We start from the raw sequence: 56,427 nt of genomic DNA, 5'->3' as shown, positions 1-56,427 counted from the left end.
CGGCCTCCGTCGAGCTGTGCTATACCGCCTGCGGGCGTCTGGATGCGTACCTGGAGCACGGGCTCAAACCCTGGGACTATGCGGCCGGCTGGCTGATCCTGGAAGAAGCCGGCGGCCGCCTGACCGCATGGGACGGCAAGACCCCTTCCCTTGCTGCGGCCAGCTGTGCTATACTGGCGACGAACGGCCGCATTCATGAGGAACTGCTGGCCTTAGGGTGCATCTGAAAACGCCCCAACGCTGTTCAATTCTGCCAGAAAAGCGCATCTGCACCTTTCTGGCGAATGGTTCGGCATTTTCGAGTTCTCAGATACACCCTGGTGTGATGACAGGAGGCGTCTATGAATCTTTCCTTTCCCCAAATGCCGGAAAAACTGACCAGCACCGAACAGGACATCGTAGAGTACATCGCCGCGCACCGGGATGAATTTCTCTGCATGACCATCGGGCAGCTGTCGGCGGCGCTGCATATCTCGGAGGCCACGGTCTCCCGCTTTGCCCGGCATGTGGGCTGTGAGGATTTCAAACACCTCAAGCGGACGGTGGTGGAACAGACGATCCAGCGCGGGCCGGTCCAGAAACTGAGCAACACCCTGCAAGCCAAGGAAGGCGACATCCTTGCCGCCTGGCTGGAACAGCAGCACTACAACCTGCAAAAGACCCTGGACCTGCTGGACCGGGAGGCCTTTGCCGCAGCGGTGGCCGCCCTGCTGGGGGCGCGCAAAATTTTTCTCCACGCCCGCAACGCCTCCCGCGCCCCGGCCGTCCTGCTGGAATATCGGCTGCGCCGCATCGGGCTGGAGGTGGAACAGCTTCCGTCTGCCGGCAGTGAACTGGCCGAGCGCCTGGCTTCCATCGGCCCGCAGGATGTGGTGGTGCTGTTCGGTTTTGCCAAGGTATCGGAGGCGGCCGGAGTCATTCTGGACCGGCAGCAGCAGGCCGGCTACCGGACCATTCTTTTCACCAGCCGCGTATGGCACGGCGAGGGCCCCCGCGCCGACATCGAACTTTTTGTCTACCGCGGGGACGAGAAGGAACAGCACTCGATGAGTTCTCCTATCTCGGTGGCCGAGGCCCTGAGCCTGGCCCTATCGGCCCAAATGGGCGACGCCGCCCTTGCCCGCCTGGACGAGATCCAGCAGCTCAAAGCCGCTTATAAGGACCGGCTGTGAGAAGATGCGGCGGTCTGGTGCACCCAAATACAAAATCCGAACCTTTCTCCCATGGGAGAAGGGTCCGGATCGAGCGTGCCTCTTTCGCCCCGCAGCGATAAAAGCAGCAGATACCTGTACGGATCTGCTGCTCAGCGTGCCGCAAAAGCGCCACGCTTTAGGGGGAACCCATTTCTGCGCGCAGTCGCGCGTCAGAAATTCTTTCCCCCTAATATTCCCCTGGGGACAAAATTTGGCGCTGAACCATGCACTCGGCCTTGCGGCCTCGCACACTCTCAGCACCAAATTTCCCTGTCGGTGTCCCGACCGTACGCACATGTCGTCCGGTCGGGACTTTTTTGCACGGTTTGGATGGCGGCAAGCGCATTACAGGCGCAGCCGCATTTGATACCAGGTCACGTCCCCGTGGGTGGAGCGGGACACGCCTTCGTTCACAAAGCCGAACGTTGCATAGTAGTGGACCAGCTTGTCTTTACAGGTCAGAACGACGCCCTTGCGGCCCTGGGCGCGGGCCTGGTCGATGACGTGGTGCAGCAGGCGGGCGGCACAGCCCTGCCGGCGGAAATCGGGCAGGGTGTCCACGCCAAAGATCATCTGCCAGGCGCCGCTCTCGCTGTGGAGAGAGGCATCCTCGTACATCTCATCGGCCAGGTCGGGCGTGTCGGTGCACATCCCGTTGACAAAGGCCACCGGCTTTCCTTCCTCCAGCAAAAGCCAGAAGTGTTCCGGATAGACGGCCAGACGGCGGGCCAGGCTTTCCCGCCCGGCTGCCTCGGCGGCCGGGAAGCAGGCCGCTTCGATGGCGGTCAGGGCGTCCAGGTCCGCCGGCACGGCAGTGCGTATCTCCATGGTTTTGCCTCCCTCCTTCACTGGTCCTGCAGCATGATCTTGACGATCTCTTTGTCGGTCTCCCGCATCCCTTCGCGGCCCAGCTGGCTGACGTTCCGGATGGTGTTCTCGACGCCCTTGGTGACGATGCCGTCCCCGGCGCGGAACTGCTGGCCGTTCAGGTACATATGGTAGCCCATGATGCCCGCCTCCACGCTGGACGCGATTTTGGCGGCGCAGCTGGGCTTGGCCCCGTCGCAGATGATGCCCGACACGATGGCCAGCGCATTGACCAGGGTGTGGGCGATGGCCTTGTAGTCCGCCCCCTGCAGGTAGGCGATGCCGCAGCCGGCGGCGCACCCGGCGCTCACGGCGCCGCAATAGGCTGACAGGCGCCCGATGCCGCTCTTTTCGTGGATGGCGATGAGGTTGGAGACGGCCAGCGCCCGGTACAGCCGGTCTTTGGGAACGGCCAAAGCCTTGGCGTACTCGATGACAGGCACCGACACCGTGATGCCCTGGTTGCCGCTGCCCGAGTTGATGACCACCGGCAGCTCACAGCCGCTCATCCGGGCATCCGAGCCGGCGGCCGCCTTGGCGATGGCCCGGTTGCGCACGTCGTCGCCGTAGAATTTCAGCATGGTGGAACCGATGTTGGCCCCATAGTCGCCCAGCAGCCCCTCCTCCGAGATCTGGGTGTTGTACTGGATCTGGGTGTCCAGCACCGGGCGGATGTCATCCAGCTCGCAGCTGTCGGCAAAGTCCAGGATGGCCGCGATGGTCAAAAGATCCCGGCCGGCCAGACCTTCTTCGGTGGGGGCGCTGCCCTCATGGCCGCAGGCAGTCCCGCTTTCCTCCACGGGAATGTCCAGCAGCACCTGCCCATCCTTTTCGATGTGCACGATGTTGGTGTGGTACTGGGCGATGCGGACAAAAGCCGTCTTTTCCCCCGCAGTCAGGCGGACCAGGATGTCGAAGATCTGGCCATTGTCCACCGCCTCGACCTGGATGGGTGTGCTCTCCAGAAAGCGATGCATCCCGGCTTTCTGCTCACTGGTCACGGACGAGATGACCTCGAGGGCCTTGTCGGCCTGACCTCCCACGATGCCGGCGGCGGCCGCCGCTTCGATGCCCTTCAGGCCGTCGGTGTTGGGCACCACCACGCTTTTGACGTTTTTGATGATGTTGTTGCTGACGCCCAGCCACACCGTGCCGGGCAGACAGCCCAGCACCTCCCGCGCCTTGGCGGCGGCATAGGCAATGGCGATGGGCTCGGTGCAGCCCATCGCGGGGATCAGCTCTTCCTGCAAGATGCGCACATATGCCTGATAAACGTTGCTGTTCCGTTCCATCGTTCAATTTCCTTTCTGCTTGTGCTCCAGAATGTCGATCATGGTCTTTTCGGTGCCCGTCATGCCGGGGGAGGCGATCAGCCCCATGTTCCGCATGGTCTGCTCGGGGGTGGGACCGTTGATGCCATGGATCGGATCGATCGCGATGCCCTGCATTGCCATGGAGACAGACCGGTAGGCGGCGTCCACCGCCACCACGCCCTTCATGGTGCAGCCCTGATTGCCGCCGTCGCAGATCATCCCGGTGATGCTGCTGGCCATGTTGCAGATGGTCCGCGCCATGGCGCCCGCATCGCCGTCCCGCAGAAGGACAAGGCCGCAGGCCATGCCGGTGCCCGCCGCGATGGCGCAGCCGCAGAATGCCGACAGCTTGCCCGAATACTCCTTGATGTACATACAGACCAGATAGCTCAGGGCGGCGGCGCGCAGCAGTTTCTCCTCCGGATATCCCTGTACCTGACAGGCGGCGTAGAGGGGCATGGTGGCGATGATCCCATGCGCTCCCGACCCGGTGATGCTCATAGCCGGCTGGGGCAGGCCCAGGACCCGGGCTTCAATGGCTCCGTTGCAGAGCAGGGAAGCGGTGGCCTGTTCGTCCCAGGAAATGAGCCGGCCGCCGTTTTCGGCCAGCAGATAGCGGGCATAGGTGGTTTTGGGGCTGTCCAGGCCCGCTTTGCAGAGGGCCAGATTCATCTCGAAGGCGCGCCGGATGAAGGCGATCTCGCCGGCCGGCACGGTGAGGGCGTAATCCCGCAGCTGTGCCAGAGTGTAGCGGTGGATCAGGGGGACGGCGCCGCCGTCCGGAACGTCTTCCGGGACCGGCTTTTCAAAGACGGTGCGGCCGTTCTCGGTGATGCGGACGATGTTGGTATGGGTATCCCGGATGGTGACGGAGGCTTCCTGTTCTTTGGCGGTCACGGTGGCTTCGATGAAGATGCGGCTGCTGATCCCGGCCATTTCCACCCGGACCATCCCGGCGTCGACCATCTCTCTGGCCTGGCGGGCCTGTTCCGGAGTGATGCCGTCCAGACATTCCAGACCTTTGTCCGGGTCTGCCCCCACTGCGCCCAGGGCGGCGGCGTGGGCGTTGCCCACCTCGCTGCTGCCGGGGATGCCGCAGGTGAAGGCGTTTTTGAACATACCGCTGTTCAGCCGCAATGTGATCCGGCGGATAGCGCCGCTGGTGTGCCGCCGGGCACAGGCCACCGCAAAGGCAATGGCTCCCGGCTCGGTGACGCCCAGCGCCGGCTTCATGTCCTGCCGGATCAGTTCGGTCAATTCGTGCATGGGCACGCTCCTTTCGCCTCTCCTTCCCACAAGAGGACCCCGGCGCGGCGGGCGCCGGCCGGGGTCAACCAGGGAAATTAGGAGGGTATATCGTGGGTTTGGCGGGTTTAGCGCAGGATGTCGTGCAGGTCCAGCGTGAGGCTGCCGTCCTCCTGTACAAAGCAGGGGACGCCCAGCCGCCGGGTGCCGCGGATCTCAGCGTAGAGGGGGCTGTTCTCCCGGATCTGCAGGTAATCCTGCAGGGCTGCATGGCAGGAGAGGATGTCTTTGAATTCCACTTCTGCGCCGGCGGCAGCCAGCTGATGGAGGGCATAGAGGGTATCGGGGCAGAGATGACTGCCGATGACGGTCACGTTCATGGCTCACACCTCCGCAATGGCTTCGATCTCACAGAGGACGCCTTTGGGCAGGGCCTTGACGGCGACGCAGCTGCGGGCGGGTTTGCCGGTGAAGTAGCCTGCATAGACCTCGTTGAATGCGGCAAAGTCGCCCATATCGGCCAAAAAGCAGGTGGTCTTGATGACCCGGGTCAGGTCGGAGCCGGCGGCTTCCAGGATGGCCTTGACGTTCTCGCAGCTCTGGCGGGCCTGGGCGGCGATCCCTTCGGGGATGCTGCCGTCGGCGGGGCTGGCGGGGATCTGGCCACTGGTATAGACGATGCCGTTCACAACATAGCCCTGCACATAGGGGCCGATGGCGCCGGGGGCGTTCTTGGTGTCGATCAATTTCATACAAATGCTCCTTTTCTCATGTCTGTAAATGGGGTGTGCGTGGGCTCAGCGGGCCTGCTTGCGGGCGCTGGCCTTGACCAGCCAGTCCTTGCCTTCCACCAGGCGGGTGACCATCATGGAGGCGATGGTGTCGCCGGAGGAGTTCAGGCAGGTGGCAGCAGGGTCGAAGATGAAGCCCAGGGTCGCGATGATGGGGAAGGCTTCAGCCGGGAAGTTGAACATGCTGACGATCAGCATTTCGCCCACCAGGCCGCCGCCCGGCGCGCCGGACAGGACAAAGGCCGAGAGGATGGCCACCACGATGGCCATGCCGTAGGTGCCTGCGCCCGAGAAGTCCATCCCGAAGATGCCGTACAGGAAAGCGATCTTGACGATGGAGGACAGGACCGAGCCGTCCATGTGCATGGTGCAGCCCATGGGCAGGACCAGGTCGCTGACATCCTTGGGAACGCCGATGGCGTCGCAGGCTTCTTTGTTGACGGGGATGGTGGCGGCGGAGGACTGGGTGGCAAAAGCGGTGATGGCCGGCGGGAAGATGTGCTTGATCATGGTGGTCACGCCCAGCTTGCCGGCGGCCAGGAAGGCGTAGAAGGGGAAGAAGATGACGGCGTAGAGCAGGCACAGGGGATAGTAGACCAGCATGGAGCGGCCGTAGTCGCCGATGATCTCGGGGCCGTAGGTGGCCACCAGGTTGGCAAAGTAGGCGCCCAGGCCCAGAGGGGCGATGGTCATGATGACGCCGACAAACTTCATGATGATGTCGTTGAGGTTGACCAGCAGCTTGCCCACAGGGGTCTCGTCGCCGCCGCAGGCCGACACGCAGAAGCCGATGAGGATGGCGAAGATGATGAGGGGCAGCATATTGGACTTATCCCACAGGTCCGAAAAGTCGGACACGGTGAGGGAACTGACGATCAGCTCGGCGGCGGTCTTGGCTTCGCCCACCTCGGCGCTGGTCATCTCAATGGAGGTGCCGGCGGAGGGGCTGAACAGGTTGACCCAGACCAGTACGCAGGCGGCTGCGATCAGGCCGGTAAAGATGAAGGTGCCGATGGTGCCGCCCAGGATGCGGCCCAGACGCTTCATGTTGGCCATGCTGCCCACAGCAGAGGCGATGGAGACGAACACCAGGGGAACCACGATGGTGAACAACAGGTTCAGGAAAATGTCGCCCACCGGCTTGATGGCGGTGCCCACACTGGGGGCGAAGGCGCCGATCAGCGCGCCCACAACGATGCCGCCCAGGATCAGGATCAGGTTGCCGTACTGCTGCCAGAAGGTCTTTTGTTTGATGATGTTGGACGATGTAGACATGATTCGGTCCCTCCCTTTCCGTTACAGGGCATCTACGGCGGCTTTCAGTTGGGCCATGGCCTTTTCCAGGGTGGCCCTGGGGCAGGCTGCGTTCAGGCGCATATAGCCGCTCAGGCTGCGGCCGAAGGTGTAGCCCTCGTTCAGGCCCAGCTTGGCCTTGTGGATAAAGAAATCGCGCAGTTCCTCGTTGGTCATCTGCAGATCGCGGCAGTCCAGCCACATCAGATAGGTGGCATCGGGACGGTTGGGCTTGATCTGGGGGATGTTTTTGGCGCAGTAGTCGCAGACATAGTCGAAGTTGGCCGACAGATAGGACAGCAGCTGCTCAAGCCACTCCTCGCCCTCGCGGTAGGCTGCTTCCATGGCCACCGAGCTGAATGCGTTGTTGCGGTGGATGTCCATTCCGCCCCAGAATTTGTCGAAGACGGCCTTCATCTCTTGGTTGGGGAAGATGGTGGTGCTGGCCTGCAGGCCGGCCAGGTTGAAGGTCTTGGTGGCCGAGGTGCAGGTGATGATATGGCTCGCGATCTCAGGCGAGAGGGAAGCGGTGACGGTGTGATGCTTGCCGTGGAAGATCAGGTCGGAGTGGATCTCGTCGGACACCAGGAGCGTTCCGTTCTCGATGCAGATCTCGGCCATCCGGCGCAGGTCGGCGGGGTCCCAAACGATGCCCAGGGGGTTGTGGGGGTTGCACAGCAGGAAGATGCTGCACTCCTTCGCTTTGGCGGCAAAGTCGTCGAAATCGATATGCCAGCGGCCGTTTTCCTCCACCAGCTGGTTCTCCACCACCGTGCGGTCCCAGGCTTCCACCACGTCGTAGAACTCCGAGTAGACCGGTGTCTGGATCATCACCTTGTCGCCGTCCTTGCTGAACAGCTTGACGATGGCCGACAGGGCCGGAACAACGCCCAGGCTCCAGCTCATGAGGGCGGTGTCGGGCTTCCAGTGGTTGCGCTTGACCTGCCACTGCTGCACAGCCTCAAAATAGCTGTCCGGCCGGGAAGTGTAACCCCAGATGCCTTCCTCGGCTTTTGCCTTGCAGGCGTCGATGATCGGCTGCGCCGTGCGGAAATCCATATCTGCGACCCACAGAGGGATGACGTCTGCTGTGCCGAATTTTTTGACCCGCTCATCGTACTTGGAGGAACGGTTGTGGCTGCGGTCAATGACCTCATCAAAATTGTACTTCATACGAGACTCCTTTGCTTGGTTGACTCAGGATCGTCTTTCCCGTCGGCCGCCGGGCTGTCCTTGTTTGTGCCTTTACTATACCCAAGACTTGCCCCGTTGTCCAATATGCCGGAATTTATCCGGAGGAAACAATTTGGACGAAAAGTTTCTTCAAAGTGGAAATTTGGCTTGTTTTCAGGGTGCAAATGCCGTATAATGAAAAAAAGAGCCAAAAGCGGATTTTTGTGTATTTATCGGAAACTGCACAATTTGAACGAACAAAGGGGACGTTTTTTGTGGATATAGTGCATGAAATCGGCGAACGCATCCGGTATTATCGAAAAAGGAGGCAGATGACCATCGACCAGCTGGCAGCGGCCATCTGCAAGAGCAAATCCTGCGTTTCCAAATATGAGAATGGGCAGATTGCCATCGACCTGGCCACCCTGTACGATGTGGCCGCCGCGCTGGAAGTGCGGGTGACGCAGCTGCTCTATCTGCCGCCCGACCGAACCCCCGGCCTGCCGGGCGGGGCGGTCCCCGCCTTCTTTTCGGGGCTGGACCGCTTTTACTGCTACTATTACGATGGCCGGAGCAACAGCATCGTGCGCAGCGTGGGGGACATTCTGGAGGAGACGGAACCGGGGTCCTTCCATGTCCATATGTACATGAACGTGGACGACTATGACCATTACCACCTGTGCGAAAACCTCTACGACGGCCGTCTGACCCATTTTGATACGCTGAGCCTGCTGGTCCTGCAAAACCAGCATATGGAGATGGACCTCTATCAGGTGGGCATCCCCAGCCCTTATATGAATGGACCGGTCAAGTGGGGGCTGGCATTCGGCATTTCCAGCCGCCCGCTGATGCCCACCTCCACCAAGATCCTGTTCGCCAAGAGCCCGCAAAAAGAAACGCCCGAGTTTGAAAAGAGCCTGCGTCTGTCCAAAGAGGATATCCGGCTGATGAAGCTGTACAATATGCTGACCATCCTGTGATCGCGCTGCCCCGGCGGCTGGGGCGGCGGAGGTCAGCAGAAAAAAGTCCTGTCCAGCCGACATGTGCGGATGGACAGGACACATACAGGGAAATTTAGCGCTGAGAGTGTGCGAGGCCACAAGGCCGAGTGCGCGGTTCAGCGCTAAATTTTGTCCCCAGGGACTGCGAAGCTGAGGCGCGTCCTGCGGACGAAACAGCCGAAGCGGAGCAGGGGCAGCGGTCTGCCTTTTGCAAGCCCGCTGCGACGGGCGCAGCAAAAGCAGGGAACCGCAACCACCAGGGGGAAGGAATTTCTGCCGCGCGACTGCGCGCAGAAATGGGTTCCCCCTGGAGCGTGTCGAAAACGACACGCTAAGGGCATCCCTTGCGGGATGCCCTGTTTTGGCATTGTAGGGGAGATGCCGCAAAGCGGAAGCTCCTTTTACGGATCTTCGGTTTTGGATACCTCCGGCGCGGGTGCGTCCTGGACAGCCTCGGATGCTTCTGCGGTGGGCGTATCCTGGACGGTTTGGGGCGCTTCCGGTGCGGGCGCAGCCGGAATGGTCTTGGGAAGTTCCGGCGCAGGCGTATCCTGGACGGTGGTTTCGGGTGCTTCCGGCGCGGGCGCAGCCTGGGTGGGCGCAGGAACAGGAGCCGGCGCGCTGGGGTAGACCTTCACACGGCGGGCATAGATGACCCGGGTGTCGGCCAGCATATCATGCAGGGCGGTCTTTTCTTTGGTGAAGGCGGCCATGAGGTAGCCGATGCAGGCAAATCCGCTGAGGTATTTGCCCACCGTCTCCCGGTAGACCAGACTGAACAGCCCCGGGTCCGAGCCGTCCCGGGCCACCACCCGCAGGTTCATAACCCGCTTGCCGGGGGTGGCTCCGCAGCGCCATACCAGCAGGATGTTGTACAGCGCTGCCAGCAGCCAGAACAGGATATCCTGCAGGGTATGGTCAAACAATACCTGGCCCCCCAGAGGGGTTTGTTCCAGCAGTGCGAAGGGCCCTGCCAGGGCCAGCCGTACCGCCAGCAGTCCCACGGCCAGGATGGCGCTGTCCAGGGCAAAGGCGGCCAGCCGCACCCAGAACCCGGCGTAGGTGCAATCTTTCTCAGTACAGGTCTGCATAGTACATCAGCCCTCCTTGCGTCTGCTGGGCCAGCTCGGTCAGCACCTGTGCCTCGGACTTGGGCATCACCCGATCCACGGCGGACAGCAGGGTGTCCAGCAGGCGGGCGGGCCCGGCTTCCAGGGTGTAGAACCGACCGACCCCGCTTTCTTCGCTGATCGCGGCTTTGGCCTCGTCGTACAGGCAGATCTGGTCGATCAGACCGTTGTCCAGGGCCTGCCGGGCGGTATAGGTCCGGCCGTCGGCCAGGGTGCGGACGGCGGCCTCATCCATGCCGCGCCCTTCGGCCACCACTTCCACAAAGCGGTCGTAGCTCTCGTCCACCTGGCTTTGGTAGATGGCGATCTGTTCTTCGGTCAGGTCGCCGGCCTTGAAGGGGCCGCTGGTGATGTTCTCCTGCCGGATGCCCAGCTTGTCGTACAGACCGGTCATATCCACCGCCGACATGATCACTCCGATGGAGCCGGTGGTAGTGTTGGGGTTGGCGTAGATGGTATCCGCCGCAGCCGACACATAATACCCGCCCGATGCGGCATAGTGGCCCATATAGCACCAGATGGGACGGCCGGTGACCTGTTTGTACTCCTGCAGCTTCCGGTACAGCTCCTCGCTCTCGTACACTGCGCCGCCCGGGGAATCCACGTCCAGCAGGATGCCCTTGTTGGACTCGTCCTGCATCAGACAGTCGATGTATTCCAGGGTGGTGGTGTGCTGGTAGGTCTGGCTGGTGCCCAGCAGGGTGGTGGAGGTCTGCTCACCGATGGTGCCTTTGACCTGCACCACGCCGATGTAATCCTCGTCCGGGGCCTGGAAGGTATAGCCGCCGGTCAGCCCCACCCCTGTGGGCTGGACAGGAACGAGGGAAGCAGCCAGTTGGTGCGTGAGTACGCTGCTGACCCCCGTGACGATGAACAGGGCGGCCGCAGCGGCCAGCCCCACGATCTGCTTGGTTTTCATTGGATCACTCCTTGCTGTTTTTGATCTGCTTGGGGCGTATCGGAAAACTCATCCATCCTGAAAACCGGCATAGCGCAGGTGCCGCGGCGCTCATGCGTCTTGCATCCGCATCTTTCTGGCAAATGGTTCAGTATTTTTGACTTCTCAGATACACCTTAAAGATTACCACCAAGCGGGGCCGCGGTCAACCGTCCGCACTGCCTGCGCAGCAAAAAAGCCCCCGCCTTCCCGCAAGGGAGGGCAGGGGCGTGTTTGGTCGCAGAGGGGAGCGAATCAGTATTCCTTGGCCTGCTCTTCGCCGGTGACCACCCGCAGCGCGCCCTGGCACAGAGCCAGCAGCTCATCTTCGCCGGGATAGACGGTGATGGGGGCGATGAAGCCCAGATACTTCTCCAGCATCTCATAGGTGTAGGGATCGTAAGCGATGCCGCCGGTCAGGATGATCTGGTCCACCTTGCCGCACAGCACGGCGGCCATGGCGCCTGCATCCTTGGCGATCTGATAGTAGAAGGCGTCCTGCACCAGCTTGGCCTCGGCGCTGCCTTCCTTCACCATCTTCTCCACCACGCGGGCGTCGTTGGTGTGCAGGTAGGCGTTGAAGCCGCCGTTGCCGCAGATCTTCTTGTAGATCTCCTGCTGGGTGTACTTGCCGCTGAAGCACATCTTGACCAGGTCGCCCACCGGCACGGTGCCGCTGCGCTCGGGGCTGAAGCAGCCCTCGCCGTCCAGGATGTTGTTCACGTCCACCACCTGGCCGTGGTCGTGGGCGCCCACCGACACGCCGCCGCCCATGTGGATGACGATCAGGTTCAGGTCCTCATAGCGGGCATCGTGCTCCTTGGCATAGCGGCGGGCCACGGCCTTCTGGTTCAGGGCATGGAAGATGGAGCGGCGGGGCAGCTCGGGCATACCGGACAGGCGGGCCTTATCGGTCAGCTCATCCACCACCACCGGGTCCACGATGTAGCTGGGCACGCCCAGCTTGTCCCCGATCTCCCGGGCCAGGATGCCGCCCAGGTTGGAGGCGTGCTGGCCCTGCACGCCCTTCTTCAGGTCGGCCAGCAGCGCATCGCTGACGGCGTAGGTGCCGCCGGGGATGGGCTTGAGCAGGCCGCCCCGGCCCACGATCACATCCAGGCTGTGGGGGTCGCAGTTCTTTTCCTTCAAAAAGTCCAGAATGATCTCCTTGCGGAAGTCCTTCTGATCGATGACGCTTGCGTATTTGGCGATTTCCTCGGTGGGGTGGCGCAGGGTCTCCTCGAACAGCAGCGTTTCGTCCTCGAACACACCCACCTTGGTGGAGGTGGAGCCGGGGTTGATGACCAGCGTTTTGATCGACATACTCTCTTCTCCTTTTTGTTTACTCAGCCTTCAGGTTGGCGGCCACGACGGCGGCCAGGGCAATGGAGTTGACCTTGGTCTGGAAGGAATCCGACCGGCTGGTCAGGATGGCGGGCACGCGGGTGCCGGTCAGGATGCAGCCGTTCTTGCACTCGGCAGTGTGCACCAGGGTCTTGTAGACCAGGTTGCCGGCCTGGATGTCGGGGAACAGCAGGATGTCGGCGCAGCCGGCGGCCGGGCGGTCCTGGGCGCCCTTGTGTCTGGCGGCCTCGGGGTCGATGGCGATATCCATCGACAGGGGACCATCCACCACGCAGCCGGTGATCTTGCCCTCGGCGTTCATCTTGCGCAGCTCGTCTGCGTCCACGGTGCAGGGCATCTTGGGGTTGACCACTTCCACAGCGGCCAGGGGAGCCACCTTGGGGCACTCCACGCCGCAGGCATGGGCCACGGCCACCGTGTTCTCAATGATGTGTACCTTGTCCTCCAGGGTGGGGTAGGTCACAAAGGCCACGTCGGTCAGGAACAGCAGCTGCTCGATCCCCTTGACTTCAAACACCGCCACATGGGACAGGGTATTGCCGGTGCGCAGGCCCACTTCCTTGTCCAGGACGCTCTTCAAAAAGGTCTTGGTGTCCAGCAGGCCCTTCATGTACATATTGGCCACGCCGTCATGGGCCAGCTTGACCGCGGTCAGGGATGCCTTGACCTTGTCGGGCTCGTTGATGATCTCATAGCCGGACAGGTCGATGTCCAGCTGGGCGGCGATCTTGCGGATGGCGGCCTCATCGCCTACCAGAATGGCGTCTGCGATGCCCTGCTTGCGGGCCGCGTCCACAGCCTCCAGGACGGCGTCGTCTTCGGCGGCTGCCACGGCCAGCTTCTGCTTGCCGCAGGTCTTTACTCTTGCGATCAGATCCTCGAAATTCATGGTACTGCACCTCGTTTTCATTTCCACTGCATAAAAAGAGGGGACACGCCCCGTTGTTAAAATAATAACACGGTATGCCCCCCGGGTCAAGTGGACGCGCCGGCGCGTCCTTTGGGATGGATGGGCCCTGCTGCACAGGGATTCAAAAGCTGTACATATTCTGCACATCGGTTGAACACATCCTGCTGGTACAATCGGGCCAGGCTGGAAAAGGGAAGCCAAAGGCCTCTTTTTGGGCCCCTTACGCTGATAGTTATAGCATTAACGAAGTCGAGAATCAATAGAAAAACGCAAAAATGACGCTGTCATGCCCTCTCTTGGCAAAATCTACAAAAAGATGAGAGATTGTTTTAAATTGTTTGGGGCATGAAAACAGAAAATCTGCACAAAACTACTTGATAAACTTTTGACAATGTGCTTTACTATGGGTGTCAGGAGGCGAGGGACGCCGACTTGGCCCACAGGTCGTTAGAAAAATAACGACAGGGGCCGTTTGACACGGAACGCAGGGCCGCTGTATGGCAGGCCCGTGCGCAAAACAGGGAGGCAGTTTCCATGGCCATCGCCATTTATCCCGGCTCGTTCGACCCGGTCACACGGGGGCATCTGGATATCATCCACCGGGCGGCCAACATCCACGACCAGCTGATCGTGGCGGTGCTGATCAACAGCGCCAAGCGGCCGCTGTTCACCATTGAGGAAAGGGTGGCGCTGCTGACCGAGTGCTGCAAGGACCTGCCCAACGTCACCGTACAGAGCTTTGACGGACTGACGGTGGATTTCGCAAAAAAATGCCACGCCACCGTGATGGTGCGGGGGCTGCGGGCCGTCACCGACTTTGAAAACGAGATCCAGCTGGCCCAGACCAACCACGCCCTGATGCCCAGCATCGAGACGGTGTTCCTGGCCACCAGCATCAAGTGGAGCTATCTGTCCTCCACCGTGGTCAAGGAAGCGGCCCGCTACGGCAGCGACATCAGCCAGTTCGTCACCCCCAATGTGGAGAAGGCCGTGCACGAGAAATACAGCGCTCTGCGCACAGCCGGCCCGTCCTTATAAAAGGGCACATCCATGCAAAAGCCCCTGAGGGCGCATCCCAAAGGGTTTTTGATAGAAGGTTTTATTCGCAGCAAATCCGTCCTTCCACACAATCAACCATAACAGGAGGCAAACAAACATGAAAAAGATCGTCATTGCATCTGCATGCCGCACCGCCATCGGTAAGTTTGGCGGCACCCTGTCCAATGTGCCCGCCGCCGAGCTGGGCGCCATCGTCATCAAGGAGGCCATCAACCGCGCCGGCATCAAGCCCGAGCAGGTCGATCAGGTGTATATGGGCTGCGTCATCCAGGCTGGTCTGGGCCAGAACGTGGCACGTCAGGCTTCGATCAAGGCAGGCCTGCCTGTGGAGACCCCCGCTGTCACCCTGAACGTGGTGTGCGGCTCCGGCCTGGAGTGCGTCAACAACGCGGCACGGATGATCGAGGCCGGCGATGCCGACATCGTCGTGGCCGGCGGCACCGAGAACATGGATATGGCTCCCTTTGCCATGATGAAGGGCCGCTACGGCTACCGCATGGGCTACCCCATGGGCAAGAGCGAGCTGGTGGACACCATGGTCAACGATGCGCTGTGGGATGCGTTCAACAACTACCACATGGGCATCACCGCCGAGAACGTGGCTGACCAGTGGAACCTGAGCCGTGAGGATCTGGACAACTTCGCATACAACAGCCAGCTGAAGGCTTCCGAGGCCATCAAGAACGGCGCCTTCAAGGACGAGATCGTCCCCGTGGTCATCAAGAACAAGAAGGGCGACATCGTCTTCGATACCGACGAAGGCCCCCGTCTGAGCACGCCCGATGTGCTGGCCAAGCTCAAGCCCGCCTTCAAGAAGGACGGCAAGGTCACCGCCGGCAACGCTTCCGCCATCAACGACGGCGCGGCCGCTCTGGTCCTCATGAGCGAGGACAAGGCCAAGGAGCTGGGCATCACCCCGATGGCCACCTGGGTCGCAGGCGCTCTGGGCGGCGTGGACCCCTCCATCATGGGCGTCGGCCCTGTGGCCGCTACCCGCAAGGTGATGGCCAAGACCGGCCTGACCGTGGCTGACATGGATCTGATCGAGGCCAACGAGGCGTTCGCTTCCCAGTCCCTGGCTGTGGCACACGACCTGGAGTTCGACATGAACAAGGTCAACGTCAACGGCGGCGCCATCGCTCTGGGCCACCCCGTCGGCGCTTCCGGCGCCCGCATCCTGGTCACCCTGCTGTACGCCATGAAGCATCGCGGCGCCAAGAAGGGCCTGGCCACCCTGTGCATCGGCGGCGGCATGGGCTGCGCCACCATCGTCGAGATGGACTGAGCCTGTCTGCGAAAAAGATCCGATCCGGGCGGGGGACGCAGGCTCCTGCGCCGCCCCGGCCCGATAGTCTGAAAGGAAACGACAAAAATGGCTTTTGTGAAAACTGAAGTGCAGGGCGCGGTGGAGATCATCACCATCGACCGCCCCAAGGCGCTGAACGCGCTGAACCCCGAAGTCCTGGCCGACCTGAAGGCCGCCTTTGAGGCCGTGGACCAGGATACCATCCGCTGCATCGTGCTGACCGGAGGAGGGGACAAGAGCTTTGTGGCCGGCGCGGACATCGGCTCGATGAGCACTATGACCAAGGCAGAAGGCGAGGCCTTCGGCAAGCTGGGCAACGACATCTTCCTGATGATCGAGCAGTTCCCCATCCCCGTCATCGCCGCAGTCAACGGTTTTGCGCTGGGCGGCGGCAATGAGCTGGCCATGAGCTGCGATATCCGCATCTGCTCGGACAACGCCGTCTTCGGCCAGCCCGAAGTGGGTCTGGGCATCACCCCGGGCTTTGGCGGCACCCAGCGTCTGGCCCGCCTGGTGGGCCTGGGCATGGCCAAGCAGCTGGTCTACTCGGCTTTGAACATCAAGGCCGACGAGGCTTTGCGCATCGGTCTGGTCAACGCGGTGTATCCCCAGGCCGAGCTGATGGAGAACGCGCTCAAGCTGGCCGGCAAGATCGCCAAAAACGCGCCCATCGCGGTGCGCAACTGCAAGAAGGCCATGAACGAGGGCATCTCGCTGCCCATCGAGAAGGCCGTGGAAGTGGAGGAGAAGCTGTTTGGCGACTGCTTCGAGACCCACGACCAGAGAGAGGGCATGGCTTGCTTCCTCTCCCGTGAGAAACCGAAACCCAAGGCTGTTTTCACCAACAACTGATGTTTTAAGACAGGATAAATGAAAAAGGAGAAATTGCTATGAAAATCGGCGTCATCGGCGCTGGCACCATGGGCCAGGGCATCGCAAAGGCATTTGCACAGGTGGGCGGCAACACCGTCGTTCTGTGTGACATCAAGCAGGAGTGGGCGGACAACGGCAAGGCCAAGATCGTCAAGGGCTATGACCGTCTGGTGGCCAAGGGCAAGATGACCAAGGCCAAGGCCGACGAGATCTGCGATGCCATCACCCCGGGCATCAAGGAAGATCTGTGCGCTGACTGCGACCTGATCGTGGAGGCTGCCTTTGAGGACATGAAGGTCAAGCAGGATACCTTCTCCCAGCTGGACAAGATCTGCAAGCCCGAGTGCATCTTTGCTTCCAACACTTCCTCCCTGTCCATCACCGAGATCGGCAAGGGCCTGAGCCGCCCGCTGGTGGGTATGCACTTCTTCAACCCCGCCGACCGCATGAAGCTGATCGAGGTCATCGCCGGCGGCAACACTCCCGCCGACGTGGTGGAGAAGATCAAGGAGATCTCGGTGGCCATCGGCAAGCAGCCGGTGCAGGTCAACGAGGCTGCCGGCTTCGTGGTCAACCGCATCCTGATCCCCATGATCAACGAGGCCGCCTTCATCAAGATGGAGGGCGTCTCTGACATCGAGGGCATCGACACCGCCATGAAGCTGGGCGCCAACCACCCCATGGGTCCCCTGGAGCTGGGCGACTTCGTGGGCCTGGACATCTGCCTGGCCATCATGGACGTGCTGTACAAGGAGACCGGCGATTCGAAGTACCGCGCCTGCCCCCTGCTGCGCAAGATGGTGCGCGGCGGCAACCTGGGCTGCAAGACCGGCAAGGGCTTCTATGTCTACAACGCAGACCGCACCAAGACCCCTGTGGACAAGCTGTAACACCGTACCGCAAGGGTAACCGGGCGTGAAGGAACGTTCCCCGCAGAACCGAAAAGCCTGCGGGGAGCGGTTTTGCCCCCGCCCGATCAACAATACATTTCCAAGGGAGGAAGCAGTGATGGATTTTACTCTGTCCAAGCAGCAGCTCATGGCGCAGAAGATGTACCGCGAGTTCGCTGAGAACGAAGTCAAGCCCCTGGCAAAGCAGGTGGATGCAGAAGAATACTTCCCCAAAGAGACCGTCGAGAAGATGAGCAAGCTCGGTATGATGGGCATTTACTTCCCGACCTCTGTGGGCGGCGCAGGCGGCGACGTGCTGAGCTATGTCATGGCCGTGGAGGAAATGAGCAAGGTCTGCGGTACCACAGGCGTTATCCTGTCGGCCCACACCTCGCTGTGCGCGGCCCCCATCTATGAGAACGGCACCCCCGAGCAGAAGGCAAAGTACCTGCCCAAGCTGTGCAGCGGCGAGTGGCTGGGCGCTTTCGGCCTGACCGAGCCCGGCGCCGGCACCGATGCCCAGGGCCAGCAGACCTACGCCGTGGAGCGTGAGGACGGCTGGCTGCTGAACGGCTCCAAGATCTTCATCACCAACGCCGGCTTTGCCGATGTGTTCATCATCATTGCCGTTACCGGCACCGTGCTGGACAAGCGCGGCCGCAAGACCAAAGAGATCTCCGCCTTCATCGTCGAGCGCACCGACCCCGGCTTCAAGGTCGGCAAGCCCGAGGAGAAGATGGGCATCCGCGGCTCCTCTACCTGTGAGCTGATCATGGAAGACTGCCTGATCCCCAAGGACCGCCTGCTGGGCGTCAAGGGCCGCGGCTTCCAGCTGGCCATGGCCACTCTGGACGGCGGCCGTATCGGCATCGCCGCCCAGGCCCTGGGCATTGCAGAGGGCGCCCTCGACGAGACGGTCGCCTATGTCAAGGAGCGCAAGCAGTTTGGCCGCAGCATCGCACAGTTCCAGAACACCCAGTTCGAGCTGGCTGAGATGAAGGCCCGCGTGGACGCAGCCAAGTACCTGGTGTACGCCGCCGCGCTCAAGAAGCAGGACGTCATGAACGGCCAGAAGACCCGTTACAGCGTGGAGGCTGCCGAGGCCAAGCTGATCGCAGCCCGCACCGCCAGCGATGTGACCCGCCGCTGCCTGCAGCTCTTCGGCGGCTATGGCTACACCCGCGATTATCCGATCGAGCGGATGATGCGCGACGCCAAGATCACCGAGATCTACGAGGGCACCAGCGAAGTGCAGATGATGGTCATCTCGGGCGCGATGCTGAAGTAAGGAGGGCAATGTTACGATGAAAGCAATTGTTTGTGTCAAGCAGGTTCCCGACACTTCCGGCAAAGTGGCAGTCAAGCCGGACGGGACCCTCGACCGTGCCTCTATGGCAACCATCACCAACCCCGATGACCTGAACGCCCTGGAGGCCGCCCTCCAGCTGAAGGACGCCACCGGCTGCGAAGTGGTCGTGGTGACCATGGGCCCCCCGCCGGCCGAAGGGATGCTGCGCGAGCTGCTGGCCCGCGGCGCTGACCGTGCCGTGCTGATCTCGGGCCGTGAGTTCGGCGGTTCGGATACCTTCGCCACCAGCCAGATCATTGCCGCCGCCGTCAACAAGATCGGCGTCGGCCCTGAGGATATCGTCTTCTGCGGCCGTCAGGCCATCGACGGCGATACCGCCCAGGTGGGCCCCCAGATCGCCGAGAAGCTGCACCTGCCCCAGGTCACCTATGCCGCCGACATCCAGAAGGACGGCGACAGCCTGGTGGTCAAGCGTATGCTGGAAGACGGCTACATGATGATCCGGGTCAAGACCCCCTGCCTGATCACCTGCATCAAGGAGCTCAACCAGCCCCGCTACATGAGCATCAACGGCATCTTCACCTGCTACGACAAGCCGATGGAAGTCTTCGACTACGAAGCGCTGAAAGATGATCCCCTGATCGAGGTGGACACCATCGGCCTGAAGGGCTCGCCCACCAACGTCTTCAAGTCCTTCACTCCTCCCCAGAAGGGTGCAGGCACCATGCTCACCGGCGACGACGTGGCTGCCCAGCTTGCGTCTGTCCTCGCCAGCAAGCATCTGATCTGACGAAAGGAGCAGGATTACAATGGCTGATTTTAACGAATACAAGGGCGTGTGGGTCTTCTGCGAGCAGCGGCAGGGCGCACTGATGTCCACCGACTTCGAGCTGGTGAGCGAGGCCCGCAAGCTGGCCGACGAGCTGGGCTGCGAGGTCACCGGCCTGCTGCTGGGCGACCATGTGGAGTCCATCGCCAAGGAACTGGGCGGCTACGGCGCAGACAAGGTCATGGTCTGCGAGAGCCCCCTGCTGAAGGATTACACCACCGACGCCTACGCCAAGGTGGTCTGCGATATGGTCAACGAGTACAAGCCTGAGGTGCTGCTGATCGGCGCCACCAACATTGGCCGTGACCTGGGCCCCCGCTGTGCAGCCCGCCTGCACACCGGCCTGACCGCCGACGCCACCCATCTGGACATCGACACCAAGAAGTATGTGGACTTCCTGGCTGAGAGCTCCACCATCGACCTGTCCAAGCAGAAGTTCGACTATGAGGACCGCAACCTGAAGATGACCCGTCCGGCATTCGGCGGCCACCTGATGGCTACCATCATCTGCCCCCGGTTCCGTCCCCAGATGTCCACCGTCCGTCCCGGCGTTATGAAGAAGGCTCCCTTCGACCAGGCCAAGGCAGATGCCTGCCAGATCGTCAAACCCGCCTTCTCCCTGACGGCTGAGGATATCAAGACCGAGGTCCTGAGCGTGGAGAAGGCCGCCACCAAGCTGGTGGACCTGATCGGCGCAGACGTGATCGTCTCGGTGGGCCGCGGCATCTCCAAGGATGTCGAGAAGGGCATCGCCCTGGCTGAGCAGCTGGCCCAGGCTCTGGGCGGCGGCGTTGTGGGCGCTTCCCGTGCCGTCACCGATGCAGGCTGGATGACCGCCGACCATCAGGTGGGCCAGACCGGCAAGACCGTCCACCCCAAGATCTATGTGGCTCTGGGCATCTCGGGCGCTATCCAGCATGTGGCTGGTATGCAGGACTCCGAGACCATCATTGCCGTCAACAAGAACGAGTCTGCTCCCATCTTCGGCGTTGCAGATTACGGCATCGTGGGCGATCTGTTCAAGGTCGTGCCTGAGCTGGTCAAGGCCATCGAGGCTGCCAAGGCTGCCAAGTAAGACGGCTTTACAGTAAAAACTGCATCTCCATGCGTTCCAACGAGCGCTCCGCCTTCCGGGCGGGGCGCCCGTTTTTGTTTTGGGGCCAGGACAGGGCTTTTTGCCGGGCGGGCTGCACCCTTGCGCAAACGCTGTTTTATGTTATACTATACTTGAATAAAGTAAGGGAGGACAGGGCCTTGGAAGAATACCGCACCATCCGGGGGCAGGCCGCCGGGGAATATGAGGAGAAGAAAAGCCGCTTCCTGGCGGCGGCAGCCCATGTGGAAAGCGAGGAGCAGGCGGTGGCCTTTTTGGAGCAGATCCGCGCGGCCAACCGGACAGCCCGGCACAATGTCTATGCATATAAGCTGCGTGCGGGCAACCGGGAGCGCTATTCCGACGACGGCGAGCCCGCCAAGACTGCGGGCACCCCGGTGCTGGAGGTGATCGGCCACAGCGGCCTGACCGACCTGATCGTGGTGGTGACCCGGTATTTCGGGGGCATCCTGCTGGGCACCGGGGGCCTGGTGCGGGCTTACACCACCGCGGCATCCCGGGCACTGGAAGCGGCCGACCAGGTCACAGTGCAGCCGGTGGTGCGGCTGTCCATGACGGTGGAGTACCCTCTCTATGAGCGGACGGCGCTGCTGGTGGAGGCGGCGGGAGGGAAACTCGCAGACCCCGTCTTTACCGACCGGGTGGCCTTGCAGTGGCAGATGCGGGCGGGTACCCAGGCCCCTCTGCTGGACCAGCTGCGGGAGCTGACCCGCGGCCAGGGCAGGGTGGAGGTATCCCAACCTTTCTACGGACCCATTTGAACTGGAAAATTTTTCCAGTCCCCATCATTCTACCCCTTGTGACACGCCCGCTGTGGTAGAATACTGCCGGCGGACCTTGTGCCGTGATGTTGAAAGTGAGGTATAGCCGATGGATGTACGCCTGCGCACCCAAGAGATCGAGCATCTGACCCTGGCGGACTGGGCCAGTTTTTCGGACCGGAGCCATGGCCGTGCCCGTCCCGAGCCGGAGGACCCCATCCGCCCGGTCTATCAGCGGGACCGGGACCGGATCATCCACTGCAAGGCCTTCCGGCGGCTCAAGCAAAAGACCCAGGTCTTTCTCTCGCCCGAGGGGGACTTGTACCGCACCCGCCTGACCCACACCCTGGAGGTGTCCCAGATCGCCCGCACCATTGCCCGGGCCCTCCGCCTCAATGAGGACCTCACCGAAGCGGTGGCCCTGGCCCATGACCTGGGGCACACCCCCTTCGGCCATGCGGGAGAGCGCGCGCTGAACGGCCTGTGCCCCGGCGGGTTCAAGCACTATGAGCAGAGCCTGCGCGTGGTGGACCGTCTGGAGAAGGACGGCCGGGGCCTCAATTTGACCTGGGAGGTGCGCAACGGCATCGTCACCCACACCAAGGGCACCTGGGCCGCCACGCCGGAAGGCCGGATCGTGCGGATGGCGGATCAGATCGCCTACGTCAACCACGACATCGAGGACGCGGTGCGCGCGGGGGTGCTGGATGCAGCCCTGCTGCCCAAAGAGGCCACCGATGTGCTGGGCCTGACCAAGTCGGCCCGGATCACCGCCATGATCAACAGCATCCTGGTCCACACCCGGCCCCCTGCGATCCAGGCGGGCCCGGCGGAGGACGAGGCGTTCCGGGCGCTGAAGGCGTTCATGTACGACACCGTCTACGTGGACAAGGTGGCCAAACGCGAGGAACAGAAGGTGGAAAAGGTGATCGAGGCCCTGTATGAATACTACATGGCCCACCCCGAGCGGATGTCCTCCCTCTATCAGCGGATCGCGCAGGAGGAAGGGGACGACCGGGCGGTCACCGACTATATCAGCGGGATGAGCGACGAGTTTGCCATCCGCGCCTTTGAGGAGCTGTATGTGCCCCGGCGTTGGCACGTCCTGTGACCGCAGCGGCCCGCGCCCCGGGACTGCGGAAGAATACCATCAAGCAAGGAAGTTATTTGGATGATCCCACACGAATATGTTGAAGAGCTGGTGCGCCGCAGCGATATTGTGGACGTGGTGGGCAGCTATGTCCAGCTCAAACACAAGGGCCGGCTGTATGGCGGGCTGTGCCCGTTCCACAATGAAAAGACGCCGTCCTTTTATGTCTACCCCGAGACCCAGAGCTTTTACTGCTTTGGCTGCGGGGCGGGCGGGGATGTGATCACCTTTGTCAAAAAGATCAATTCCCTTACATACCCCGAGGCGGTCAAACTGCTGGCGGCCCGGGCCGGTATGCCCGAACCCGAGGAGGACGACGGGACCGGCCGGATGCGCAGCCGCATCCTCTCGATGAACAAGGAGGCGGCCCGGTTTTTCCATGCCTGCCTCAACTCCAGCGTGGACGAGGCCGCCCAGGCCAGGGCTTACTGGCGGCGGCGCGGCCTGGATGACCGCACCATTTCCCGGTTCGGGCTGGGGTATGCCCCCAACGATGGACAGGCCCTCTACCACTTTCTGCGGGACAAGGGCTACACCCAGGCCGAAATGGACGCCAGCGGCCTGTTCAAGCGCAGTCAGGCGGGGCGGATTTACTGCCTGTTCTGGCGGCGGGTGATCACCCCCATCTTTGATCTGCGGGGCAACGTCATCGCCTTTGGCGGGCGGGTGATGGATGACTCCAAACCCAAATACGTCAACAGCCCCGAGACGCTGGTGTACCACAAGTCGGATACGGTGTTCGCCCTCCAGATCGCCAAAAAGAGCGCTTCCCGCCGGTATGTGCTGTGCGAAGGGTATATGGACGTGATCAGTATGCAGCAGGCGGGCATCGATACGGCGGTGTGCGCCTGCGGCACCGCCCTGACCCAAAACCAGGTCAAGCTGCTGAGCGAATACGCCGACGAGGTGATCCTGAGCTATGACTCGGACGAGGCGGGCCAGAAGGCCACCCTGCGCTCGCTGGAGCTGTTCCGCAACAGCCCCGTGCAGGTGGGGGTGCTGAACATCCCCAACGCCAAGGACCCCGACGAATACATCAAGAAGTTTGGCCCGGAGCGGTTCCGCCAGCTGCTGGACGGGGCGGGCAACGCGCTGGAATTCCGGCTGGCCCGGGCCCGGTCCAAATACGATCTCAAGCAGGATACCCAGCGGCTGGAGTACATCCAGGAGGCGGTGTCCATCCTGGCGGACGGCTCCACCCCCACCGAAAAGGAACTGTACGCCGGCCGCCTGGCCGAGGAGACCAACCTTTCCAAGACGGCGGTGATGGCCCAGCTGGACCTGGCCGTCCGCAAGGAGGGCGCCCGGCGGCGTTCGGCCCGGCAGAAGGAGATCCTGCACTCGGGCGAGATGGATACCATCAAACTGCCCTTTGGCAAAAACGGACCCGGGGCGCTGGGGGCGGCCTCTTCCCAGCGCTGGCTGGTGGCGGCGGCCCTGCGCCAGCCCGAGTACCTGAAAAAGATCGCCCCGGCCCTCAAGCCGGAAGGGATCCTCAACGAGGATCTGCGGGAGGGCTACCAGGCCATCCTGCGCTGCTATGAGCAGGGCCGCGAGGTGAGCCTGGGAGCCGTGGCGGGGGAGATCGGGGAAAAGGCTCTGAATGAACTGAGCGCCGCTGCGGCAGAATACAGTCATGTGAGCTGCACGCCCCAGGATATCGAGATGCACCTGGAGCGGATTGCCCGGGGGGCGCCGCGCTCGGCCCAGGCCGGCGGCATGAGCGACCAGGAGCTGACCGACTACATCGCCCAGATCCGGCAGCGCAAGGGGGGCGGACAGACGGAACAAGAGGAATGAACCACACCTGTCCTGTGCGCTTTGCATCTTGACTGAAAGGAGAGACCTCTTTTGATGTCCCCAGAAAAGCTAGCAGATTCCCTGGCGCGGAAGGCACGCCGCCGGCCCCTGACCCCCGAGCAGCTGAGCCGCGCCATGGAGGCGGAGGATTTTGACCTGTCGGGGCTGGACGCGCTGTACGAGGCCCTCAAGGCCCGCGGGGTGGCCCTGGCCCCCGAAGCGGGGGAGGAGCCTGACCTGCCTCCCTTTGACGAGGCCCAGATCGGCACGCTGGAAAAGGAGCTGTCCCCCTCGGGGGTGACGCTGGACGACCCGGTCAAGGCGTATCTGAAAGAGATCGGCGCCGTGCCCCTGCTGCAGCCGGAAGAGGAACTGGCCCTGGCCCAGGCGGCCCAGCAAGGGGACGCGGGGGCCAGGCAGCGCCTGTGCGAAGCCAATCTGCGTCTGGTGGTGTCGGTGGCCAAGCGCTATGCCGGGCGGGGCCTGCCCTTTCTGGATCTGATCCAGGAGGGGAACCTGGGGCTGATGAAGGCGGTGGAAAAATTCGAGCCGCAGCGTGGGTTCAAGTTTTCCACCTACGCCACCTGGTGGATCCGCCAGGCCATCACCCGGGCCATTGCGGACCAGGGACGCACCATCCGCATCCCGGTGCATCTGGTGGAGAGCATCAACCGGGTCAAAAAGACCTCCTCGGAATTGCTGCATCAGAACGGCCGGGAACCGACCCCTGCCGAGATCGCCGTGCGGCTGTCCATCGAGCCGGACCGGGTCAGCCAGCTGCTGCAGCTGTCCCAGGAACCGGTCAGCCTGGAGACCCCGGTGGGGGAGGAAGAGGACGCCCACATCGAGGACTTTGTCCAGGACGACACGGCCGGCGTGCCTGCGGATGAGGCAGGCCGCCAGATGCTGCACCGGGAGCTGGTGTCGGTGCTGGCCAGCCTGACCCCCCGGGAGCAGCGGGTGCTGTCTTTGCGGTTCGGGCTGGAGGATGGACGCCCCCGCACGCTGGAGGAACTGGGCCAGGAGTTCAACGTCACCCGGGAGCGGGTGCGCCAGATCGAAGCAAAAGCCCTGCGCAAACTGCGCCATCCCAGCCGGGCCAAGCGCCTGCGGGATTATCTTGAGGAATGAACGGCTGAAGCCGCGGCCCGGAGAGCCGCGGCTTTTTTGTTTGGTGAACACTGTGTGTGAAAGCAGGGTTTTTTGTCTGCTTCCCTTGCAAAAAGGCCGCCGGAATAGTAAAATAATACCATATGTATCGTAACATGGGCTACTGTGACCCAAAGGCGGATATATATACAGAAATGATCTGGAAAGAATGAAAAGGGAAGAGGAACTATGATTTACAGCATGACTGGCTACGGCCGCGCCAGCGCGGTGTGCGGCGGGCGGGAGATCACGGTGGAAATGCGCAGCGTCAACGCCCGGTACTTTGAGTACAGCTCCCGGATACCCCGGAACTGCGCCTTCCTGGACAGCCGCCTCAAGGCGCTGCTGAACAGCCGTATTGCCCGGGGCAAGGTGGAACTGACCCTGACGGTCCAGAACACCGAGGCGTCTGACATGGCGGTGGCCGTGGACATGGAACTGGCCCGCAGCTACCAGCAGGCCTTGCGGGATATGTCCGAAAGTCTCGGCGTCAAGAACGACATCACCGCAGGGCTGCTGGCCCGTTTCCCCGATGTGCTGGTGGCCCGGCAGGCCCCGGTGGACGAGGAACAGCTGTGGAGCGATGTATCGGATGTGGCGGCTCTGGCCCTGCAGCGCTTTGTGGAGATGCGGGGAGTGGAGGGCGCCAAGATGCTGGCCGACATCGCTGCCCGTCTGGATACGGTGGAGGCCTGTGTGGACCGTGTGGAGAGCCTGAGCGCCGGCCGGGTGGAAAAGTACACCCATCGGCTGTATGAGCGTCTGAAGGTCATCCTGGAGGACCGCTCCATCGACGACGCCCGGGTGCTGACCGAGGCCGCCATCTTTGGGGACAAGACCGCCGTGGATGAGGAGACGGTCCGCCTGCGCAGCCATATCGCCCAGTATCGGGAGATCCTGGGCAGTGACCAGCCTGTGGGACGCAAGCTGGATTTCCTCACCCAGGAACTGAACCGGGAGGCCAACACCATCGGTTCCAAGTGCCAGGACCTGGACATCACCCGGGTGGTGGTGGACATGAAGGCGGAGATCGAAAAGATCCGCGAGCAGATCCAGAATCTGGAGTAAGGGTATGAGACTGATCAACATTGGGTTTGGGAATATGGTCAGCGCCGAGCGGCTGGTGGCGGTGGTCAGCCCGGATTCCGCTCCCATCAAGCGCATCGTCAAAGAGGCGCGGGAGCAGGGCCGGCTGATCGACGCTTCCTATGGGCGCAGTACCCGGGCGGTCTTGATCATGGATTCGGACCATGTGATCCTGTCGGCTCTGCAGCCCGAGACGGTGGCGGGCCGCGCAGGAAGCCCGGTCCAGCCCGACCCCAAATCCCCACAGGAGGAAGCATAACCATGGAAGGCGAAAAATATTTGTTTGTAGTGTCGGGGCCGTCGGGCGTCGGCAAGGACAGCGTGATGAGCCGGCTGCGGCAGGCCCATCCCGAGATTGAAAAGACCATCTCGGCCACCACCCGCGCCCCCCGCGAAGGGGAGAAGGAAGGGGTCAACTACTATTACCGCACCAAAGAGCAGTTTTTGCAGATGCTGGAACAGGGGGAGATCCTGGAGAGCAACCATTTCAATGGCAACTACTACGGCACCCTGCGCTCCGAGGTGGAAAAGCGGATGGCCGCAGGCAAGCTGACGCTGCTGAACATCGACATCCACGGCGCAGCCAACATCAAGCGGCTCTACCCCGGGTCCACCAGCATCTTTTTGCTCCCCCCGTCCTTTGATACGCTGGAAGCCCGGCTGCGGGGCCGCGGCACCGACAGCGAGGCGAACATCCGGCAGCGGCTGGCCATCGCGCAGGAGGAGCTGCGCTGCGCCGATGCGTTCGACCTGAAGATCGTCAACGATGACATCGGACGGGCCGCAGAGGAACTGTACGATGTGATGATCCGGCGCTCCGGGCTGTCCCTCTGAGCGGGACCGGAAAAGCGATACATACCACAAAGAAAGGAAGCTGGACGGATGCCGAAGACGGTGGGTGTTGCGGTGAGCAACGCGGCCTTTCACTTTGATAAGCTGTATACCTACGCGGTCATGCCCGACCAGCAAAACCAGGTGCGGCTGGGCAGTATGGTGCTGGTGCCTTTCGGCCGCGGCAGCCGCCCCCGCATGGGGGTGGTGCTGGCCTGCGACGCCGAGCCCGAGAACGCCAAACTGAAATACATCTTTGACGTGGCGCCCGCCTCCGCCTGCCTCACCGAGGAACTGCTGGAGCTGGTGCGCTTTTTGAAGGCGCGCACCTTCTGCACCTGGTATGAGGCGGTCAAGGCGGTGATCCCCTATGGGGCCCAGTATAAGCCCGCCCTGGCCGCCGACGGTGTGACGCCCGTGCTGCAAAAGCAGCTGGTGCGCCACACCGAGATCCTGTACAGCCTGGCGGGCCCGCTGCCCCAAAAGCCCAAGCCCACAGCCAAGCAGCTGGCGGCGGTGGCGCTGCTGGGCGGGGGACCCCGCACCCAGGCGGATCTGGAGACCCATGGGATCAGCCGGGCGGTAGCCGAAAACCTCTGTGCCAAAGGGGTGCTGGCCAGCCAGCGGGTGAACAAGTCCATCGACCTGTACGCCCACATCCCCCAGGAAGCCGAACACCTGGAGCTGACAAAAGAGCAGCAGGACGCCTATCAGGCTCTGGCCCCCCATCTGGAGACAGGCCGGCCCCATGCCGCGCTGCTCTACGGGGTCACCGGCAGCGGCAAGACCCTGGTGTTCCTGCAGCTGATCCAGCGGTGCCTGGACCTGGGCCGCACCGCCCTGGTGCTGGTGCCCGAGATCAGCCTGACCCCCCAGATGATCCGCCGCCTCAAGGCCAGGTTCGGCAGGCGGGTGGCGGTGCAGCATTCGGCCCTCAACCACACCGAGCGGCTGCTGCAATGGCAGATGATCCAGGACGGCGGGGCCGATATCGTGGTGGGCACCCGCAGCGCCGTGTTTGCGCCGCTGGAAAAGATCGGCCTGATCGTCATAGACGAGGAACAGGAGCACACCTACCGCTCCGAGTCGGCGCCCCGGTACTCGGCCCACGAAGTGGCCCGGTGGCGGGCTGCCAAAAACGGCGCGATGCTGGTGCTGGCCAGCGCCACCCCCAGCACCGAGACGTTTTATGAGGCGCAGGCGGGGCGGTGCCAGCTGGTACGGCTGACCCGGCGGTATGCGGGCCAGCCGCTGCCCAGCGTCCAGATCGTAGATATGCGGGCCGAGCTGGCTGCGGGCAACCCCCGGGAGATCAGCCTGGCTTTGGAAGATGCCCTGAAAGAAAACCTGGCCGCCGGCAAGCAGGCCATCCTGCTGCTCAATCGCCGGGGTTACCAGACCATGGCCCAGTGCGAGGACTGCCGCCAGGTACTCAAATGCCCCAAGTGCAGCGTGCCCATGGTGTACCACAAGGCGGGGGGCGGACGGCTGCTTTGCCACTACTGCGGCACCCAGCTGTCCCCCCGCCCCGAGACCTGCCCGGCCTGCGGGGGCAGGCTGCAATACTGGGGCTTCGGCACCCAGAAGGCGGAAGAAGAACTGGCGGCCCTGTTCCCCGAGGCGAGGGTGCTGCGGATGGACCAGGATACCACCGCCGCCAAGGATGCCCACGAAAAACTGCTGGCCCAGTTTGCCCGCCATGAATACGACATCATGGTGGGCACCCAGATGGTGGCCAAAGGGCTGGATTTTGAGGACGTGACCCTGGTGGGGGTGCTGGGCATCGATTCACTGCTGTTTGCACAGGGCTTCCGGGCCAGCGAGACGGTGTTCAGCCTGGTGACCCAGGTGGTGGGCCGCAGCGGCCGGGCTTCCAGTCCGGGGCGGGCCATCATCCAGACCACCGACCCCGCCAACCAGGTGCTGGCGCTGGCCGCCGCGCAGGACTACGACGCCTTTTTTGCCCAGGAGATCGAATACCGGCGGCTGGGGCTCTACCCGCCCTTCTGCAGCCTGTGTATCGTCAGTTTTTCGGGCAAGAAGGAAGGGGAGGTGGCTCAGGCGGCCGCCCGCTTTGGCCAGCTTCTGGCAGGGCTGGCGGTCAAACAGCCGGACATCCCCCTGCGGGTGCTGGGCCCCACCCCCGGCAGCATCCTGATGATCAACGAAGTATACCGCTATAAACTCACCATCAAGTGCCGCAACGACAAGCGGTTCCGGGCTTTGCTGCGCCAGGCTCTGGGCCTGTACGAGCAGGAAAAACTGCCCGCCCGGGCTGCGCTGGCGGTGGATATGCACTCGGATGGAGAGATCTGACCGCGGGGCGCGCAGCGCTCCAAGTTTTGCGATTAAGGGAGGAAATGATTTATGGCAATCCGTACCATCGTGCAGGAAGGCGACCCCATTTTGAACAAGGTCTGCCGCCCTGTGACCCAGTTTGACCAGCGTCTGGCCACCCTGCTGGACGATATGCATGAGACGATGATCGCCGCCGACGGCGTGGGTCTGGCAGGCCCCCAGGTGGGGATGCTGCGCCGGCTGTTCGTAGTGTGGGACACCACCGACGCCCCCGAGGAGATCCCCGAGGGGTACGAGTACAAGTTCATCGACTTTATCAACCCTGAGATCGTGGCAGTCTCGGAGGAGACCGAGACCCACTATGAGGGCTGCCTGTCGTTCCCGGGCCACAACGGCGCCGTGACCCGGCCCGCAGCCGTCAAGGTGCGGGCCCAGGACCGCAGCGGCCAGTGGTTCGAGCTGGAGGCCGACGGCCTGCTGGGCCGGTGCATCCAGCACGAGAACGACCATCTGGACGGCATCACCATCATGCAGTCCAGCGACTATTTCTATGAGGACACCGAGGAGGGCCGCGAGGCCGCCCGCAACGCAAAGGAGAACTAAATGCGCATCCTGTTTATGGGCACCCCGGACATTGCAGCCGCCTGTCTGGAGGCTCTGTATGCCGCAGGGCATGAGGTCTGCGCCGTCTACACCCGGCGGGATAAGCCTGTGGGCCGCAAGCAGGTGCTGACCCCGCCCCCTGTCAAGCAGGTGGCCCTGGCCCACGGTACCCCTGTGTTCCAGCCCCGCACCCTGCGGGACGGGGGAGAGGACGCCAACATCCGCGCCCTGGCCCCTGAGCTGATCGTGGTGGTGGCCTATGGCTGCATCCTGCCGGCGCAGGTGCTGGCCGTGCCCCGGTTCGGCTGCATCAACCTGCATGTGTCCCTGCTGCCCAAATACCGGGGCAGCGCGCCGGTCCAGTGGGCGGTGCTGAACGGCGATGCCGAGACCGGCGTTTCCATCATGCAGATGGACGAAGGGCTGGACACCGGAGACGTGCTGGCCTGTGAAAAGATCGCCATCCAGCCCGAGGAGACCAGCGGCGAGCTGTTCGACCGTGTGACCGAGGCGGGGGCCCGGCTGCTGTGCAGCACCCTGCCGCAGATCGCCGCCGGCACCCTGACCCCTGTGCCCCAGGACCACGAGGCCGCCACCCTGGCCCCCATGCTGACCAAGGAAATGGCCCGGTTCCACTGGACCGACCCGGCATCCCACATCCACAACTGGGTGCGCGGGATGAACCCCTGGCCCGCCGCCTGGTTCGTCACCGGCGGGGGACGCAAGGTCAAGGTGATGGCCTGCCGTCTGGCTGACAGCCAGGGCGAGGCCCCCGGCACCGTCCTGCGCACAAAGCCCCTGACGGTGGCCTGCGGGGAGGGCGCCGTGGAGCTGCTGCAGGTGGTGCCCGAGGGCTCCAAGCCCATGGAGGGCAGCGCCTTTGCCGCGGGGCTGCGGCTCAAAGCGGGGGATCTCCTTTGAGGCCCCGGGGCCCGCGGGCCGCGGCGGTGGAAGCCCTGCTGCATCAGGAGCAGGGGGGCTATGCCAACCTGGTGCTGGACGCTCAGCTGGACCGCAGCGCCCTGGCCGGGCGGGACCGCGCCTTTGCCGCCGCCATCTTTTACACCACCGTCGAGCGGCAGGCCACGCTGGATTTTATCCTGGGGCAGTTTCTGCCCAAGGGGGTGGACAGGCTGGACCCGCCGGTGCGGGCCATCCTGCGCAGCGCCCTGACCCAGGCCAGGTATATGCAGGTGCCGGCCCCGGCCGCCGTCCATGAGGCGGTGGAGCTGGTCCGGGCGTTTGGCAAGTCCAGCGCGGCAGGACTGGTGAACGCCGTGCTCCGCAAAGCCTGCAACTATGACCTGTCCGCTGCCTCCTTTGAGGACGAGGTCCAGCGGCTGATGGTGCTGGGCTCGGCGGGGCGGGATGTGGCTGCGTTTCTCCGCCAATACTACCCCGATGAGGCTCTGGATATCCTGACCGCCCCGGCGGATGGAGGGCGCACCGCCCTGCGGGCCAACCCCCTCAAGACCACCCCGGAAGCCCTGGCGGACCTGCTGGCCGGGGAAGGGGTCGAGGCTGTGCCGGGCCGCGTGCCGGGCAGCCTGCTGGCCGCCTTTGAGGGCAGCCCTGCCGCCAGCCCGCTGTTTGCGCAGGGGTACTTCCATGTGGAAGGGCAGGCCAGCCAGCTGGCGGCCCTCTGTGTGGGTGCGCGGCCCGGGGAGACGGTGCTGGATCTCTGCGCCGCTCCGGGCGGCAAGACCCTGACCCTGGCCCAGGAGATGGGGGACAGCGGCCGGCTGCTCAGCTGCGACGTCACCCCCAAGCGGGTGGGGCTGATCCGCACCGCTGCCGGCCGGATGGGCCTTGGCTGTGTGGAAGCGGTGTGCAACGACGCCGCAAAGCCCAACCCCGCGTTTCCCCGGGCGGACCGGGTGCTGGCCGACGTGCCGTGCAGCGGCCTGGGTATCCTGCACAAAAAGCCGGATATCCGCTACAAGACCCTGGACGAGCCCCGCCGCCGGCAGCTGCTGGATACCCAGCGCGCCATTCTGGACTGCGCCGCCGGCTACCTCAAGCCGGGCGGGCGTCTGGTCTATTCCACCTGCACCATCCATCCCGACGAAAACCAGGCCCAGATCCAGGCGTTTCTGGAGCGGCAGCCGGATTTCCGGGTGGTGCGGCCCCAGCCGGCCCTGCCCCAGGGTATGGAAGCCGGCCCTCTGGGGGCCCTGTCGGTGCCCAGCCGCACCGGGATGGACGGCTTTTTCATCTGTGTATTGCAGCGGGACTGAGAGGGTCCACTGCGCGGGATCTGCCTGCCGGGCAAGCGGGGGTGCGGCTGCATCCGGGCTTTCCCGGCGCCGGCATACCGGGCAGAGCGCGCTCGTGCCGCTGCACAGGAGACTACCATGGAACACAAACGCTGCATATCTTCCCTGACTGTTGAGGAACTGGCCGCCGAGATGAAGGCCATGGGCCAGCCGGCCTTCCGGGCAAAGCAGATCTTCCACTGGGTGCACCAGAAACTGGTCACCGACTTTGCCGCCATGACCGACCAGCCCAAGGCCCTGCTGGCCCGGCTGGAGGAGGCGTTTTATATCGCCGCGCCCCAGATCGAACGGCGGCAGCAGGCAAAGGACGGCACGGTCAAATACCTGCTGCGGATGGCGGACGGCAACTGCATCGAGACGGTGGTCATGCGCTATCACTATGGCTGCACCGTCTGCGTGTCCACCCAGGTGGGCTGCCGGATGGGCTGCCGCTTCTGCGCGTCCACCCAGGCCGGCCGGGTGCGGGATCTGGAGGCGGGGGAGATCTGCTCCGAGATCTACACAGCCCAGAAGGACATCGGGGAGCGCATCTCCCACATCGTCCTGATGGGCATTGGGGAACCGCTGGACAACTTTGACCAGGTGATGAAGTTCCTCTCCCTCATTTCGTCCCCCGACGGGGTCAACATCGGTATGCGCAACATCAGCCTTTCCACCTGCGGCATCGTGCCTCAGATCGACCGGCTGGCTCAGCGCAAGCTCCAGCTGACTTTGTCCATCTCGCTGCACGCCCCCAACGATGCGATCCGCAGCCAGATGATGCCGGTGAACAACGCCTACCCGGTGGCCCAGCTGATGGACGCGGTGCGCCGCTACCAGGACACCACCGGCCGCCGGGTCAGCTTCGAATACTCGATGGTGCGGGGCGTCAACGATTCCGACGCCTGCGCCCGGCAGCTGGCCGGCCTGATCCGGGGGATGGGGGCCCATGTCAATCTGATCCCCATCAACCCGGTGGACGGCAGCCCCTATTCGGCCACCGACGCCGAGAATGTCCGGCGCTTCCAGGCCAAGCTGACGAGCCTTGGAGTCAACGCCACCGTCCGCCGCAGGCTGGGCAGCGAGATCAGCGCAGCCTGCGGCCAGCTGCGCCGGGAGGAGATGGTCCAGGCGCAGCACACACAGCCGGATGGGAAAGGAGATGCCTATGAAACTTGCAGGGAAAACTGATGTGGGCCGGGTCCGGCGGGAAAACCAGGACGACTTCCGTGCGGGGGAATTGCCCGGCGGCGCGGCCTGGGGCCTGGTGTGCGACGGGATGGGCGGCGCACGGGGAGGCCGGGAAGCTTCCCATGGGGCCTGCGATGTGATCGAGCGCTGCTTCCAGGACCAGTATGGACGCTGCCTGCCCGGCGCCGAGGAACAGTTCCTGACCCAGGCGCTGGAAAACGCCAACCACTATATCTTCCAGAAATCCGCCCAGGAGGAGGCTTTGGCCGGCATGGGCACCACGGTGGTCTGCACCCTGGTGCGGGATGGCCGGGCCTATATCTGCCATGCAGGGGATTCCCGGGCCTACCTGTTCCACACGGGGCGGCTGCATCAGCTGACCCACGACCATTCCTATGTGCAGGAGCTGGTGGACTGCGGCACCATCACCCCCGAGGAGGCGGAACACCATCCTCAAAAGAACATCATCACCCGCGCTCTGGGGGTGGATTACCGCCTGGGGCCGGACAACAACTCGGTGGTGGTGCTGCCGGGGGATATGCTGCTGCTGTGCTCGGACGGGCTGACCAACGCCCTGACGGTGGGGGAGATCGAGTCGCTGCTGAACAAGGTCAACTTCTATGACCTGCCCGACCGGCTGATCGACGCGGCCAACGCGGCGGGCGGCCAGGACAACATCACAGCCCTTCTGCTGGGCATCGAGCCGGTGGAGGTACAGCGCCATGGATAATCTGATCGGCAAAAAGCTGGACGGCCTGTATGAGGTGCGGGAGCTGATCGGCTCGGGAGGGATGGCCAACGTCTACAAGGCGGTGGCGGTGGGCCAGAACGGCCCGGTGCCCGCCGGCACGGTGGTGGCGGTCAAGGTGCTGCGGGCCGAGTATATGCACGACCCGGACCTGGTCAACCGGTTCAAGAACGAGTCCAAGGCCATCTCGCTGCTGCACCATCCCAACATCGTCAAGGTGTACGATGTGTCGGTCACCGACCGGCTGCAATATATCGTGATGGAGTATGTCAACGGCATGACGTTGCGGGAGTACCTCAACGAGCGGGGCGGCAGGCTGACCAGCCGGGAGACGGTCCATTTTATCTCCCAGATCCTGCAGGCGCTGGACCATGCCCACCGCAATGGGGTGGTGCACCGGGACGTCAAACCCCAGAACATCATGCTGCTGGACAACGGCCAGCTGCGGATGATGGATTTCGGCATCGCCCGGATCTCCCGGGCCGAAAACCAGCTGATCAGCGGCAAGGCCATGGGCAGCGTCCACTATATCAGCCCCGAACAGGCCAAAGGGGAAATGACAGGCCCCCGCAGCGACATCTACTCGGTGGGCGTGATGATGTACGAGATGCTGTCGGGGCGGCTGCCCTTCGACGGGGACGACGCGGTCAAGGTGGCCCTCAAGCAGATCACCGACACCCCCCAGCCCCTGGCCCAGGCCGCGCCCGATACACCGCGGGCCCTGGTGGAGATCACCGAAAAGGCCATGGCCAAGCTGCCCGAGAACCGCTATGCCAGCGCCCGGGAGATGCTCAGCGCCCTGGACCAGTATGTCAAGGACCCGGATGTGGTCTTTGCCTACAAGTATATCACGGAGGAAGCACCTGAAAAGGTGGTCAAACAGACAATGAGCCAGAAAAAAGAGCCACATACCGCAGGGCCGTCCGGCCAGCGGCCCCATAAACGGAAAAAGAAGCGCTCGGTATTCATCCCGGTGCTGCTGGGCATCACGGTGGCCTTTGCCGTGGCCTGCGCCGCTCTGTGCCTGATGATCCTGCGCAACGCCAACAATATGCTCACCGACCAGAAAGCCGACATCGTCCTGGAGGACTATGTGGGCGAGACCCGCACCGAGGCCGAGGCCAGCCCCCAGGTCAGTTCGGGACAGATCAACATCGAGTGGGTGGAGGAATACAGCAGCACCTACGGCGAGGGCTATATCTACAAGCAGTCTCCGGCGGCGGGCCGCGTGGTGCGGGAAGGCCAGACCGTCACCCTGACCGTCAGCCTGGGCACCCAGTATGTCACCATCCCCGACACCACCAACTATGTGCAGGCCGACGCCGAGCAGCTGCTGCGGGACAGCGGCCTGTCGGTACTGGTGGTGCAGAACGTGGAGCCTTCGGTGGCGGTGGGCGCGGTGATCCGCACCGACCCTGTGGCCGGCACCGTGGTGCCTGCGGGCAGCACCGTGGTGGTGTATGTCAGCCGCCAGCAGGTCACCACCACCACCACCGTACCCTCGGTGGTAGGCATGACGGTGGATGACGCCCGTACCCTGCTGGTGCAGAACCGTCTGACCCTGGGCAGCCAGACCCAGGCTTACAGCGACCAGCCTGTGGGCACCATCATTGCCCAGGAGACGGCGGCCGGGTCCACCGTCAAGTTCAACACCCGGGTCAATGTGACGGTATCGGCCGGGCCGGAGCCTGCGCCCGAACCGCCCGCCAGCTCGGATGCGGGCAGCGGCGCAGACAGCGGCGGCGACTGGTGGAGCGACCTGTGGGGCGGCGGCTCCTCCAGTTCCTCCTCGGAGGGGCAGAGCGGCAGCTCCAGCTCGTCGGACACGACCACCATCTGGCCCTGGGATTGGTTTTGACGGGGGCGCAGGATGGACGGATATATCGTGAAAGGCATCGGCGGCTTCTACTACGTCAAGACATCGCAGGGCGTGGTGGAGTGCAAGGCCCGGGGCATCTTCCGCAAGCAGCGGCGCAGCCCTGTGGCAGGGGACAACGTCACCCTGGCCGTGGAGAACGGCGCCGCCGTCATCGACCAGATCGCCCCCCGCAAAAACGTCTTTGTCCGGCCGCCGGTGGCCAATCTGGATGTGCTGTTCCTGGTGGCCAGCACCACTCAGCCCTCCCCCAGCACCCTGGTGCTGGATAAGCTGTCCGCCATCGCGGTGGATAAAGGGGTGCAGCCGGTGGTGGTCTGCACCAAGAGCGATCTGGCCGGTGCGGATTTTCTGGAAAAAGCCTATGCAAAGTCCACCCTGCCCTTCATCCGGATCGACTACGAGACAGGGGAAGGTCTGGACGAGGTGAAAGGCTGGATCAGCGGACGGCTGTGCGCTTTCTGCGGTAACTCGGGGGTGGGCAAATCCACCCTGCTCAACGCCCTTCTGCCCGATGCCGGGCGGGAGACGGCGGCCATCAGCCGCAAGCTGGGCCGGGGCCGCCACACCACCCGGGAAGTGACCATCTTTGAAGCTTTTGGAGGGCGCATTGCCGATACGCCGGGCTTTGCCAGCCTGGAGGCCGGCAGGGCGGGCTATATCCCCAAGGAAGAACTGGAGCTGGCCTTCCCGGAGTTCGGGCCTTATCTGGGCCGGTGCCAGTTCACGGGCTGCTCCCACCGCAGCGAAAAGGGCTGCGCCATCCGGGAGGCCCTGGCACAGGGGCTGCTGTCCCAGACCCGCTACGACAGCTACTGCGCCATGTACGACGAGGTAAAGGACGTCAAAGACTGGGAACAGCCCCGGCGACAGGAGCCCAGCCTGTAAAAACCCCGCCCGGACGGGATGGGGAGAGAAAAGGAGTGACGCTATGCCGCGCTGTGTGATCCTTTCGGCCTGCCCGGTCAGCGGGCAGATGGCTGCGGCGCTGCGGCCCGACGATCACCTGATCGCCTGCGATGCAGGCTACCGCAGCTGCCAGGTGCTGGGCCGGAGGCCCGACGCCGTGGTGGGGGATTTTGATTCGGCCCCCCGGCCCCAGGCCCTGCCCGGGGAGGAGCTGGTGGTGCTGCCCCATGTAAAGGATGACACCGACACCGAATACGCCGCCAAGCTGGCGTCCCGGGAGGGATACCGGGAGGTGCTGATGCTGGGCTGCCTGGGCGGCAGCCGGCTGGAACACACCCTGGCAAACCTCTGCACCGGCCTCGGGCTGGAGCAGCGGGGGGTGCGGACCACCCTTCTGGATGAGCACAGCCGCCTCACCTATCTGCTGCCGGGACAGAGCCGCGCCTACCCCAAAGGGGAATATTTCTACCTGTCCGTCTTTCCCATGGAAGGGCGGGCCTCCGGGGTGAACATCCGGGGCGCCTTTTATGAGCTGACCGACGCCACGCTGACGGCGGGTTACCCTCTGGGGGTCAGCAACGAATACGCCCCCGGTTCGGACTGCATCACCCTGTCGGTGCGGGAAGGGGCCCTGCTGGTGGTGGAAACAAAGCCGGATGCCCCCTGATCGGAACATTTTGGGCCTCTGCCGCCTATAATAGGGCAAAGAAGGAAAGGCAGGGAACCATTTATGCAGATCATCGTCATCAAGAGCCCGCGATGCTTGGCCGGCCTGCTGCGCCTGCTGTTCGGCGTCCGGAAAGAAAACTGAATCCAAAGCCGGAAGGCCCGCAGAGCCGCTTGCAAGTCAAGCCGCCCTGCGGGCCTTGCTGCGTCCGGTCTAAACCCGGCCGGCTGCCGCATAAAATGGACCATGCGCAATGGGACATGAACGCGGACAGGAAAGGAGCGCCATCAACAATGGAACTGAAGGTCTTCCGTGATATACTCTACGCCGGGGGCGGGTGCTGCACCGTCCAGGCAGAACTGCCGGTGGAGGCCGAGATCCTCATCTCGGATTATCTGCCCCAGGTGTTCAAGATCGTCAAGTGCTTTGCGCGGCCGGTGGTGCTGCAAAAACAGCTGCAGCCGGGCCGCCTGAATCTGGACGGGTACATCCGCTGCACCGTCTACTACCAGGGGGAAGAAGGGGCCGGCCTGTGCCAGACCGAGCAGAAACTGCCCTTCCACAAAAGTCTGGAGCTGCCGGAGTTCTCTTTTTCCTCCTGGAGCGCCGTGGTGGAAGGGGAGACAGAATACCTCAACTGCAGGGCGGTCAACCCGCGGCGGATCGAGGTGCGGGGCGCCTATGAACTGACGGCTTCGGTGTCGGCCCAGTGCAGCACCGAGGTGATCACCGGCCTGGCCGACTGCGGCATCCAGCAGCGCCTGGATCTGCTGCAGGGGGTGCGGCGGGCCGCCGTCCTGGATAAGCTGATCTCGGCCGACGGTCCCATCGCCTTTGCCCAGCCCCCCGCCGCCGTGCTGGACGTCAGCGGCAGCGCCTTGGTCAAAGAGGTGAAACTGCTCAGCGGCAAGGCGGTGGTCAAGGGCGAGATCCATGCCCAGTGCGCCTGGCGGGCCGGGGATGGGGGCGGACTGCAAAGCCAGGATGCGGTGATCCCCTTCAATCAGATCCTGGATGTGGAGGGGCTGTCGGAGGACTGCCAGTGCCTGTGCGTGGCCGAGCCGGTGGGCTTTACCATCGCGGAGGGAGAGCAGGGAGGACCCGGCAAACTGACGGCCACCGCCCTGCTGCACCTGCGCGCCTGGCGGCCTTATGAGCTGCGCTGCGTGGCGGACGCCTTTTCCACTCAGTGCGAGATCCTCAGCGAGACGGCCCCTCTGGAGGCGGAACAGCTGGCCTGCATGGTGGACCAGAGCGTTGCCGTGACCTGTTCGGGGCCGCTGCCGGATGAGAATACCCGGCTCCTGGCCTGCTTTGCCTCTTTTGGGCCGGTGTCGGTGGAGATGCAGAGGGATGCCCCGGTGCTGACGGCCAAGGTGCAGGTGACTGCCTTTGGCCAGAACAGTCTGGACGAGATCGACAGCTATGACAAATCCGCCGAACTCACCCTGCCCCTGGCCGGCTGCCCCGCAGGGGAGCTGTATGCCGAATGCTGGCTGTCCGCGGAGGACGTCCGGGCCGCCTGTACCGGCGGGACGCTGGAGGTGACCGTCAGCGCCCGGGCCCAGGGAGCGGTGCTGCGGCGGGAAAGCAGGCCTTTTGTCAGCGAGATCCAGACAGGGGAGCCTCTGGCCCCCGTCGACCCGGACATCTCCCTGCGGATCTATTACGCCCAGCCGGGAGAGGAACTGTTCGACATCGCACGGCGGTTCCATGTCTCCCCGGGGCAGATGCTGGAGGCAAACGGCCTGGAGCCCGACACCCGCACCCTGGCGGCGGCCTGCCGCCTGTTGGTGCCCGGCGCCTGAGAGGAGGAAGATACACCGTGGAAAATCCTGTACTGTATCGGGAGATCGGCGCCAGGACAGGCGGCGATATCTACATCGGAGTGGTGGGCCCGGTGCGCAGCGGCAAAAGCACCTTGATCAAGCAGTTTATGGAGGCCCTGGTGCTGCCCGCGCTGGAGGACCCTGCCGCCCGGGCCCGGGCCCGGGATGAGCTGCCCCAGTCGGCTGCCGGCCGCACCATCATGACCACCGAGCCCAAGTTCATCCCGGAGACGGCAGTGCCCCTCCAGCTGGAGGGGGGCGGCGAGTGCCGGGTGCGGCTGATCGACTGCGTGGGTTATATGGTGGAGGGGGCCATGGGCCACGAGGAGGACGAGAAGCCCCGGATGGTCAAAAGTCCCTGGTTCGACGAGGCGGTGCCCTTTGACCTGGCGGCTGAGACCGGCACCCGCAAGGTGATCCGGGATCACTCCACCATCGGCGTGGTGGTGACCACCGACGGCACCATCAGCGATATCCCCCGGGCGGGCTACGAAAAAGCTGAGGCGCGGGTGATCGCAGAGCTGGAGGAGCTGGGCAAGCCCTATGTCATCCTGCTGAACAGCGCCCATCCCGACGCCCCCGAGACCGTCCGGCTGGCGGCCGCCATGGAGGGGCAGTACCACCGGTCGGTGCTGCCGGTCAGCTGCATCGACCTGGATGCCCCCGCCCTGGAAAAGATCCTGGAAGGGGTGCTGTATGAGTTCCCCGTGCGGGAGCTGGATTTTGCCATGCCGCGCTGGGTGACCATGCTGGAGAGCGGCCATTGGCTGCAAAGCAGCGTCTATGGGGCGGCCATGGATTTTGCCAGCCGGGTGTCCCGCATGAAGGACCTGCAAAGCGGCGGCCAGGGCCTGGCCTGTGACGCGGTGCAGCAGTCGTCTGTCACCGGGATGGATCTGGCCGAGGGCAGCGTCCGGGTGACGGTGGAGCTGAAACCCGAGGTCTTTTACCAGGTGCTCAGCGAGCAGACCGGGCTGGAGATCGGGGACGAAGCGGGTCTGATGCCCTGCATCATCGAGCTGGCCCGGGCCAAACGGGAATATGAGAAGCTGCGCAGTGCCCTCGAGCAGGTGGAGGCCACCGGCTATGGCATCGTGATGCCCTCGGTGGAGCAGCTGCACCTGGAACAGCCCCAGATCGTCCGGCAGGGGGGACGGTACGGTGTGCGGCTGGAAGCCAGCGCACCGTCCATCCACATGATGCGGGCGGTGATCCGCACCGAACTGAGCCCCATCGTGGGCAGCGAACGCCAGAGCGAGGAACTGGTGGAGAGCCTGCTGGCCGACTGCCAGGAGGATCCGGTCAAGATCTGGGAGTCCAACATCTTTGGCAAGAGCCTGCATGAACTGGTCAACGAGGGATTGCAGGCAAAGCTGCTGCATATGCCCCAGGAAGCCCGCACCAAAATGCAGGAGACCCTGGAGCGGGTGATCAACGAGGGCTGCACCGGCCTGATCTGCATTCTTCTATAAAGAGCGAAAAGCGCGCCGTCCATGCATACCTGCACGGGCGGCGCGTTTTGCTGCTGCCTATTCTTCCCGCAGGGCCTGCTCGGTGGTGCGGCGGTCGCCCTCCAGACTGCGGGAGGTGCCGCGGCAGACAAAAATCCCGCCTCATACTTTCCCGGTTTTGTCTTATCCCTCCAAAAGCTCTAGCCGGTAGCTGCGGCTTCCCAGGCCGATGGCCTGGGCGTTCTCCAGCGTGTGGATGCCGTTGCGGCTCTCAATGCGCTGGGCCAGAGCCTGATGGTTGGGGGCGGCGTACACCAGATCGATGCAGGCCTGGTCCAGGGCCACCGGATCGGCGGAGGCCAGGATGCCGATGTCGGCCATTTCGGGCTCTGCGGGGTTGCCGTCGCAGTCGCAGTCCACCGACAGGCGGTTCATCACATTGAGGTAGACGATGTGCGCCCCGTGCCCCAGGGCATCCGAGACGGATTTGCCCGCGTCCCCCATGGCCTCCAGGAAAGCGTCCTGTTCGCCGCTCCACATACTGCCGCCGGTGCCGCCCGAGTGGATCCACTGTTTGCCCTCCCAGCTGCCCAGCCCGATGGAGATGTTCTTGATGGCGCCCCCGTAGCCTGCCATGGCGTGGCCCTTGAAGTGGGAGAGCACCACATAGCTGTCGTAGTCGGCAAAGGCCGCCCCCACATAGTTTTCCTGCAGCCGGGCGCCGCCCTCCACCGGCAGGGTCATCGAGCCGTTTTTGTCCTGGATCTGTACCGTGGCGATGTCGGCAAAGCCGTGCTCTCGGGCCACCTGGTAATGTTCCTCGGTGGAGCTGCGGGCGCCGCTATAGGCGGTGTTGCACTCCACGATGGTGCCGTCCAGCTGGTGGATCAGGTCGGCCACCAGTTCGGGGCGAAGGTAATTGGAGGCGGGAGGTTCGCCGGTGGACAGCTTGACCGCCACCCGTCCCGAAGGCGTCCAGCCCAGAGCCTCATAGGCCCGCACCAGCGCCGCCGCGCTGATTTCCCGGGTGAAATAGACCACAGGGGCGGCTGCATCCTGGGTCCGGTGCTGCAGGTCCGTCAGAGCGATGACGTCCCCCTCGTTGGTGGTGAGGGAGGTCGTGTCCGCTCCGCCGGAGCTTGCCGGGCTGGCAGAGCCGGCGGAAGGGGCCGGGCTGGCCGCCTGCACCGAAGAAGCGCTGGCCGCCGGGGCCGCGCCGCAGGCTGCGGCTGCCCCGCCCAGGACGGCGGCGGCGGAGAGTTTGAGAAAATCGCGCCGTTTCATGGCTGTATCCTCCTTTTTATAGAGAAAGCCCGGCCAGCCACTGGGCTACATCCTCAGCGCTGGCCGAGGAGCGAAACCGCATCCCTTCCTGCCAATCGCCCGAACCGGCCAGCTGGGCCAGGTTTTGGGCGCTGCTGCCCAGGCCCGAACTGGCCGAGGTGCAGAAGGGGATGACCCGCTTGCCCGCAAAGTCGTTGCCGGTGACAAAGCCGTTGAGCGGCCAGCCCGCCTGCCCCCACCAGATGGGATAGCCCACAAAAACGGTGTCGTAGTCCGCCCAGCCGTCGGGGGTGGTGGCTTCCAGTTCCACCGTCTGGAGGGCGGGGTCTGCGTGCTCCTGTGAGACCCGGCTGCCGCTGTCGTTGTAGTTCAGCTCCTCGTCGGTGTAGGGGTCCACCGGCTGCACCAGGAACAGGTCTGCGCCGGTGGCGTCGGCAATGTACCCGGCTACGGCGGCTGTGTTGCCGGTGGCGGAATAACAGGCCACCAGGGTACGGCTCCCGGCAGCCTGGGCGGACGCGCTGGCTGCGCTGGAAGCCGCCGAAGCGGTTGAACTGGCTGAGCTGGCCGTCAGGCTGGAGGCCTGTGCAGAAGAAGCGCTGGCCGCCGGAGCCGCGCCGCAGGCCGCTGCGGCGCCAGCCAGGGCGGCGGCAGCGGACAGCTTTAGAAAATCACGTCTTTTCATGGAAATGCCCCTCTCGTTCAAATAGAAGATGAATGTGATACAGTGCACTGTTCTGCTATTATCATAAAGCAAAAGGGGACGTTTGTCCAATACTTGGTTGTTATAGTGATTCATGCGCGTAAAGCATGGAAATGTCACAGGATGGACACAAATCAGACGGACAGGCCCCGCCGGACGTTTTCGCCGATCCATGCGCCAGGCGTATGGATCTCGATGAAATAGAAGCATTGGACATACCTCATTCTCTGCCCTATACTACGGACAGAGGGACCATTGAAAGACATTCCAAGGAGGTATACACCATGAAAAAGAAGATCGGAAACGCATTGGCCCTGTATCCCACCCCGCTGGTGGTGGTGGGCGCTATGGTGGAGGGCAAACCCAACTGGCTGCTTGTAGGGCATCTGGGCATCATGGGCCATGACCATGTGATGGTCAGTCTGGCCAAGACCCACTACACCAACCAGGGCATCCGGGCCACCGGCAAGCTCTCGATCAATATTGTGGACGAGGCGCTGCTGCCCAGGGCGGACCATGCGGGCTGTGTCAGCGGCAGCCGGGAGGACAAGTCCGGCCTGTTCCGCTGGGAGATGAGCGACGGCGGCGTCCCCATGATCTCCGACGCCCCGGTGGTGATGGCCTGCACTGCGGCGGATTTCTACGATACGCCCGGCTTTGACAACATCATCTGCACCATCGACGCCACCTATGCCGACGAGGCTGTGCTGGACCAGGAGGGCAGGCTGGATTACAGCATCCTCAAGCCGGTGCTGTTTGAAATGCCCACCTATCAGTATCTCAGGACCGGGGATGTACTGGGCAAATGTATGTCCTTTGGCAAGGATCTGGCGCAGGGATGACCGCCCGGCACGGCCCGACGGAGCCCGGGCTGCTGATCGTCTCCTATTCCTATACAGGGCACACCCGCCGGGTGGCCCGGGCGCTGCAGCAGCTCACAGGAGGGGAGTGGAGGGAGATCTATCCCTGGCAGCCCTATCCCATGGCTTTTCCGGCGCTGCTGCGGCAGGTCAAGGCGGAGATCCATGCCGGCCGCCGTCCCAGCCTGCTGCCGGGGGCCCCGTCCCCGCAGGGCTATACCGCCGTCTGTGTGGGTTCTCCCAACTGGTGCGGCGCCATCGCACCGCCCATGGCCTCCTGGCTGAGCCAGCACGACTGGGCGGGCAAAAAGATCCTGCCCTTTTATTCCCACTGCGGCGGGGTGCCCTGCTCCATGCGCCAGGAAGTGCAGCGTCTGTGCCCGGGGGCGCAGGTGACCGAGGCTCTGGGGGTGCTGGATACCGCCGGCCCGGACGCCCTGGCTGCGAAACTGGCAGTCTGGCTGGCCGCGGCGGGGGAATAAAACAGCGCTGGGAAGTCATGGACCTGTTGCGTTCCGGGGCCGGTTGTGCTACCATGGGAGCATAGCATGGAACACATCCGGGCGTTAGGATATGCCCCGGATCAAATGGCAACAAGGAGGATGGCTGGATGGAACTGCGCACTCTGCGCTATTTTTTGGCGGCGGCCAACGAGGAGAATATCACCCGGGCCGCTGACCTGCTGCACGTGACCCAGCCCACCCTGAGCCGCCAGCTGATGGACCTGGAGCGGGAGCTGGGGGCCACCCTGATGACACGGGGCAAAAAGGGGATGACCCTGACGGATGAGGGCCGCTTTTTCCGCCAGAGGGCCGAGGAGATCGTAGAGCTGGCCGACCGGCTGGAGCGTTCCTTTGCCCGGCGCAATGCAGAGGTGAGCGGGGTGGTTTCCATCGGGGCCACCGAGGCGGTGGGCAGCCGCCTGCTGGCCAGGATCATCAAGGAGTTTTCGGACAAGTACCCCCAGGTCCGCTTCGTTCTGTACAACGAGATGGCCGATTACATCAAGGAGCGGATGGACAAGGGTCTGATCGATATCGGCCTGCTGCTGGAGCCGGTGGACACCGCCAAATACGATTTTGTCCGCCTGCCGCAGAAGGAGACCTGGGGCGTACTGATGCGGGCCGACCATCCCCTGGCCGGCAGCCAGGTCATCCGTCCGCCAGAGGCCGCCGCTTACCCTCTGATCCTGCCTCTGCGGGAGCCGGTGCGGGCCGAGATCCTCAACTGGCTGCAATGCGACGAAAAAGACCTGAGCATCCCGCTGAGCTATACGCTGCTGTCCAACGCGGTGCTGCTGGTAGAGGCTGGGCTGGGCTGCGCTTTCTGCCTGGACGGCGCCCTGGCCATCCACAGCAGCCCGCAGCTGCGCTTTATCCCCATCTCGCCCGAACGCATCAGCGTCCTGGTATGGAAGAAGGACCGCCTGTTCTCCCCGGCGTCCTCGCTGTTCATCCAGGAGGTCAATATGCTGCGGGCTGCGCTGGAATAAACATTGCCCCCGGACGAACGTTCGGGGGACTTTTATGCGCTGAATTATGTGGCAGGCGTATGGATCGCGATAAAAGATAGGTATTGGACATTGCACGGCCGCCGCCCTATAATGAAATCAACATCCGGACCGGAAAGGAAGGTGAGAAGCAATGAAGATCGTTATTCTTGCAGGCAGCCCCAACAGGAAGGGCTCCTCCAACCTGCTGGCCGACTGCTTCCGGCAGGGGGCGGAGGAGGCGGGCCACACGGTGGAGATCATCGACGCGGCCTATGCCGATATCCACCCCTGCACCGGCTGCATCCACTGCGGGTATGAGGGCCCCTGCGCCCAGAAAGACGGGATGGAGCGCATCCGCCCGGCCATCCTGGGGGCGGATATGCTGGTGTTTGCTACGCCGCTGTATTACTATGGGATGTCCGCCCAGCTCAAGACCCTGATCGACCGGTTCTGCGCTTTCAACGGTTCGATCCAGCGCAGGCATATGAAATCGGCCCTGCTGGCCGCCGCCTGGAACGACGACAGCTGGACCTTTGAAGCGCTGGAGGCCCACTACAAGACTCTGGTGCGCTATCTGGGGTTTGAGGATATGGGGATGGTGCTGGGGGCCGGCTGCGGCACCCCGTCCATGACCCAGCACTCCCGTTACCCGCAGCAGGCGTACCAGCTGGGCAACCGCCTGAAGTGAGGCGGCGCGCAGCCTGCCGCCATTTTTCAGCTTGGAAGATCTTACAAAGGAGGATCGGACGATGGACTATCGAAAGACAGACCTCGCGTTTATGGAGCGGGCCGAACGGTTTGCTTTTGAGGAAGTGCCCGCAGAGGAGGGCCAGCAGCTGGATGCACCCACCCGCTGGCTGGCAATCCTAGCGGCGCTGGTGGGCTGCCAGGGACTGGATGCTTATAAGGCGTTCCTGGTGCGGGTGGTGTCTCAGTGCCTGCCCTATATCGGGTATCCCCGCAGCCTGAACGCCATCACCTGCATCAACAAGGCGGTAGAGTAAAGCGCCGAAAGAGAGGAGCAAGACGATGGAATACACAAAACTGGGCAGCACCGACATCACCATTTCCAAGCTGTGTGTGGGCTGCATGAGCTTTGGCAAGGCTGGCACCATGCACGACTGGACGCTGGATGAGGACGCCAGCGAGCAGGTCATCCGGCACGCTTTGGATCTGGGCATCAACTTTTTTGACACCGCCAACGGCTATTCGGAGGGCACCAGCGAGGAGTACCTGGGCCGCGCCCTCAAGCGCAATGTCCCGCGGGACAAGGTGGTGATCGCATCCAAGGTCTATTTCAACCCCGGCCGCCTTTCCCGGGAGGCCATCATGCGGGAGATCGACGGCAGCCTGCGGCGGCTGGGCACCGACTATCTGGATCTGTACATCATCCACCGCTTTGATTACGATACCCCCATCGAGGAGACCATGGAGGCCCTGCACGATCTGGTCCGGGCCGGCAAGGTGCGGGCGCTGGGCGCGTCGGCCATGTACGGCTATCAGTTCTACAATATGCAGCTGGCCGCCCGGGACCACGGCTGGACCCCCTTCTCGGCCATGGAGAACCACTACAACCTGCTGTACCGAGAGGATGAGCGGGAGCTGATCCCCATTTGCAGGCAGATGGGAGTGACGCTGATGCCTTACAGCCCGCTGGCCGCCGGCCATCTGACCCGCCCCACCTGGGAGGCCGACACCCTGCGGGCCCGGACCGACCGGGTAGCCATGGGCAAATATGACCGGATGGAGCAGCAGGATATCCGGATCGTTCAGCGGGTGGATGAGCTGGCCCGGCAGAAGGGGTGCAAGATGTCCCAGATCGCCATTGCATGGCAGTGGGCCAAAGGGGTGGCTTCTCCCATCATCGGGGCCACCAAGACCCGCTATCTGGACGATGCCGCCGGCGCGCTGGACGTGCACCTGACCGCAGAGGAAGTGGCCTATCTGGAGGAGTGCTACGTCCCGCACCCCATCGTAGGGGCCATCAACGCAAACCCGCCCGAGGGCGTGGTGCTTCTGGACGAGAAGAAGTGATCCCCTCAGCCGCATAAAAAGAGCCGCCCCCGGCTGCGCGCCCCAGCGGGAATGGGATGACGCGGTGGCCTACCTCACCGGCGGGCCGCCCGCGCCCAGCCCTGAAGCCGCCCAAGCTGCCCTGCTGGCCTGGCTGGCATAAAAGCCCCGGCCGGGACAAAATAAAAACCCGCCTTTTCCGCTTGTGCAGCCGGGAAAGGCGGGTCTTGTTTTTTACAGCGGGATCATTTGACCTCGCTGTTGTGCTTGGCCTGGAAGTAGGAGCGCAGGGAGTTGACCACGATGGTCAGGCCCAGAGCGATCAGCAGCACGGCAATGATCAGCTGCAGGCCCTCCAGCATAAAGGTGGCGCTGCCTGCCTGGAATGCCTGGATCAGAGCGATCAGACGCTCCACCAGAGCGGTGAAGGTGACGCAGAGCATGATCACCAGGGGAGGGAACAGCATCTTGTTGTTGCGGCCGGTGACCTTGAGGAAAACGCACAGGGTGACCAGCACCAGGGCGCTGAGCAGCTGGTTGGCCGAACCGAACAGGGGCCAGATGTTGGAGTAGCCCACCTTGGTGAGGATGAAGCCGCACACCAGGGTGACCACAGTGGCAAAGTAGGTGTTGCACAGCAGCTTCCGCCAGCCCTCGGCGTGGGCCATGTCGTCCACGCTGAACAGCTCCTGGAAGCTCATCCGGCCGATGCGGGCCACGGCGTCCAGGCTGGTGAGGGCCAGGGCGGATACGCACATGGTCATGAAGCACTGCGCCACATAGACCGGCACGCCGAACATCTCCAGGAAGCCGGCCACGCCCCGGCTGAAGATCTGGAAGGGGGTGCCGGCGGCAGCGGTGCCGTCAGCGGCGGCAGAGGCGCCGGCCACACACAGGGCCAGCACCGCCAGCAGGCTCTCCAGCACCATGGCGCCATAGCCTACCTTGAGCATATCCTTCTCGTTCTCCACCGTCTTGGAGGAGGTGCCGGAGGACACCAGACTGTGGAAGCCCGACACGGCGCCGCAGGCCACCGTGACGAACAGGATGGGGAACAGATCGCCCAGGCTTGCGTTGTGGAAGCCGGTAAAGACGGGCAGGTTCATGGTGGGATGGGCCACCAGCAGACCCACCACGGCGCCCGCGATCATGCCGATGAACATGAAGGTGGTCATATAGTCGCGGGGCTGTTTCAGCAGCCACATGGGCAGTACGGCTGCAAAGAAGATGTAGACAAAGGTGATGTAGGTCCAGGTGTTCTGGTCGGCGATCAGGGGCATCATCATGCCCAGGGCCAGGGCGGCCACGGTGCACACCAGGCCCACGGCGACCTCTTTCCAGCCGGTGAAGTGGAACTGCTTTTGCAGCAGGCCGAAGATCATGGCAAAGACGATGAACAGCAGCGAGATGGTGCCGGCTGCGCCGTTGCTCTGGGCGGCTTCCACCAGTGCGCCGTCGGTGCCGAAAGCGTTGAAGGTGCCGGCCACCATATCGGCAAAGGCGGCGATGACCAGCAGGGTGAACAGCCAGCAGAACAGGAGGAACAGCTTGCGGCCCAGCTTGCCGATGTATTTCTCGATCAGCAGGCCCATGGATTTGCCGTCGTTCTTGACGCTGGCGTACAGGGCGCCGAAATCGGTGACGGCGCCAAAGAAGATGCCGCCCAGCAGGATCCACAGCAGCACCGGCAGCCAGCCGAAGGCGGCTGCCTGGATGGCGCCGGTGACAGGGCCCGCCCCGGCGATGGAGCTGAACTGATGGCTGAAAACGGTCCAGCCATCGGTGGGGACGTAGTCCTTGCCGTCGTTCAGGCGAACGGCAGGGGTCTTGGCGGTGGGATCGATGCCCCAGCTCCTGGCGATCCAGCGCCCATAGAGGGCATAGGCCGCGATGAGGCACACCGCCGCGATGAGGACGATTACGAGTGTGTTCATGATTTTCCCTTCTCTCTTTTGATTTGGACGAGCCTGAACGACCGGCCGCGCCGGGCGCTTTGGATGGTCCAGACAGGCCCTGCCCCGTGGTCCGGGGCGGTGGTTCTCCAGCCGGCTGCGCGGAAATGCCGCATGAAAAAAGCCTCCGCCCTTGCAGGACAGCCCGAAGGCTGCTGCAAAGACGAAGGCTGAATGCTCCGCGTTACCACTTTGCTTGCCGCCCCGAAAGGCGGCCGCTCTGCCGCGGCGGAAGGCTCTGGGCCTCTTTACCGCGTGCCCATTCTAACGGCGGGCTTCCCGGCCTGGGTTACTGGGCGCGGCGCGCCGTTCACACAGGCTGCTTGCAGGGGATGGCCGGCCCGCTCCTTGCTGCCGCCTTCCCATCGTCGGCGGCTCTCTGCAAGCGGTGTGCGGGCAGGTGCGTCCTGTTCATCGCATTTGGCATCTGGCTTTTGAACGACACAAAAGTAGCACGAGGATGAAAGCTTGTCAACCGTTTGATGAAGATTTGTATGGGGTGATAAAACTGTGAGGGGAAAGTGAACAAACTTTGAACAGTTTTTGGCTGCTCACAGCTCGTCTTCGGTCAGCTTGTTGATGAGCAGCTGGTAAATTTCGTTGCCCTTGAGGATGAACTGGCGTTTGACCAGCTCAGCGGTCAGGCGGTCGGGCATCCCCAGCTCGAGGCAGAACAGCTTTTCGTCCAGCCGGTTGATCATGCAGCGGACGGTGCAGTGCCCGTCTGTCCGCTCCGAGATGACGGCGCTGTATTCGGCCTGTTTGCGGGTCCACAGCTGCGCCTTGACCACGGCGGCCACCGCCCGTTCCCGGACGCTGAGAGGCAGGTCGTAGGCCAGCTCCCGGGCCACGCGGCGGCCCTTTTCGGTGATGGTGAACTGCCCGTCCCCGTCCTGCTGCACCAGGCCCTGGCGCTTGATGTCATCCAGACAGGAGCCGATCTCAAAATAGTTCACCAGCTGCGCGTCCATCAGCCCGGCCTCAAGCTGCTGCTGGGTGATGGGGCCGCTGTGCTGGACCAGGTAGCACAGCAGCAGACGGATCTCGGTGCTGTTGTTCAGCCCGCCGGGCCGGACCCCGGCGGTAAAAGCATCGCGTTCAGCCATGGTTCTTCACATCCTTTATACACAAGGGCGGGCGGCGGCCCGCCGGTATGGCTTTTAGGTCAATATAAACAGTATAAGGAATTTTGGCGCGGATTTCAAGCGGGATTGCAGGCCGGGCAGGTAAATTCGGTCACGATCTGCTTTTTGCTCTCGGGAGTGGAGTAGACCCACCGGTCGATGTGCCCCTGGGTGATAAAATACTGCAGGTCGAACCGATGGCTCTGGCCCAGGTTGCGGTTGACGATCACCAGCTTGATCTTCATTTTTTCGGGCAGGATGCTCTTGATGTAGACGCTGACCGCCTGGCCGGGGCGCAGGTCGGGGCAGCTTTCGGCCAGTCCTGCCAGGTTGGGCGCGATCTCGATGAAGGTGCCGTATTCCTCCACGCTGCGCACGATGCCCACCACCGTTTCCCCGGCCGAGAATGCGGCGGCGTTTTCGGCCCAGGTGCCCAGCAGCTCCCGGATGGTCAGGACAAAGCGCCCCTGGGCGTCCCGGCTGCGGATGGCGCAGAGGATCTGCTGGCCCACGCTGACCCGGTCGGCGGGGGAGGAGATGCGGCTGACCGACAGGCAGTCGATGGGCAGCAGGGCGCTGATGCCGCAGCCCACGTCGCAGAACGCCCCAAAGGACTCGATGTGGGTCACCGCGCAGGGCAGGATGTCCCCGGGGCCCAGCGTGTCCAGGTACTCTGCCTTGCACATCTGCTGGGCTCTGGCGCGGGACAGCAGGTAATAGGGCCGGCCCTGGGAGTCCTGCTCCAGGCTCTCGATGACAAAGCAGGTGGGGCGTCCCACCCGCGTCAGCACCGCGATGTCGCGCACGGTCCCGATGCCTGCGCCGTCGGCGCACTGGGCAAAGGGCATGACCCCCCGCACGCCGCCCAACTCAAACCGCAGCTGGCGCTGGGTGTCAAAGGCCAGGGCGGTGCTCTGGAGGATCTCGCCGCTGGCCATGGCGGCCCGCAGTTCGGCGCTGCCCAGGCGGGCCGCGTCGCGGTAGTTGCCTTCGGTTCTAAAGGTTTGCATCATCTTTCATTCCTCTTTCTTCGGTTCTGTTGCATGGTCGGTAGCAAGCCGCCGGGGCGGCCTGTTACAGCATATGCAATTTTTCAGCCCGGTATTTGCTTTGTTGATTTTTGCGGTCATTTGTTTTATACTATGGGATACGGTGCGTTTTGGCCCGTACACACAGAAAGGAAAGGAGTCCGGCTTTATGGACATCGCTGTGGGCGACATCATTCAGACACGGAAAAAACACCCCTGCGGCGCTTCGAGCTTTGAGGTGCTGCGGGTGGGGATGGATTTCCGCATCCGCTGCACAGGCTGCGGGCGGGAGGTCATGCTGCCCCGGGCCAAGATCGAAAAGAACATCAAAAAGGTCCTGAAGCCCGCTCCCGGTCCCGACGACAAAGGGTAGACGCTCTCTTTTTGCAGGTACTTGCGACGCGATGCAGAAAGGAGACCCTTTTGTCACTGGAACAGCAAATGGCGGTGGTCAGCCGCCGCTTTGAAGAACTGGCCCACAGGCTGAACCAGCCCGAGACCGCGGCGGATCCTGCGTTGTTCCGCCGCCTGATGCAGGAGTATCACGAGGCGGAACCGGCGGTGGCTGCCTACCGGGAATGGCAGACCGCCCTGGACCACCTGGCCCAGGCCCAGGCTCTGCTGGACAGCGAGGACGCCCGGGAGCCGGACTTCAAACAGATGATACAGCAGGAGATCTGCGAAAAAGCGCAACAGGCGGCGAAACTGGAAAATTCTCTCAAACTGCTGCTTGTGCCCCGGGATGAATACGACAACCGCAGCGTCATCATGGAGATCCGCAGCGGGGTGGGAGGCGAGGAGGCAGCCCTCTTTGCCCACAGCCTGCTGCGGATGTACACCATGTACGCCCAGAACCGGCGCTGGCAGCTGGAGCTGCTCAGCCTCAGCGAGACCGAGCTGGGGGGCGTGCGGGAGGCGGTGGTGTCGGTGGACGGCCAGGGGGCGTACAGCCGCCTGAAATTTGAAAGCGGGGTCCACCGGGTGCAGCGGGTGCCCGACACCGAGACCCAGGGCCGCATCCACACATCCACAGCCACGGTGGCCGTGCTGCCCCAGGCCGAGGAAGTGGAGGTGCAGCTGGACATGAAAGATCTGCGCATCGACACCTTCCGTTCATCGGGGGCCGGCGGCCAGCATATCAATAAGACGTCCAGCGCCATCCGGGTCACCCATCTGCCCACCGGCATGGTGGTGGAGTGTCAGAACGAGCGCAGCCAGTTCCAGAACAAGGACAAAGCCCTGGAGATCCTGCGCAGCCGCCTGCTGGCCCACAAAAAGGCCCAGCAGCAGGACGAGATCAACGCGGGGCGCCAGGCCCAGGTGGGCACCGGCGACCGCAGCGAAAAGATACGCACGTACAATTTTCCCCAGGACCGCTGCACCGACCACCGGATCGGCCTGACCGTCCACAACCTGGATAAGGTGATGGACGGCGGGTTGGACGAGGTGCTGGATGCCCTGGTGCTGCATGAACAGGCCGAAAAGCTGGGCAAACTGGCTTTTTGAGCTGTTGGATGAGGCGCGGCCTGACCGCGCCGGAAAGCGATGAAAGAATGGATGCGATAGAAACCCTTCTCTGCCCGGCGGACCGGGATGGCATTGCCCGGGCTGCCGCCCTTTTGCGGCAGGGAGAAATCATTGCGCTGCCCACTGAGACGGTGTACGGCATTGCAGCCGACGCCCGCAACGGCAGCGCGGTGGCAAAGATCTTCAAGGCCAAGGGCCGCCCCCAGGATAACCCCCTCATCGTCCACATCGACGATGTAAAGATGCTGCCCGGCCTGGTCAGCGAATTCCCCGAGCGGGCCCAGCTGCTGGCTGCGGCCTTCTGGCCGGGGCCTTTGACCATCATCATGCCCCGCGGCCCCCAGGTGGCCGACGAGTGCTGCGCCGGACTGGACACGGTGGGGATCCGTATGCCCAGCCACCCGGTGGTACGCCAGGTGATCGAGGCCAGCGGCTGCGCCTTTGCGGCCCCCTCGGCCAACCTTTCGGGCAGGCCCAGCCCTACCACCGCCCAGGATGTGCTGGCCGATATGCAGGGCCGCCTGCCCCTGATCCTGGATGGCGGCCCCTGTGCGGTGGGGGTGGAATCCACCGTCGTTTCGGTGGTGGGAGAGAAGCCCACCCTACTGCGCCCCGGGTACATCACTCTGGAGGATCTGGAGCGCGCCCTGGGCGAGGAAGTGATATTGTCCGGGGCCATCCTGGAAAAGCTGGCGGAGGGCGAGGTAGCCCGCAGCCCCGGCATGAAGTACAAACACTACGCCCCCAAAGCGGATATCACCATCCTGGAGGGGAGCTTTGAGCAGTTCAAGGCCTATGTGGAAGCCCATGCCGGCCAGGACCCCGCCTGCCTGTGCTTTACCGGGGAGGCGGAGAAACTGGGCGTGCCCTGCGTGGAATATGGCCGGGAAGGGGACGGGGCCGATCAGTCCCGGCATATCTTCCGGTGCCTGCGGGCCCTGGACGAACAGGGGGACCGGGTGGTCTACGCCCGCTGCCCCCGGAAGGACGGCGTTTCGATGGCGGTATACAACCGTCTGATCCGCGCCGCGGCGTTCCGGGTGATCCGGCTATGATGACGGTGGGGATCACAGGCCGCAGCGGCTGCGGCAAATCCACAGTGACCGCCTGCTTTCTTGCTTTGGGGGTGCCGGCGGCCGATGCGGACCAGATCTCCCGCGAGATCCTGCAGCCCGGCAGCCCGGTGCTGGTGCAGCTGGCGGACCGGTTCGGCTCCGACATCCTTCGGGACGGCGTACTGGACCGGCGGCTGCTGGCCGACCGCGCTTTCCAGACTCCGGAAGGCAAGGCGGCGCTGGATGCCATCACACACCCGGCCATCATCCGGCGCATCCATGAGGCCCAGGCGCAGGCCCGGGCTGCGGGCAGCCCTCTGTTTTTGATCGACGGGGCGGTATTGGTGGGCAGCGCCCTGGACGGCCAGTGGGATAAGCTGGTGGTAGTCGCCGCTCCCTACGAGACCAGCGTCGAGCGGATCGTCCAGCGGGACGGCATCAGCCCCGAAATGGCCCGCCGCCGCCTGGACGCCCAGCTGCCCGAAAGCCAGTTGGCGGCCCGGGCGGATATCCTGCTGCACAACGACGGCACCAAAGAGCAGCTGCACCGCAAGGCCCAGGCCCTTGCGGCCCGGCTGCTGGCCGAGGCGAAAGGGGGCGCGGGTCAGACGGTTTGAAATCACGAAGAACATGCATTGCCCTTTTGCTGGCGGCGGTGCTGCTGCTCTGCCTGCCCACCGCAGTGCGCCAGGTGGAGCTGCAGCTGTACCCCCGGCGCTTTTCCGCCCAGGTGGAGACCTATGCGGCGGAATACGACCTGGATCCGCTGCTCATCTATACCTTCATCCGCACCGAGAGCAGTTTCAAGCCGGATGCAGTGTCCAGCGTGGGGGCCCGGGGCCTGATGCAGATGACCAGCGACACCTTTGAGTGGATCAAGTCCAAGCTGGCCCCCGACGAACCACTGACGTTTGACGACCTCTACGACCCCGGCTGCGCCATCCGCTTTGGGGCGTATTATCTCCGGCTCTGCCTGGACCGGTATGGCGGGGATGTGGCCACCGCCGCTGCGGCCTACCACAGCGGCTGGGGCACGGTGGACAGCCTGCTGGCCCATGAGGACTATGTGGGGGACGGCAAGACCCTGCCTTCCTTCCCATACAGCCGGATGAACCACTATGTAGAGAAGATCCTCCGCTGCTATGAGCGATATACAAGGCTGTATGACGCTGCATCGTAGGCGGCTTTGAGGAGATTACAATATGATTATGATACAGACAAGAAGGACCGACGAGAAATTTCTGGCGCTGTTTTCGGTCTCGCACCCGTTCTCGGAGCATCTGACCAAGCGGGAGGATGACCAGCTGCGGGACAAATACGATCACAACGCATTTTTCTATCAGGGGCAGCCGTCGGAGCAGGAGGTGCGCAGGGCGCTGGCGTACCAGAAGGCGAGAGGGGACGGTTTCCTCAAGCTGGAGGGATACGCGCCGCTGGAGAAGGACTTTGGTCTGGAGCGGGAAGAAACGCTGACCATGGTCCTGCCGAACGAGGCGGATCCCTCGGCCTGGAAATCTGCCCCCAACGTCACGGTCGGACTGCCTGACCCCGCCCAGCTGGAGCAAAACGAGCTGCGCTATTATGGCCCGCTGTACGGCGAGGATTTCACGGTGCGGAACCTTTGCCGCCTGCGGCAGAAGCTCACCTACCATGGGGCTTACCTGGACGGGAAACTGGCCGGCTCCTGCTACACCTATTCATACGGCGGGTTTACCTGCATGGACGGCCTGCTGGTGGACAGCGAGTTCCGCTGCCGCTATGTGGCTACGACCCTGCTCAAGGCCATGGCCCTGCAGGCAAGGCGGGAAGGGAACACCCTGTACCTGCACGCAGACCCGGAGGACACGCCCAAAGATCTCTACGCCCGGATGGGCTTTGAGACGGTGGACCGGGTCTATGAGTACCTCTGCACCGACCTTTCCCGCCTGAGTCTGGGAGAAGAGCAGAAACCAAGCTATACGGAGCATGACGGCTCCAGTATATAAACGGAAAGAGGGCTTTTGCGGGTGCGCGATGCGCGTAAAATACTGAAAAGTGATTTCACTTTACAGTATTTTAGGGCGAAACAAAGTGCATTTTGCAAAAACCCTGGAATGTAAATTGAGAGGTGTATAGAAATGAAAGAACTGACTGCCGCACAGCAGAAAGCCAAAGAGCTGCTGTACGAGCCCGCCTACAAGTGCGACA

At 63.4% G+C, this 56,427-nt stretch carries 56 protein-coding genes and 1 pseudogene (2 of these 57 running past the window's edge); 41 read left to right on the top strand and 16 right to left on the bottom strand.

All coding sequences use genetic code 11. The features are described 5' to 3' along the window. A protein-coding gene (locus tag B5E66_RS05040; protein ID WP_087229521.1) for an inositol monophosphatase family protein crosses the window boundary here: on the top strand, positions 1–227 show its end. Its footprint begins 556 nt before the window's first position; 227 of the gene's 783 nt are visible here — the last part of the coding sequence; the start codon falls outside the window, past its left edge; it ends in the stop codon at positions 225–227. A 114-nt stretch (positions 228–341) separates the two neighbouring features. After that, positions 342–1,172 (top strand): MurR/RpiR family transcriptional regulator, encoded by an 831-nt coding sequence (locus tag B5E66_RS05035; RefSeq protein WP_087229518.1) that lies wholly within the window; start codon positions 342–344, stop codon positions 1,170–1,172. A gap of 366 nt (positions 1,173–1,538) precedes the next feature. Here B5E66_RS05035 and B5E66_RS05030 read toward each other — a convergent pair whose 3' ends face one another. From B5E66_RS05030 to B5E66_RS05000, 7 genes are all read right to left on the bottom strand, one after another. Then, positions 1,539–2,021, bottom strand: coding sequence for a GNAT family N-acetyltransferase (locus B5E66_RS05030; RefSeq protein ID WP_087229515.1), 483 nt, complete (start codon positions 2,019–2,021; stop codon positions 1,539–1,541). Between the two features lie 17 nt (positions 2,022–2,038). Continuing rightward, on the bottom strand, positions 2,039–3,352 hold the full coding sequence (locus tag B5E66_RS05025; protein WP_087229512.1) for an L-cysteine desulfidase family protein: 1,314 nt from the start codon (positions 3,350–3,352) through the stop codon (positions 2,039–2,041). A 3-nt stretch (positions 3,353–3,355) separates the two neighbouring features. After that, entirely contained in the window at positions 3,356–4,639 is a 1,284-nt protein-coding gene (locus B5E66_RS05020) for an L-cysteine desulfidase family protein (protein WP_087229509.1), read from the bottom strand. A gap of 107 nt (positions 4,640–4,746) precedes the next feature. Continuing rightward, the gene (locus B5E66_RS05015) at positions 4,747–4,998 is read right to left on the bottom strand and encodes a glutaredoxin (protein ID WP_087229506.1); all 252 of its coding nucleotides are present in this window, start codon (positions 4,996–4,998) and stop codon (positions 4,747–4,749) included. 3 nt (positions 4,999–5,001) lie between these two features. Then, a complete protein-coding gene (locus B5E66_RS05010; RefSeq protein WP_087229503.1) occupies positions 5,002–5,370 on the bottom strand; it encodes a RidA family protein in 369 nt (122 codons plus the stop codon). Between the two features lie 45 nt (positions 5,371–5,415). Beyond that, on the bottom strand, positions 5,416–6,684 hold the full coding sequence (locus B5E66_RS05005; RefSeq protein ID WP_087229500.1) for a dicarboxylate/amino acid:cation symporter: 1,269 nt from the start codon (positions 6,682–6,684) through the stop codon (positions 5,416–5,418). 21 nt (positions 6,685–6,705) lie between these two features. Beyond that, the gene (locus B5E66_RS05000; RefSeq protein ID WP_087229497.1) at positions 6,706–7,875 is read right to left on the bottom strand and encodes a MalY/PatB family protein; all 1,170 of its coding nucleotides are present in this window, start codon (positions 7,873–7,875) and stop codon (positions 6,706–6,708) included. Between the two features lie 275 nt (positions 7,876–8,150). Between B5E66_RS05000 and B5E66_RS04995 the strand changes: the two genes are divergently transcribed. After that, a complete protein-coding gene (locus B5E66_RS04995) occupies positions 8,151–8,855 on the top strand; it encodes a helix-turn-helix domain-containing protein (protein ID WP_206393031.1) in 705 nt (234 codons plus the stop codon). A 422-nt stretch (positions 8,856–9,277) separates the two neighbouring features. Here the strand turns inward: B5E66_RS04995 and B5E66_RS04990 are convergent, their stop codons facing one another. The 4 genes from B5E66_RS04990 to ptb form a co-directional block, all read right to left on the bottom strand. Continuing rightward, complete coding sequence (locus tag B5E66_RS04990; protein ID WP_087229491.1) at positions 9,278–9,967, bottom strand: RDD family protein; 690 nt, start codon at positions 9,965–9,967, stop codon at positions 9,278–9,280. Continuing rightward, positions 9,951–10,925 carry a signal peptide peptidase SppA gene (gene sppA, locus B5E66_RS04985; protein WP_087229488.1) on the bottom strand — a complete coding sequence of 325 codons (975 nt, stop codon included), beginning with the start codon at positions 10,923–10,925 and terminating at the stop codon, positions 9,951–9,953. Before sppA ends, B5E66_RS04990 begins: the two co-directional genes overlap by 17 nt. 273 nt (positions 10,926–11,198) lie before the next feature. After that, on the bottom strand, positions 11,199–12,266 hold the full coding sequence (gene buk, locus B5E66_RS04980) for a butyrate kinase (RefSeq protein WP_087229485.1): 1,068 nt from the start codon (positions 12,264–12,266) through the stop codon (positions 11,199–11,201). Between the two features lie 19 nt (positions 12,267–12,285). Further along, positions 12,286–13,365, bottom strand: a complete 1,080-nt coding sequence (gene ptb / locus B5E66_RS04975) for a phosphate butyryltransferase (RefSeq protein ID WP_255396628.1) — start codon at positions 13,363–13,365, stop codon at positions 12,286–12,288. Between the two features lie 387 nt (positions 13,366–13,752). On the opposite strand from ptb, the gene coaD reads away from it, so the two are divergent. The 25 genes from coaD to spoIVA all read left to right on the top strand — a co-directional run bounded on the left by coaD (position 13,753) and on the right by spoIVA (position 41,223). Next, positions 13,753–14,256, top strand: a complete 504-nt coding sequence (gene coaD / locus B5E66_RS04970) for a pantetheine-phosphate adenylyltransferase (RefSeq protein WP_087229478.1) — start codon at positions 13,753–13,755, stop codon at positions 14,254–14,256. Between the two features lie 118 nt (positions 14,257–14,374). Continuing rightward, on the top strand, positions 14,375–15,562 hold the full coding sequence (locus tag B5E66_RS04965; protein ID WP_087229475.1) for an acetyl-CoA C-acetyltransferase: 1,188 nt from the start codon (positions 14,375–14,377) through the stop codon (positions 15,560–15,562). A gap of 87 nt (positions 15,563–15,649) precedes the next feature. Then, on the top strand, positions 15,650–16,435 hold the full coding sequence (locus B5E66_RS04960; protein WP_087229472.1) for an enoyl-CoA hydratase-related protein: 786 nt from the start codon (positions 15,650–15,652) through the stop codon (positions 16,433–16,435). Between the two features lie 38 nt (positions 16,436–16,473). Then, a complete protein-coding gene (locus tag B5E66_RS04955) occupies positions 16,474–17,346 on the top strand; it encodes a 3-hydroxyacyl-CoA dehydrogenase family protein (RefSeq protein ID WP_087229469.1) in 873 nt (290 codons plus the stop codon). Between the two features lie 118 nt (positions 17,347–17,464). Beyond that, positions 17,465–18,634, top strand: coding sequence for an acyl-CoA dehydrogenase family protein (locus B5E66_RS04950; RefSeq protein WP_087229466.1), 1,170 nt, complete (start codon positions 17,465–17,467; stop codon positions 18,632–18,634). A gap of 16 nt (positions 18,635–18,650) precedes the next feature. Further along, positions 18,651–19,445, top strand: coding sequence for an acryloyl-CoA reductase electron transfer subunit gamma (gene acrB / locus B5E66_RS04945; RefSeq protein WP_087229463.1), 795 nt, complete (start codon positions 18,651–18,653; stop codon positions 19,443–19,445). Positions 19,446–19,464: 19 nt separating this feature from the next. After that, complete coding sequence (gene acrA / locus B5E66_RS04940; protein WP_087229460.1) at positions 19,465–20,559, top strand: acryloyl-CoA reductase electron transfer subunit beta; 1,095 nt, start codon at positions 19,465–19,467, stop codon at positions 20,557–20,559. Between the two features lie 179 nt (positions 20,560–20,738). Further along, on the top strand, positions 20,739–21,359 hold the full coding sequence (locus tag B5E66_RS04935) for an IMPACT family protein (RefSeq protein ID WP_087229457.1): 621 nt from the start codon (positions 20,739–20,741) through the stop codon (positions 21,357–21,359). 109 nt (positions 21,360–21,468) lie between these two features. After that, positions 21,469–22,470, top strand: coding sequence for a deoxyguanosinetriphosphate triphosphohydrolase (locus B5E66_RS04930; RefSeq protein ID WP_087229454.1), 1,002 nt, complete (start codon positions 21,469–21,471; stop codon positions 22,468–22,470). A gap of 60 nt (positions 22,471–22,530) precedes the next feature. Beyond that, the gene (dnaG, locus tag B5E66_RS04925) at positions 22,531–24,309 is read left to right on the top strand and encodes a DNA primase (RefSeq protein WP_087229451.1); all 1,779 of its coding nucleotides are present in this window, start codon (positions 22,531–22,533) and stop codon (positions 24,307–24,309) included. 54 nt (positions 24,310–24,363) lie between these two features. After that, positions 24,364–25,440, top strand: a complete 1,077-nt coding sequence (rpoD, locus tag B5E66_RS04920; RefSeq protein WP_087229448.1) for an RNA polymerase sigma factor RpoD — start codon at positions 24,364–24,366, stop codon at positions 25,438–25,440. A 207-nt stretch (positions 25,441–25,647) separates the two neighbouring features. Continuing rightward, complete coding sequence (locus B5E66_RS04915; protein WP_087229445.1) at positions 25,648–26,526, top strand: YicC/YloC family endoribonuclease; 879 nt, start codon at positions 25,648–25,650, stop codon at positions 26,524–26,526. Positions 26,527–26,530: 4 nt separating this feature from the next. Further along, positions 26,531–26,803: a DUF370 domain-containing protein gene (locus B5E66_RS04910; protein WP_087229442.1), complete on the top strand. Its 273-nt coding sequence runs from the start codon at positions 26,531–26,533 to the stop codon at positions 26,801–26,803. A gap of 2 nt (positions 26,804–26,805) precedes the next feature. Next, complete coding sequence (gmk, locus tag B5E66_RS04905) at positions 26,806–27,378, top strand: guanylate kinase (protein ID WP_087229438.1); 573 nt, start codon at positions 26,806–26,808, stop codon at positions 27,376–27,378. A 48-nt stretch (positions 27,379–27,426) separates the two neighbouring features. Next, a complete protein-coding gene (gene priA / locus B5E66_RS04900; RefSeq protein WP_087229435.1) occupies positions 27,427–29,691 on the top strand; it encodes a replication restart helicase PriA in 2,265 nt (754 codons plus the stop codon). Between the two features lie 51 nt (positions 29,692–29,742). Beyond that, positions 29,743–30,276, top strand: coding sequence for a peptide deformylase (gene def / locus B5E66_RS04895; RefSeq protein WP_087229432.1), 534 nt, complete (start codon positions 29,743–29,745; stop codon positions 30,274–30,276). Continuing rightward, positions 30,277–31,197: a methionyl-tRNA formyltransferase gene (gene fmt, locus B5E66_RS04890; protein ID WP_087229429.1), complete on the top strand. Its 921-nt coding sequence runs from the start codon at positions 30,277–30,279 to the stop codon at positions 31,195–31,197. Beyond that, positions 31,194–32,513 (top strand): 16S rRNA (cytosine(967)-C(5))-methyltransferase RsmB, encoded by a 1,320-nt coding sequence (rsmB, locus tag B5E66_RS04885; protein WP_087229426.1) that lies wholly within the window; start codon positions 31,194–31,196, stop codon positions 32,511–32,513. The genes fmt and rsmB overlap by 4 nt, the downstream gene beginning before the upstream one ends. Before the next feature lie 117 nt (positions 32,514–32,630). Then, a complete protein-coding gene (gene rlmN / locus B5E66_RS04880; protein WP_087229423.1) occupies positions 32,631–33,722 on the top strand; it encodes a 23S rRNA (adenine(2503)-C(2))-methyltransferase RlmN in 1,092 nt (363 codons plus the stop codon). Next, positions 33,700–34,452: a Stp1/IreP family PP2C-type Ser/Thr phosphatase gene (locus B5E66_RS04875; RefSeq protein WP_087229420.1), complete on the top strand. Its 753-nt coding sequence runs from the start codon at positions 33,700–33,702 to the stop codon at positions 34,450–34,452. Before rlmN ends, B5E66_RS04875 begins: the two co-directional genes overlap by 23 nt. After that, entirely contained in the window at positions 34,445–36,328 is a 1,884-nt protein-coding gene (gene pknB / locus B5E66_RS04870) for a Stk1 family PASTA domain-containing Ser/Thr kinase (protein ID WP_087229417.1), read from the top strand. The genes B5E66_RS04875 and pknB overlap by 8 nt, the downstream gene beginning before the upstream one ends. A gap of 12 nt (positions 36,329–36,340) precedes the next feature. After that, positions 36,341–37,234 carry a ribosome small subunit-dependent GTPase A gene (gene rsgA / locus B5E66_RS04865; RefSeq protein WP_087229414.1) on the top strand — a complete coding sequence of 298 codons (894 nt, stop codon included), beginning with the start codon at positions 36,341–36,343 and terminating at the stop codon, positions 37,232–37,234. A 43-nt stretch (positions 37,235–37,277) separates the two neighbouring features. Next, the gene (locus tag B5E66_RS04860) at positions 37,278–37,922 is read left to right on the top strand and encodes a thiamine diphosphokinase (RefSeq protein ID WP_087229411.1); all 645 of its coding nucleotides are present in this window, start codon (positions 37,278–37,280) and stop codon (positions 37,920–37,922) included. A gap of 293 nt (positions 37,923–38,215) precedes the next feature. After that, positions 38,216–39,730 carry a DUF3794 and LysM peptidoglycan-binding domain-containing protein gene (locus B5E66_RS04855; RefSeq protein ID WP_087229408.1) on the top strand — a complete coding sequence of 505 codons (1,515 nt, stop codon included), beginning with the start codon at positions 38,216–38,218 and terminating at the stop codon, positions 39,728–39,730. A 17-nt stretch (positions 39,731–39,747) separates the two neighbouring features. Beyond that, positions 39,748–41,223, top strand: a complete 1,476-nt coding sequence (spoIVA, locus tag B5E66_RS04850) for a stage IV sporulation protein A (protein WP_087229405.1) — start codon at positions 39,748–39,750, stop codon at positions 41,221–41,223. 162 nt (positions 41,224–41,385) lie between these two features. On the opposite strand, the gene B5E66_RS04845 is transcribed toward spoIVA, so the two are convergent. Continuing rightward, on the bottom strand, positions 41,386–42,486 hold the full coding sequence (locus tag B5E66_RS04845) for a DUF362 domain-containing protein (RefSeq protein WP_087229402.1): 1,101 nt from the start codon (positions 42,484–42,486) through the stop codon (positions 41,386–41,388). 16 nt (positions 42,487–42,502) lie between these two features. Beyond that, complete coding sequence (locus tag B5E66_RS04840) at positions 42,503–43,171, bottom strand: flavodoxin (protein ID WP_087229399.1); 669 nt, start codon at positions 43,169–43,171, stop codon at positions 42,503–42,505. Positions 43,172–43,473: 302 nt separating this feature from the next. Here B5E66_RS04840 and B5E66_RS04835 point away from each other — a divergent pair, with 302 nt between their 5' ends. The 6 genes and pseudogenes from B5E66_RS04835 to B5E66_RS04810 all read left to right on the top strand — a co-directional run bounded on the left by B5E66_RS04835 (position 43,474) and on the right by B5E66_RS04810 (position 47,575). Continuing rightward, positions 43,474–44,031: a flavin reductase family protein gene (locus B5E66_RS04835; protein ID WP_087229396.1), complete on the top strand. Its 558-nt coding sequence runs from the start codon at positions 43,474–43,476 to the stop codon at positions 44,029–44,031. After that, positions 44,028–44,531, top strand: coding sequence for a flavodoxin (locus B5E66_RS04830; RefSeq protein WP_158098330.1), 504 nt, complete (start codon positions 44,028–44,030; stop codon positions 44,529–44,531). The genes B5E66_RS04835 and B5E66_RS04830 overlap by 4 nt, the downstream gene beginning before the upstream one ends. A 128-nt stretch (positions 44,532–44,659) precedes the next feature. Continuing rightward, entirely contained in the window at positions 44,660–45,541 is an 882-nt protein-coding gene (locus B5E66_RS04825; protein ID WP_087229389.1) for a LysR family transcriptional regulator, read from the top strand. Between the two features lie 151 nt (positions 45,542–45,692). Then, positions 45,693–46,229 (top strand): flavodoxin family protein, encoded by a 537-nt coding sequence (locus B5E66_RS04820; protein WP_087229386.1) that lies wholly within the window; start codon positions 45,693–45,695, stop codon positions 46,227–46,229. A gap of 217 nt (positions 46,230–46,446) precedes the next feature. Then, positions 46,447–46,545, top strand: a pseudogene (locus tag B5E66_RS13605) (carboxymuconolactone decarboxylase family protein); the annotation flags it as partial. Positions 46,546–46,570: 25 nt separating this feature from the next. Beyond that, complete coding sequence (locus B5E66_RS04810; protein ID WP_087229383.1) at positions 46,571–47,575, top strand: aldo/keto reductase; 1,005 nt, start codon at positions 46,571–46,573, stop codon at positions 47,573–47,575. Positions 47,576–47,799: 224 nt separating this feature from the next. Here the strand turns inward: B5E66_RS04810 and B5E66_RS04805 are convergent, their stop codons facing one another. From B5E66_RS04805 to B5E66_RS04795, 3 genes are all read right to left on the bottom strand, one after another. Then, a complete protein-coding gene (locus tag B5E66_RS04805; protein WP_087229380.1) occupies positions 47,800–49,488 on the bottom strand; it encodes a carbon starvation CstA family protein in 1,689 nt (562 codons plus the stop codon). A 569-nt stretch (positions 49,489–50,057) separates the two neighbouring features. Then, complete coding sequence (locus B5E66_RS04800; protein ID WP_087229377.1) at positions 50,058–50,612, bottom strand: DUF4364 family protein; 555 nt, start codon at positions 50,610–50,612, stop codon at positions 50,058–50,060. 95 nt (positions 50,613–50,707) lie between these two features. Continuing rightward, positions 50,708–51,643 carry a S1 RNA-binding domain-containing protein gene (locus B5E66_RS04795; protein WP_087229374.1) on the bottom strand — a complete coding sequence of 312 codons (936 nt, stop codon included), beginning with the start codon at positions 51,641–51,643 and terminating at the stop codon, positions 50,708–50,710. A gap of 184 nt (positions 51,644–51,827) precedes the next feature. Here B5E66_RS04795 and B5E66_RS04790 point away from each other — a divergent pair, with 184 nt between their 5' ends. From B5E66_RS04790 to B5E66_RS04760, 7 genes are all read left to right on the top strand, one after another. Continuing rightward, positions 51,828–52,031: a DUF951 domain-containing protein gene (locus B5E66_RS04790; protein ID WP_087229371.1), complete on the top strand. Its 204-nt coding sequence runs from the start codon at positions 51,828–51,830 to the stop codon at positions 52,029–52,031. 68 nt (positions 52,032–52,099) lie between these two features. Then, complete coding sequence (prfA, locus tag B5E66_RS04785; RefSeq protein WP_087229368.1) at positions 52,100–53,164, top strand: peptide chain release factor 1; 1,065 nt, start codon at positions 52,100–52,102, stop codon at positions 53,162–53,164. Positions 53,165–53,211: 47 nt separating this feature from the next. Next, positions 53,212–54,240, top strand: a complete 1,029-nt coding sequence (locus B5E66_RS04780; protein ID WP_087229365.1) for an L-threonylcarbamoyladenylate synthase — start codon at positions 53,212–53,214, stop codon at positions 54,238–54,240. Then, a complete protein-coding gene (gene coaE, locus B5E66_RS04775; RefSeq protein WP_087229362.1) occupies positions 54,237–54,857 on the top strand; it encodes a dephospho-CoA kinase in 621 nt (206 codons plus the stop codon). The genes B5E66_RS04780 and coaE overlap by 4 nt, the downstream gene beginning before the upstream one ends. Continuing rightward, complete coding sequence (locus tag B5E66_RS04770) at positions 54,854–55,420, top strand: lytic transglycosylase domain-containing protein (protein ID WP_087229359.1); 567 nt, start codon at positions 54,854–54,856, stop codon at positions 55,418–55,420. The genes coaE and B5E66_RS04770 overlap by 4 nt, the downstream gene beginning before the upstream one ends. A 22-nt stretch (positions 55,421–55,442) precedes the next feature. After that, entirely contained in the window at positions 55,443–56,225 is a 783-nt protein-coding gene (locus tag B5E66_RS04765; protein ID WP_242958090.1) for a GNAT family N-acetyltransferase, read from the top strand. A 132-nt stretch (positions 56,226–56,357) separates the two neighbouring features. Beyond that, positions 56,358–56,427, top strand: the start of a protein-coding gene (locus B5E66_RS04760) for an aminopeptidase (RefSeq protein ID WP_087229356.1). It continues 1,334 nt past the right edge of the window; the window shows 70 of its 1,404 coding nt (coding positions 1–70); the start codon lies at positions 56,358–56,360; its stop codon lies beyond the right edge, outside the window.

The sequence above is a fragment of the Faecalibacterium sp. An121 genome, assembly GCF_002160915.1.
Lineage (GTDB): Bacteria > Bacillota > Clostridia > Oscillospirales > Ruminococcaceae > Faecalibacterium > Faecalibacterium avium.
Note: the sequence above shows the minus strand (reverse complement) of the source record. Positions and strands in the feature narration are given on the sequence as shown.

Excerpts from the sequence above, each read along its gene's own strand:
- B5E66_RS05035 (WP_087229518.1), top strand. The coding sequence starts at position 342 with ATGAATCTTTCCTTTCCCCAAATGCCGGAAAAACTGACCAGCACCGAA.
- B5E66_RS05030 (WP_087229515.1), bottom strand. The coding sequence starts at position 2,021 with ATGGAGATACGCACTGCCGTGCCGGCGGACCTGGACGCCCTGACCGCC.
- B5E66_RS05025 (WP_087229512.1), bottom strand. The coding sequence starts at position 3,352 with ATGGAACGGAACAGCAACGTTTATCAGGCATATGTGCGCATCTTGCAG.
- B5E66_RS05020 (WP_087229509.1), bottom strand. The coding sequence starts at position 4,639 with ATGCACGAATTGACCGAACTGATCCGGCAGGACATGAAGCCGGCGCTG.
- B5E66_RS05015 (WP_087229506.1), bottom strand. The coding sequence starts at position 4,998 with ATGAACGTGACCGTCATCGGCAGTCATCTCTGCCCCGATACCCTCTAT.
- B5E66_RS05010 (WP_087229503.1), bottom strand. The coding sequence starts at position 5,370 with ATGAAATTGATCGACACCAAGAACGCCCCCGGCGCCATCGGCCCCTAT.
- B5E66_RS05005 (WP_087229500.1), bottom strand. The coding sequence starts at position 6,684 with ATGTCTACATCGTCCAACATCATCAAACAAAAGACCTTCTGGCAGCAG.
- B5E66_RS05000 (WP_087229497.1), bottom strand. The coding sequence starts at position 7,875 with ATGAAGTACAATTTTGATGAGGTCATTGACCGCAGCCACAACCGTTCC.
- B5E66_RS04990 (WP_087229491.1), bottom strand. The coding sequence starts at position 9,967 with ATGCAGACCTGTACTGAGAAAGATTGCACCTACGCCGGGTTCTGGGTG.
- sppA (WP_087229488.1), bottom strand. The coding sequence starts at position 10,925 with ATGAAAACCAAGCAGATCGTGGGGCTGGCCGCTGCGGCCGCCCTGTTC.
- buk (WP_087229485.1), bottom strand. The coding sequence starts at position 12,266 with ATGTCGATCAAAACGCTGGTCATCAACCCCGGCTCCACCTCCACCAAG.
- ptb (WP_255396628.1), bottom strand. The coding sequence starts at position 13,365 with ATGTGCAGAATATGTACAGCTTTTGAATCCCTGTGCAGCAGGGCCCAT.
- coaD (WP_087229478.1), top strand. The coding sequence starts at position 13,753 with ATGGCCATCGCCATTTATCCCGGCTCGTTCGACCCGGTCACACGGGGG.
- B5E66_RS04965 (WP_087229475.1), top strand. The coding sequence starts at position 14,375 with ATGAAAAAGATCGTCATTGCATCTGCATGCCGCACCGCCATCGGTAAG.
- B5E66_RS04960 (WP_087229472.1), top strand. The coding sequence starts at position 15,650 with ATGGCTTTTGTGAAAACTGAAGTGCAGGGCGCGGTGGAGATCATCACC.
- B5E66_RS04955 (WP_087229469.1), top strand. The coding sequence starts at position 16,474 with ATGAAAATCGGCGTCATCGGCGCTGGCACCATGGGCCAGGGCATCGCA.
- B5E66_RS04950 (WP_087229466.1), top strand. The coding sequence starts at position 17,465 with ATGGATTTTACTCTGTCCAAGCAGCAGCTCATGGCGCAGAAGATGTAC.
- acrB (WP_087229463.1), top strand. The coding sequence starts at position 18,651 with ATGAAAGCAATTGTTTGTGTCAAGCAGGTTCCCGACACTTCCGGCAAA.
- acrA (WP_087229460.1), top strand. The coding sequence starts at position 19,465 with ATGGCTGATTTTAACGAATACAAGGGCGTGTGGGTCTTCTGCGAGCAG.
- B5E66_RS04930 (WP_087229454.1), top strand. The coding sequence starts at position 21,469 with ATGGATGTACGCCTGCGCACCCAAGAGATCGAGCATCTGACCCTGGCG.
- dnaG (WP_087229451.1), top strand. The coding sequence starts at position 22,531 with ATGATCCCACACGAATATGTTGAAGAGCTGGTGCGCCGCAGCGATATT.
- rpoD (WP_087229448.1), top strand. The coding sequence starts at position 24,364 with ATGTCCCCAGAAAAGCTAGCAGATTCCCTGGCGCGGAAGGCACGCCGC.
- B5E66_RS04915 (WP_087229445.1), top strand. The coding sequence starts at position 25,648 with ATGATTTACAGCATGACTGGCTACGGCCGCGCCAGCGCGGTGTGCGGC.
- B5E66_RS04910 (WP_087229442.1), top strand. The coding sequence starts at position 26,531 with ATGAGACTGATCAACATTGGGTTTGGGAATATGGTCAGCGCCGAGCGG.
- gmk (WP_087229438.1), top strand. The coding sequence starts at position 26,806 with ATGGAAGGCGAAAAATATTTGTTTGTAGTGTCGGGGCCGTCGGGCGTC.
- priA (WP_087229435.1), top strand. The coding sequence starts at position 27,427 with ATGCCGAAGACGGTGGGTGTTGCGGTGAGCAACGCGGCCTTTCACTTT.
- def (WP_087229432.1), top strand. The coding sequence starts at position 29,743 with ATGGCAATCCGTACCATCGTGCAGGAAGGCGACCCCATTTTGAACAAG.
- fmt (WP_087229429.1), top strand. The coding sequence starts at position 30,277 with ATGCGCATCCTGTTTATGGGCACCCCGGACATTGCAGCCGCCTGTCTG.
- rlmN (WP_087229423.1), top strand. The coding sequence starts at position 32,631 with ATGGAACACAAACGCTGCATATCTTCCCTGACTGTTGAGGAACTGGCC.
- B5E66_RS04875 (WP_087229420.1), top strand. The coding sequence starts at position 33,700 with ATGAAACTTGCAGGGAAAACTGATGTGGGCCGGGTCCGGCGGGAAAAC.
- pknB (WP_087229417.1), top strand. The coding sequence starts at position 34,445 with ATGGATAATCTGATCGGCAAAAAGCTGGACGGCCTGTATGAGGTGCGG.
- rsgA (WP_087229414.1), top strand. The coding sequence starts at position 36,341 with ATGGACGGATATATCGTGAAAGGCATCGGCGGCTTCTACTACGTCAAG.
- B5E66_RS04860 (WP_087229411.1), top strand. The coding sequence starts at position 37,278 with ATGCCGCGCTGTGTGATCCTTTCGGCCTGCCCGGTCAGCGGGCAGATG.
- B5E66_RS04855 (WP_087229408.1), top strand. The coding sequence starts at position 38,216 with ATGGAACTGAAGGTCTTCCGTGATATACTCTACGCCGGGGGCGGGTGC.
- B5E66_RS04845 (WP_087229402.1), bottom strand. The coding sequence starts at position 42,486 with ATGAAACGGCGCGATTTTCTCAAACTCTCCGCCGCCGCCGTCCTGGGC.
- B5E66_RS04840 (WP_087229399.1), bottom strand. The coding sequence starts at position 43,171 with ATGAAAAGACGTGATTTTCTAAAGCTGTCCGCTGCCGCCGCCCTGGCT.
- B5E66_RS04835 (WP_087229396.1), top strand. The coding sequence starts at position 43,474 with ATGAAAAAGAAGATCGGAAACGCATTGGCCCTGTATCCCACCCCGCTG.
- B5E66_RS04830 (WP_158098330.1), top strand. The coding sequence starts at position 44,028 with ATGACCGCCCGGCACGGCCCGACGGAGCCCGGGCTGCTGATCGTCTCC.
- B5E66_RS04825 (WP_087229389.1), top strand. The coding sequence starts at position 44,660 with ATGGAACTGCGCACTCTGCGCTATTTTTTGGCGGCGGCCAACGAGGAG.
- B5E66_RS04820 (WP_087229386.1), top strand. The coding sequence starts at position 45,693 with ATGAAGATCGTTATTCTTGCAGGCAGCCCCAACAGGAAGGGCTCCTCC.
- B5E66_RS04810 (WP_087229383.1), top strand. The coding sequence starts at position 46,571 with ATGGAATACACAAAACTGGGCAGCACCGACATCACCATTTCCAAGCTG.
- B5E66_RS04805 (WP_087229380.1), bottom strand. The coding sequence starts at position 49,488 with ATGAACACACTCGTAATCGTCCTCATCGCGGCGGTGTGCCTCATCGCG.
- B5E66_RS04800 (WP_087229377.1), bottom strand. The coding sequence starts at position 50,612 with ATGGCTGAACGCGATGCTTTTACCGCCGGGGTCCGGCCCGGCGGGCTG.
- B5E66_RS04795 (WP_087229374.1), bottom strand. The coding sequence starts at position 51,643 with ATGATGCAAACCTTTAGAACCGAAGGCAACTACCGCGACGCGGCCCGC.
- B5E66_RS04790 (WP_087229371.1), top strand. The coding sequence starts at position 51,828 with ATGGACATCGCTGTGGGCGACATCATTCAGACACGGAAAAAACACCCC.
- prfA (WP_087229368.1), top strand. The coding sequence starts at position 52,100 with ATGGCGGTGGTCAGCCGCCGCTTTGAAGAACTGGCCCACAGGCTGAAC.
- B5E66_RS04780 (WP_087229365.1), top strand. The coding sequence starts at position 53,212 with ATGGATGCGATAGAAACCCTTCTCTGCCCGGCGGACCGGGATGGCATT.
- coaE (WP_087229362.1), top strand. The coding sequence starts at position 54,237 with ATGATGACGGTGGGGATCACAGGCCGCAGCGGCTGCGGCAAATCCACA.
- B5E66_RS04765 (WP_242958090.1), top strand. The coding sequence starts at position 55,443 with ATGATTATGATACAGACAAGAAGGACCGACGAGAAATTTCTGGCGCTG.